At 38.5% G+C, this 57,671-nt stretch carries 51 protein-coding genes (2 of these 51 running past the window's edge); 8 read left to right on the plus strand and 43 right to left on the minus strand.

Translation table 11 applies throughout. From position 1 onward, the window contains the following. The 3 genes from AC6I5C_RS14180 to lspA form a co-directional block, all read left to right on the plus strand. Positions 1-1,484, plus strand: the 3' portion of a protein-coding gene (locus AC6I5C_RS14180) for an NAD(P)/FAD-dependent oxidoreductase (protein ID WP_497905723.1). Its footprint begins 73 nt before the window's first position; the window shows 1,484 of its 1,557 coding nt (coding positions 74-1,557); its start codon lies off the left edge, out of view; it ends in the stop codon at positions 1,482-1,484. 121 nt (positions 1,485-1,605) lie between these two features. Continuing rightward, positions 1,606-2,499 (plus strand): ACP S-malonyltransferase, encoded by an 894-nt coding sequence (fabD, locus tag AC6I5C_RS14185; protein ID WP_497905724.1) that lies wholly within the window; start codon positions 1,606-1,608, stop codon positions 2,497-2,499. Positions 2,500-2,505: 6 nt separating this feature from the next. Continuing rightward, positions 2,506-3,003, plus strand: coding sequence for a signal peptidase II (gene lspA / locus AC6I5C_RS14190; protein ID WP_497905725.1), 498 nt, complete (start codon positions 2,506-2,508; stop codon positions 3,001-3,003). A gap of 32 nt (positions 3,004-3,035) precedes the next feature. On the opposite strand, the gene AC6I5C_RS14195 is transcribed toward lspA, so the two are convergent. The 9 genes from AC6I5C_RS14195 to AC6I5C_RS14235 form a co-directional block, all read right to left on the minus strand. Further along, positions 3,036-3,227: a hypothetical protein gene (locus tag AC6I5C_RS14195; RefSeq protein WP_053978243.1), complete on the minus strand. Its 192-nt coding sequence runs from the start codon at positions 3,225-3,227 to the stop codon at positions 3,036-3,038. A 203-nt stretch (positions 3,228-3,430) separates the two neighbouring features. Beyond that, positions 3,431-5,083, minus strand: coding sequence for an aryl-sulfate sulfotransferase (locus AC6I5C_RS14200; RefSeq protein WP_497905726.1), 1,653 nt, complete (start codon positions 5,081-5,083; stop codon positions 3,431-3,433). A 71-nt stretch (positions 5,084-5,154) separates the two neighbouring features. Then, positions 5,155-6,075, minus strand: a complete 921-nt coding sequence (locus AC6I5C_RS14205) for a hypothetical protein (RefSeq protein WP_497905727.1) — start codon at positions 6,073-6,075, stop codon at positions 5,155-5,157. Positions 6,076-6,090: 15 nt separating this feature from the next. After that, positions 6,091-7,785: a SusD/RagB family nutrient-binding outer membrane lipoprotein gene (locus tag AC6I5C_RS14210; RefSeq protein ID WP_497905728.1), complete on the minus strand. Its 1,695-nt coding sequence runs from the start codon at positions 7,783-7,785 to the stop codon at positions 6,091-6,093. Between the two features lie 11 nt (positions 7,786-7,796). Next, entirely contained in the window at positions 7,797-10,961 is a 3,165-nt protein-coding gene (locus AC6I5C_RS14215) for a SusC/RagA family TonB-linked outer membrane protein (RefSeq protein ID WP_497905729.1), read from the minus strand. A gap of 277 nt (positions 10,962-11,238) precedes the next feature. Then, on the minus strand, positions 11,239-12,705 hold the full coding sequence (locus tag AC6I5C_RS14220) for a helix-turn-helix domain-containing protein (protein ID WP_497905730.1): 1,467 nt from the start codon (positions 12,703-12,705) through the stop codon (positions 11,239-11,241). A 108-nt stretch (positions 12,706-12,813) separates the two neighbouring features. Further along, positions 12,814-14,100: a metal-dependent hydrolase family protein gene (locus tag AC6I5C_RS14225; RefSeq protein WP_497905731.1), complete on the minus strand. Its 1,287-nt coding sequence runs from the start codon at positions 14,098-14,100 to the stop codon at positions 12,814-12,816. An 11-nt stretch (positions 14,101-14,111) separates the two neighbouring features. Then, positions 14,112-15,131 carry a UDP-glucose 4-epimerase GalE gene (galE, locus tag AC6I5C_RS14230; RefSeq protein WP_497905732.1) on the minus strand — a complete coding sequence of 340 codons (1,020 nt, stop codon included), beginning with the start codon at positions 15,129-15,131 and terminating at the stop codon, positions 14,112-14,114. A 4-nt stretch (positions 15,132-15,135) separates the two neighbouring features. Further along, a complete protein-coding gene (locus tag AC6I5C_RS14235) occupies positions 15,136-16,293 on the minus strand; it encodes a DegT/DnrJ/EryC1/StrS family aminotransferase (protein WP_497905733.1) in 1,158 nt (385 codons plus the stop codon). A 135-nt stretch (positions 16,294-16,428) separates the two neighbouring features. Between AC6I5C_RS14235 and AC6I5C_RS14240 the strand changes: the two genes are divergently transcribed. Together AC6I5C_RS14240 and AC6I5C_RS14245 are read left to right on the plus strand one after the other, a co-directional pair. Further along, a complete protein-coding gene (locus AC6I5C_RS14240) occupies positions 16,429-17,664 on the plus strand; it encodes a 3-deoxy-D-manno-octulosonic acid transferase (RefSeq protein WP_497905734.1) in 1,236 nt (411 codons plus the stop codon). Between the two features lie 118 nt (positions 17,665-17,782). Continuing rightward, entirely contained in the window at positions 17,783-18,184 is a 402-nt protein-coding gene (locus tag AC6I5C_RS14245) for a hypothetical protein (RefSeq protein WP_205625716.1), read from the plus strand. Positions 18,185-18,342: 158 nt separating this feature from the next. Here AC6I5C_RS14245 and AC6I5C_RS14250 read toward each other — a convergent pair whose 3' ends face one another. The 33 genes from AC6I5C_RS14250 to flxA form a co-directional block, all read right to left on the minus strand. After that, a complete protein-coding gene (locus AC6I5C_RS14250; RefSeq protein WP_053978234.1) occupies positions 18,343-19,995 on the minus strand; it encodes a sodium/sugar symporter in 1,653 nt (550 codons plus the stop codon). A gap of 176 nt (positions 19,996-20,171) precedes the next feature. Continuing rightward, a complete protein-coding gene (gene flxY, locus AC6I5C_RS14255; RefSeq protein WP_497905735.1) occupies positions 20,172-21,461 on the minus strand; it encodes a flexirubin biosynthesis putative acyl-CoA ligase FlxY in 1,290 nt (429 codons plus the stop codon). After that, positions 21,461-23,125: a C45 family autoproteolytic acyltransferase/hydrolase gene (locus AC6I5C_RS14260; RefSeq protein WP_497905796.1), complete on the minus strand. Its 1,665-nt coding sequence runs from the start codon at positions 23,123-23,125 to the stop codon at positions 21,461-21,463. Before AC6I5C_RS14260 ends, flxY begins: the two co-directional genes overlap by 1 nt. A gap of 7 nt (positions 23,126-23,132) precedes the next feature. Beyond that, positions 23,133-24,008 (minus strand): cupin-like domain-containing protein, encoded by an 876-nt coding sequence (locus AC6I5C_RS14265; protein ID WP_497905736.1) that lies wholly within the window; start codon positions 24,006-24,008, stop codon positions 23,133-23,135. Position 24,009: 1 nt separating this feature from the next. Further along, complete coding sequence (locus AC6I5C_RS14270; RefSeq protein ID WP_497905737.1) at positions 24,010-25,554, minus strand: phytoene desaturase family protein; 1,545 nt, start codon at positions 25,552-25,554, stop codon at positions 24,010-24,012. Continuing rightward, entirely contained in the window at positions 25,551-29,240 is a 3,690-nt protein-coding gene (locus AC6I5C_RS14275; protein ID WP_497905738.1) for an MMPL family transporter, read from the minus strand. The genes AC6I5C_RS14270 and AC6I5C_RS14275 overlap by 4 nt, the downstream gene beginning before the upstream one ends. Then, entirely contained in the window at positions 29,233-30,429 is a 1,197-nt protein-coding gene (locus AC6I5C_RS14280; RefSeq protein WP_497905739.1) for a DUF2062 domain-containing protein, read from the minus strand. The genes AC6I5C_RS14275 and AC6I5C_RS14280 overlap by 8 nt, the downstream gene beginning before the upstream one ends. 20 nt (positions 30,430-30,449) lie before the next feature. Then, entirely contained in the window at positions 30,450-30,944 is a 495-nt protein-coding gene (locus tag AC6I5C_RS14285) for a hypothetical protein (RefSeq protein ID WP_497905740.1), read from the minus strand. 2 nt (positions 30,945-30,946) lie between these two features. Then, on the minus strand, positions 30,947-31,312 hold the full coding sequence (locus AC6I5C_RS14290; protein WP_497905741.1) for an ApeI family dehydratase: 366 nt from the start codon (positions 31,310-31,312) through the stop codon (positions 30,947-30,949). A 93-nt stretch (positions 31,313-31,405) separates the two neighbouring features. Continuing rightward, a complete protein-coding gene (gene lolB2 / locus AC6I5C_RS14295) occupies positions 31,406-32,017 on the minus strand; it encodes a flexirubin biosynthesis protein LolB2 (RefSeq protein WP_497905742.1) in 612 nt (203 codons plus the stop codon). Further along, on the minus strand, positions 31,995-32,612 hold the full coding sequence (lolA2, locus tag AC6I5C_RS14300) for a flexirubin biosynthesis/transport protein LolA2 (protein WP_497905743.1): 618 nt from the start codon (positions 32,610-32,612) through the stop codon (positions 31,995-31,997). Before lolA2 ends, lolB2 begins: the two co-directional genes overlap by 23 nt. After that, entirely contained in the window at positions 32,605-33,381 is a 777-nt protein-coding gene (locus AC6I5C_RS14305; RefSeq protein ID WP_497905744.1) for a polysaccharide deacetylase family protein, read from the minus strand. The genes lolA2 and AC6I5C_RS14305 overlap by 8 nt, the downstream gene beginning before the upstream one ends. Beyond that, positions 33,375-34,439 carry a beta-ketoacyl synthase N-terminal-like domain-containing protein gene (locus AC6I5C_RS14310; protein WP_497905745.1) on the minus strand — a complete coding sequence of 355 codons (1,065 nt, stop codon included), beginning with the start codon at positions 34,437-34,439 and terminating at the stop codon, positions 33,375-33,377. The genes AC6I5C_RS14305 and AC6I5C_RS14310 overlap by 7 nt, the downstream gene beginning before the upstream one ends. After that, positions 34,439-35,641, minus strand: coding sequence for a beta-ketoacyl-[acyl-carrier-protein] synthase family protein (locus AC6I5C_RS14315; RefSeq protein WP_497905746.1), 1,203 nt, complete (start codon positions 35,639-35,641; stop codon positions 34,439-34,441). Before AC6I5C_RS14315 ends, AC6I5C_RS14310 begins: the two co-directional genes overlap by 1 nt. Before the next feature lie 9 nt (positions 35,642-35,650). Then, on the minus strand, positions 35,651-35,908 hold the full coding sequence (locus AC6I5C_RS14320) for a phosphopantetheine-binding protein (protein WP_053978220.1): 258 nt from the start codon (positions 35,906-35,908) through the stop codon (positions 35,651-35,653). A 1-nt stretch (position 35,909) separates the two neighbouring features. After that, positions 35,910-36,527, minus strand: coding sequence for a 3-oxoacyl-ACP synthase (locus tag AC6I5C_RS14325; RefSeq protein ID WP_497905747.1), 618 nt, complete (start codon positions 36,525-36,527; stop codon positions 35,910-35,912). A gap of 4 nt (positions 36,528-36,531) precedes the next feature. Further along, on the minus strand, positions 36,532-37,593 hold the full coding sequence (locus AC6I5C_RS14330; protein ID WP_497905748.1) for an SAM-dependent methyltransferase: 1,062 nt from the start codon (positions 37,591-37,593) through the stop codon (positions 36,532-36,534). 10 nt (positions 37,594-37,603) lie between these two features. Continuing rightward, entirely contained in the window at positions 37,604-38,752 is a 1,149-nt protein-coding gene (locus AC6I5C_RS14335; protein WP_497905749.1) for a beta-ketoacyl-[acyl-carrier-protein] synthase family protein, read from the minus strand. Next, entirely contained in the window at positions 38,745-39,197 is a 453-nt protein-coding gene (locus AC6I5C_RS14340) for an acyl-CoA thioesterase (RefSeq protein ID WP_497905750.1), read from the minus strand. The genes AC6I5C_RS14335 and AC6I5C_RS14340 overlap by 8 nt, the downstream gene beginning before the upstream one ends. Then, the gene (locus AC6I5C_RS14345; protein ID WP_497905751.1) at positions 39,175-40,440 is read right to left on the minus strand and encodes an ABC transporter permease; all 1,266 of its coding nucleotides are present in this window, start codon (positions 40,438-40,440) and stop codon (positions 39,175-39,177) included. Before AC6I5C_RS14345 ends, AC6I5C_RS14340 begins: the two co-directional genes overlap by 23 nt. Continuing rightward, the gene (locus AC6I5C_RS14350) at positions 40,433-41,176 is read right to left on the minus strand and encodes an ABC transporter ATP-binding protein (RefSeq protein ID WP_497905752.1); all 744 of its coding nucleotides are present in this window, start codon (positions 41,174-41,176) and stop codon (positions 40,433-40,435) included. The genes AC6I5C_RS14345 and AC6I5C_RS14350 overlap by 8 nt, the downstream gene beginning before the upstream one ends. A 5-nt stretch (positions 41,177-41,181) precedes the next feature. After that, positions 41,182-42,177 carry a BtrH-related acyltransferase DarH gene (gene darH, locus AC6I5C_RS14355; RefSeq protein WP_497905753.1) on the minus strand — a complete coding sequence of 332 codons (996 nt, stop codon included), beginning with the start codon at positions 42,175-42,177 and terminating at the stop codon, positions 41,182-41,184. Next, entirely contained in the window at positions 42,167-42,610 is a 444-nt protein-coding gene (DarG, locus tag AC6I5C_RS14360) for a flexirubin biosynthesis protein DarG (RefSeq protein WP_497905754.1), read from the minus strand. The genes darH and DarG overlap by 11 nt, the downstream gene beginning before the upstream one ends. 5 nt (positions 42,611-42,615) lie before the next feature. Further along, entirely contained in the window at positions 42,616-43,071 is a 456-nt protein-coding gene (locus AC6I5C_RS14365; protein ID WP_497905755.1) for a hotdog family protein, read from the minus strand. After that, complete coding sequence (locus tag AC6I5C_RS14370; RefSeq protein WP_497905756.1) at positions 43,071-43,502, minus strand: hotdog family protein; 432 nt, start codon at positions 43,500-43,502, stop codon at positions 43,071-43,073. Before AC6I5C_RS14370 ends, AC6I5C_RS14365 begins: the two co-directional genes overlap by 1 nt. 1 nt (position 43,503) lies before the next feature. Then, positions 43,504-44,637 (minus strand): dialkylresorcinol biosynthesis protein DarB, encoded by a 1,134-nt coding sequence (darB, locus tag AC6I5C_RS14375; RefSeq protein WP_497905757.1) that lies wholly within the window; start codon positions 44,635-44,637, stop codon positions 43,504-43,506. 23 nt (positions 44,638-44,660) lie between these two features. After that, the gene (locus tag AC6I5C_RS14380; RefSeq protein ID WP_497905758.1) at positions 44,661-45,575 is read right to left on the minus strand and encodes a dialkylresorcinol condensing enzyme DarA; all 915 of its coding nucleotides are present in this window, start codon (positions 45,573-45,575) and stop codon (positions 44,661-44,663) included. Between the two features lie 52 nt (positions 45,576-45,627). Further along, a complete protein-coding gene (locus AC6I5C_RS14385) occupies positions 45,628-46,515 on the minus strand; it encodes a lysophospholipid acyltransferase family protein (RefSeq protein ID WP_053978208.1) in 888 nt (295 codons plus the stop codon). 20 nt (positions 46,516-46,535) lie between these two features. Then, positions 46,536-46,778: a phosphopantetheine-binding protein gene (locus AC6I5C_RS14390; RefSeq protein ID WP_053978207.1), complete on the minus strand. Its 243-nt coding sequence runs from the start codon at positions 46,776-46,778 to the stop codon at positions 46,536-46,538. 10 nt (positions 46,779-46,788) lie between these two features. Next, positions 46,789-48,003 carry a beta-ketoacyl-[acyl-carrier-protein] synthase family protein gene (locus tag AC6I5C_RS14395; protein ID WP_497905759.1) on the minus strand — a complete coding sequence of 405 codons (1,215 nt, stop codon included), beginning with the start codon at positions 48,001-48,003 and terminating at the stop codon, positions 46,789-46,791. 12 nt (positions 48,004-48,015) lie between these two features. Further along, entirely contained in the window at positions 48,016-48,747 is a 732-nt protein-coding gene (gene flxB / locus AC6I5C_RS14400; protein ID WP_497905760.1) for a flexirubin biosynthesis SDR family reductase FlxB, read from the minus strand. A gap of 41 nt (positions 48,748-48,788) precedes the next feature. Then, positions 48,789-49,916: a WG repeat-containing protein gene (locus tag AC6I5C_RS14405; protein WP_497905761.1), complete on the minus strand. Its 1,128-nt coding sequence runs from the start codon at positions 49,914-49,916 to the stop codon at positions 48,789-48,791. Between the two features lie 86 nt (positions 49,917-50,002). Next, a complete protein-coding gene (flxA, locus tag AC6I5C_RS14410; RefSeq protein WP_497905762.1) occupies positions 50,003-51,523 on the minus strand; it encodes a flexirubin biosynthesis tyrosine ammonia-lyase FlxA in 1,521 nt (506 codons plus the stop codon). Positions 51,524-51,630: 107 nt separating this feature from the next. Between flxA and AC6I5C_RS14415 the strand changes: the two genes are divergently transcribed. Then, entirely contained in the window at positions 51,631-52,875 is a 1,245-nt protein-coding gene (locus tag AC6I5C_RS14415) for an NAD(P)/FAD-dependent oxidoreductase (protein WP_497905763.1), read from the plus strand. Between the two features lie 24 nt (positions 52,876-52,899). Here the strand turns inward: AC6I5C_RS14415 and AC6I5C_RS14420 are convergent, their stop codons facing one another. Next, the gene (locus AC6I5C_RS14420) at positions 52,900-54,582 is read right to left on the minus strand and encodes a hypothetical protein (RefSeq protein WP_497905764.1); all 1,683 of its coding nucleotides are present in this window, start codon (positions 54,580-54,582) and stop codon (positions 52,900-52,902) included. Positions 54,583-54,892: 310 nt separating this feature from the next. Here AC6I5C_RS14420 and AC6I5C_RS14425 point away from each other — a divergent pair, with 310 nt between their 5' ends. Then, positions 54,893-55,888, plus strand: coding sequence for a serine hydrolase (locus AC6I5C_RS14425; protein WP_497905765.1), 996 nt, complete (start codon positions 54,893-54,895; stop codon positions 55,886-55,888). Between the two features lie 2 nt (positions 55,889-55,890). Then, on the plus strand, positions 55,891-57,671 hold the 5' portion of the coding sequence (locus AC6I5C_RS14430) for an NTP/NDP exchange transporter (RefSeq protein WP_497905766.1). The gene runs 1,066 nt beyond the window's last position; the window shows 1,781 of its 2,847 coding nt (coding positions 1-1,781); it begins with the start codon at positions 55,891-55,893; its stop codon lies off the right edge, out of view.

Genomic DNA, 57,671 nt, shown 5'->3' on the forward strand with positions numbered 1-57,671 from the left:
CTCAATTTTTAGATATTCCTGCAGATGACATTTCAGGAATTAAAGTGTTGCGCAAATCTATTGATGCCCGCAAACGCCTTATCATTCTTAATTACAAAATAGCCGTATACATTAAGGAACCTGTTCCTGAAACTTCAGAATACCATTTTGACTACAAAGATGTTTCCAATGCCAAACCCATACATATTATCGGGTTTGGACCCGCAGGAATGTATGCCGCTTTGCGCTGTATTGAATTAGGATTTAAACCTGTAGTTCTTGAAAGAGGTAAAAATGTAAAAGACAGACGCCGCGACCTTAGAGCCATCAACCAAGAGCATTTTGTGAATGAAGACTCCAACTATTGTTTTGGAGAAGGTGGCGCAGGAACTTATAGTGATGGAAAACTTTACACCCGAAGTTTGAAACGTGGTGATGTTCGCAGAATTTTTGAAAATTTGGTATACCACGGTGCCACAGACCAAATTCTTGTGGATGCCCACCCCCATATTGGGACCAATAAATTGCCAAAAGTAGTTACCAACATTCGTGAAACCATATTGAAATACGGGGGAGAAGTCCATTTTGAAACCCGTGTTTCCGATTTCACAATTAAGAATGGTACCATCACGGCCATCCATACACAAAAAGGAGACGAAATCCCGGTGAATCGCGTAATTCTTGCTACGGGACACTCTGCTAGAGACATCTTCTATTTATTGAACGACAAAAACATTGGGTTAAAAGCAAAATCATTTGCTATGGGCGTTCGTGTGGAACATCCACAACATATTATCGACTCTATACAATATCACTGTTCTGGACAACGCGATGAACTTTTACCTGCTGCAGCCTATAGTCTGGTGCAGCAAGTAAATAATCGCGGTGTCTATTCATTTTGTATGTGCCCCGGTGGATTTATTGTGCCTGCCGCAACCGCTAATGGAGAAGTGGTGGTAAACGGAATGTCTCCCTCAAAACGCAACAATGAATTTGCAAATTCAGGGATTGTTGTTGAAATAAATGCAGACACCGATTTGCACAAATATGAAAAGCACGGTGTATTTAAAGCCTTGGAATATCAAAAGGATTTGGAGCGTTTGGCCTTTACTGCTGGAGGCAGAACCCAAACCGCTCCTGCGCAACGACTCACCGATTTTGTAGAAGGAAATTTATCAACCGATCTCAACCCGACGTCTTACCAACCAGGATTAAAATCGGCACCATTGCATTCTTTGTTACCAAAACTTATTGGTGGTTCGTTGAGAAAAGGATTTAAAGCCTTCGGAGAAAAAATGAAAGGTTATTATACCTCCGAAGCCAATGTTATAGGTGTGGAATCTAGAACTTCTTCACCTGTGAATATCCCTAGAAACGAACAACTTGCACACCCTCAAATATCCAATCTTTACCCATGTGGTGAAGGAGGCGGTTATGCCGGTGGAATTATTTCCGCAGCCATGGATGGCGAACGTTGTGCAGAAGCTGCTACAGAGAATTTATAACAAGATTACAAAACGCAAATCCAAGTTAAAATATTAAGTTTCAAAACCTTTTATAGTGCTGATAAAGGCTACTATCTTTTAAAGATATTATTCCTATTTTTGCATGACTAAAATTAATAACATGAATGCATATATATTCCCAGGTCAAGGCGCCCAATTTACAGGAATGGGTCTGGACCTTTACGAAAACTCAACTTTAGCCCAAGAACTTTTTGAAAAAGCCAATCAAATTTTAGGTTTTTCAATTACCGATATCATGTTTGAAGGAAGCGCTGAAGCCTTAAAAGAAACTAAAGTAACACAACCTGCCATATTTTTACATTCCGTAATACTAGCCAAAACTTTAGGTGACAAATTTCAACCAGACATGGTTGCAGGACACTCTCTAGGTGAATTTTCCGCCTTGGTTGCTAACGGCACCCTAACTTTTGAAGACGGATTGCGTTTGGTGTCTCAACGTGCTATGGCTATGCAAAAAGCTTGCGAACTACAGCCTAGTACCATGGCTGCGGTATTGGGTCTTGAAGACCAAGTTGTGGAAGAAGTATGCGCTTCTATTGATGGGGTGGTAGTTGCTGCCAACTATAACTGTCCAGGACAATTGGTAATTTCCGGTGAAGTGGAAGCTATCCACAAAGCTTGTGAAGTATTGAAAGAAAAAGGAGCGCGTAGAGCATTGGTTTTACCTGTAGGAGGCGCATTCCACTCCCCTTTAATGGAGCCTGCTAGAGAAGAATTGGCTGCCGCTATTGAAAATACAACCTTCAACCAACCAAAATGTCCTATTTACCAAAATGTAACGGCTAGTGCCGTAACCAATCCTGCAGAAATTAAGGCCAACTTGATTTCGCAATTGACTGCTCCAGTAAGATGGACACAATCTGTGCAACAAATGGTTGCCGATGGTGCCACCCATTTCACCGAAGTTGGCCCTGGAAAAGTATTGCAAGGTTTGGTAAAGAAAATCAATAAAGATTCTGAAACTGTTTCGGCAACCTTAGAAACCAATAACTAAACGCTCATGAAAATTTCAAGAAGTTTAGGAATTGTACTGCTCATTGCGGCCAATATTGCCGTAGACCAAATTTCAAAAATTATCATCAGGCAAAGTGTCGATCCTAGAGAGCAAATCTCTTTGATTGGGGATGTTTTTGTAATGATGAATGTTGAAAACACAGGCGCATTTTTGGGCATGGGAAGCGATTTAAACCCAACTTTTAAGCTTATATTCTTGTTGCTATTACCTGTGTTGGTATTAGGATATTTAATCTATTACATCTTTAAAACAAAAACACTGGACCGCTTTAGCCTTGTGGCGCTGTGCTGCATTGCTGGAGGAGGAATAGCAAATGTTTACGACCGCATTGTTTATGGATCAGTAACCGACTTTTTGCATCTTGATTTTGGAGGGATGTTAAAAACGGGAATCTTTAACATTGCAGATGTCTCGGTAACAACAGGAATGATCATGCTACTTGTGGCCAATTTTTTCCATAAGAAAAATGTAAAAACAGCATAAAAATAAAGCCTCAATATTGAGGCTTTATTTTTTTATCGTGCTAAAACACAATCTTCACAGTCTTTGATTTCTCCGTAATAGGTCTCCCTATATTTATGGAGGGTTTTAAAAGGAATACTTAAAAATTGCTTTTTAATGTATGTCACTTTTGTACTTAACAATCCCATCTTTGGGGTGAATCGTTCTTCGGAAATAGTTTCCCTTTTTATACTTATCAATTTCATTATATATCATTTATCATTGGGTACAAAGTAAGGCATCCTATTAACCAATTCCAAATCACAACCAACAAACCATTAAAAATCAACCCATTAATATTACATCCTCAAATATTGTAAGATATCACTGAATATTCCTTAATGATACGCAGTATTTGATACACTATCTCGAATTCGCACAAATTGAAGTAAAAACCTACTATTTTTACCTAAATCTTAATCACTTTTTGATGCAAAATGTGACCATTTATCTTTACTGAAATTGTATACATCCCGCTACCATATCCGCTAAAATCCAATAACTTTTCATACCCTTTAAAAATTAATTTTCCCGTATAATCATATACGGTAATTTCCTCTAATTTGTCTCTTGTTTCTACATAAAGAGAAGTCCTCACAGGATTGGGATACAGCTTGACTTCACTTTGATTAACTTCTTCAACATTTAGAATACTACAATTTTCCAAATTAGGATTCAGCTCTATTGGCAACCCAGGCGTGAGGTCCTTTCCTTCAAAGGCAACATAGTCTGGGGAATATTTGGTTGCCCTAAATGTCAAATTACTTTCGGGCACATCCCCTTGACTTAAAATACTCCCTGAAGTTTTTTGAGGATTGATGTACTCCCAAACCTTATTCTCTTCAGAATCGATTTCAAAAAAATACCCAGAATCTGAATCGCAAATTAAAGTATTACCGTTTGGCAACCGTTGCGCACTAGACATGATCCTTGAAAACAAATCGGTCATGGGTGTATCGGTATATTGCCACTCCGCCACCTCGGGACCATAGGCTTGCCCCTCTTCATAAATATAATTATTGAATTCATCCAGAGGTGGCTCAATAATATCGACGCTGGAAAACAATTCAGGCCTACCATTTCCATTATTATACATTAAAATCTTCCCTTCATCTGCCAAACCTTCAGGAATCCAATGAGGCGTATGTTGCCCAAAAAGCTGCTGATCTTCTTCATCCCCATGACCATAAGCTATTGGATTTCCCCACCGATACAAAAAGTCGCCACCTTTACCATAAAGTCCTCCGGTATGTCCCGCTGCTTCAAGGGTACTTGTAGAGTGATCTATGATATAAATTTCATTCAACTGTCGAGAGCTTAAAATGATTTGATCCAAAGTTTCATTATACTGAATTGAATTAGCATGCATCCAATTGGATGCCCGTACAGACACCCCTAAATAATTAATATCCAAAAGTTCGGGATGCGCAGACACTACGCCAAAATTATCCTTGGAACTATCATAATCCTGAATTAAATGGTCCCAAACATTCCACTCCCAAACAATCTCCCCCGAATCAAAGCCTACAGGAGCCACTTCAATAATTTGTTCATTATACAAGGAATCCTCATCCAAAAGCAAAGGGTCTCTCCCTGCCTGAAAAGCCTCTGAATCTGTTTTCTTGGTAACTGCCAAAATAAGAACGTCCCCGTTTGGAAGCGGATAAACATCATGGTGTTGCGAGTAGTTTTCAGAAGAATAGGTATACTCCCAAAGCACTGTTCCATCCCAATCTATCTTTTGAATAATGCCTCCAATTCCAGGCAATGTAAAATTGGAATTCTCCACGAAACCACATCTTAATATACTGCCATCCTCCAACAAATAAACGGACTTCCCATCAATATACTCACTACTCCATTGATTGACCACCTCGCCACAATTATTGATCAAATACGTTGTGGTATGATTGGTAAACAAGGTATATCCATTATAGGCTTCTGCAGTATTTGTAATTACGCCAACGGTATTTTGCGAATAAAACTGCCAAGAAAATAAGCACAGTATCAAAGTAATTTTGATAGAATAAATTCTTAAAATATGATAACTATTTGTTCCCATAAGCCTTTATGAAAACCTTCATTTTAATTAAAATGAAGGTTTCTTTAGATATTATTCATCACATAATCTTATCATTCCGTGAATAGTGCCGGCCAATCGGCACCACCTTCTCTAGTAATCACTACGTCTCCAGAATCGCCATAATCATTGGACCATGACATAGACAACTCCGAACCATTTACGCCTGTAATTACCCAGATATAAGTCAGTCCATATTGATCTGTTCCTCCTGAGATAATTTCACCACACACTTCTGTAAAAGTCGCTCCACCACTGGTTGCAGGGGTATCATTCCAGCAAGAAGATTCATATTGACCAAAACCAAGATCCGATGTCAGATAAGTCCCTCCACCTTGTGCGGTCCAAACTACAGTTCCTGTAACTTCTCCGCTTGGGCAACCATAACCATAGGCCGCCTGCAAATTTGTAGACACAAAGGAATGCGTTCCAGCTAAATCGGAGGCGCAGGACACCACATAATCCAATTTGGCCGTAAACATTGGAAAGGCATCAAAATCGGGGGCATAGTAATTGGCTTCCCCATTTTCATTTAAGATATCAAAGCTACTTCCATCGGAAAAAGTAAACCCTGTAAACAGTTTAAACACATCCCCTACCTGCACATCGTCTGCACTATTGAGTTCTGGAAAGGCATTAATGATATCGGCTCCTGTAATCATGTATTCCTTTGGAAACGTGCTAACATTCGCATCCAATGTTGCAGGTCCATAAAGGTCACCATCCGTGGTGAGATAGAATGCCTTCAAATCGAAAGACTCTGGATTTCCCAACCCCACATCAACTGTAAACTGCAGAACCAAATCATCAAAACTTGTCAAATCAATAAAATCGGCACTACCTTCGACAATATTGAAATCCGGCAAGGCTCCATTTGATGTTTCTATTACCGAATCTCCACCGTCATTATCACACGCAGTTACCCCGAACAGAATGGAAATCAAGAAAATTATTATGTTATATTTTGTTTTCATAGTGTAAAATTTTGATTAGTTATCCCAGAAAATAGCATAGGTGGTCGCATCCTTTTGACTAGGCGCATTTTGATTGACATTCAACTCTGCTTGTGGCCAAAACAGTGAAATTTGATAGGATCTTGTCAACGTGGTTTCACTATCTACCAAGGGCCAATCATCTTCATTGTCCAATTGATATTCTGGTGAAGGCCCGTTAGGATCTGCCAAAACAGGATAGCCCGTTCTTCGGTAGTCGTTATATTGATCGAAAGGATCTCCAAAGGTCGACACCCACTTTTGAGTCATGATAATCTCCATTTGTTTTTCTGCGGAAGCTCCATCATACTCCTGCAAAATTCCTTCTACAAACTCCGAAGCAGCTCCAGACCCCGAAAGAACAGGCACATCCTGAGTTGTTTCAGAATTGGCCACTACATTATCAACTTTACTGAACGCGGCTATAATGGCTTCTTCCAATTTCCCTCTGGCATTTCCAGGAATCAATCCAACCTGCATCAGTTCAGCTTGAATAAACAGCGATTCATGATAGGTCAAAATTCTATGGGGAGCAGCACCGGTTCCCGCACTGGCATTGGCACTTCCTCCCTGCCCGTCATCATATTTTCCTCCACAGACATAAATCCCAGGATAAGTCGAGGAATTTCTTGAGGTGAAATCCCTATTGGCACTTACACTACCAAACCTAATGGAATGGAAGCCCGTATTTCTGTCCCAATAATCTGCAAATGGATTACCCGTTGTTGGATCTCCAACATCTGGAGGTAGTTGGTCTGGCACCAATTGATTGAAAAAATAATAGGGTAATCTAGGATCTGGAACTCCTGTGTGGATATTAGGATTCCATCCTTTTAAAATTTCATAAAACCAAGGACTAGCATACTGTGAAGTTTGCCCCGTCAGGTATGAATCTCTATATAACGGGTTTCGTTCATCGGCAGGTGATTGCGTGGATGTGTAAGGATATTGAAAATCATCCGTTAGGCTCTGCATAAAATTATCTTCAGCAACCAAAGCACTCAAATCTCCAGCATTAAACATGGAAGACAAACGGATTTCATTATATAATTTCAACTTCAAAGTATTTACAAATCGGTTCCATTGGGTTACATTCCCTCCATAAAACAAATCCTGACTTCCTGGATTCTGCCCAACACCACTGTTGATATTGGCCAAACCTTCATCAATCATATCCAAGGCCGATTGATAAATAAACTCTTGATCGTCGAATACTGGACTTACCACGCCACTCTCCAAAAGTGCCGCTTCTGTAAAGGGAGCATCTCCCCAAACATCCACAATAATCACAGCTGTATAGGCCTTAATAATTTGAGCCATCCCAACCATAATCATTTCATTGTCTGCGGTTCCCTGTTCAATAATAATATTGGACTCCGTAAATACCGAATAAGCCACATCCCATGAATTCTGTACATCTGCATTATCCTGTTTGGTTCCATATTGATCCTGTTCTTCCCTGTACACTATTTGGTGTACGTAACAGGATAGTTCTTCTGCCATAAACAACTCAAACTCTGTTATCTGATTAAAGCTTCCTTCAACGTTAGTGAGTAGCTGATCCAAAGGCGCTGTGGTAGGATTATTAGGATCTGTATTGATATCTAAGTAGTCACTACAATTATACATACAGATAAAAAGAAGCCCAATAGCTGAAATTTTAAGGTATTTTATTTTGAATAGATTTCTCATGACCGTAATAATTAAAAAGTGACATTTATCTTAAACCCGAAACGTTTTGAACTTGGAGCAGACTGTGTTTCTATCCCCTGAAGGTTTGTGGAACCATAGGAGGTAACATCAGGATCGAAATGGGTATATTTAGGCACATTTGGTGCAAAATACCATAGGTTACTTCCAATCACAGAAAAGTTCAGAGAACCAATAAAACTGTTTTCCAACCATTTTTTGGGAAGTTCATAGGAAAGAGACACTTCCCTCAATCTATAGACCGTTCCATCATAAATAGACGCTTCATCTACCGAATTAATCCCAAACGTATTACTATTGGTGGTTGGTGAGAAGTACAGGTTGTTCATACTTACCTGAGTCACATTAGGAATCTTATTTCCGTTGCTGTCCAAAATTGGCTGACCCGTATCCGGATCGCCATAGTATCCTGGAATAATGTAAGTATGCTCTCTATCTTCAGTATCCTTGGTTACCCCTCTCCCCAGCAAGGACGCTAAAGTGGTAGAAGAAATATCTCCACCTTCTTTCCAATCTATCTGAGCTCGAAGGGTTAAATTCTTAAATCGAAACGTATTTGTAAACCCAATTTTGAAATCTGGTGTGGGGTCTCCAATCACTTTGTTTTCCAAAGCTTGAATAATCCCTCCTCCACCTTCTTCAATCAAATAATTTCCGTCTTCATCTCTTGCAAAAGCAGTTCCGTAGAACACACCATAAGGCTTCCCTTCCTCAACAAAACCAATCTGGTCCACATCAATAGGAAACCTATCAAGTCCCTCTATTAATTCCTTAACTTCATTTCTGTTTCTGGTAAAGGAGGTAAACGTTGTCCAAGAGAAATTGTCGCTCCTCACAGGGGTTATGGTAAGACCTATTTCCACTCCTTTATTTTCCATTTTACCAATATTGGTTAAAAGAGCGCTATAACCAGAAGAGGTTGGTACATTTACCTGCGAAATCAAATCTGTAGTTGTTTTTTGGTACCAGGTGAAATCAAGGATGATCCGCTTATTGAAAAACTCCAAATCGGTTCCTATTTCAAACTCTTCGGTATTTTCAGGTTCCAAGTCTGGATTTCCTAAAATGGTTGGCACAAAAACGGTAGGTTGGCCTGCATAAACCGCTCCCAAACTAAACACCTTGTTAATTTGGTAAGGACTTGCATCTCTCCCCACATTGGCCCATCCTCCTCTTATTTTACCATATCCCAATACATCTCCTCCAATACCCAGGGCATCTGTAAAGATTAAGGACGCCGAGACCGAAGGATATAAAAACCGATTGTTATCCTTTGGCAAAGTTGAAGACCAGTCGTTTCTTGCCGTAATATTTAAAAATGCATAATCTCTAAAATTCAGTCCAATATCTGTAAACACCCCAACAATACGCTTACGGGTTGATACATTAAAATCGGAAACCACATTTGAAGTATTGTTAATGGTGAAGATATCATCGGCAATCAATCCTGTTCCCGTATAACCAATATCCAAGGTTGAGAATTGGTTCACGTTATTTCCCAACAGCACATTAAAATTCAAGTCCTTTGTCAAATCATGATTGTATGTAAACACCAAAGTTGACTCTATTTCTTCGCTCGAAAAATCTTCTGTCCTTACCTGTCCCAATCCAGCAGCTGCTCTAGAACCTTTATCTGTAATTTCAACACGATTCAATACATATTTATTGATTCCCAATTGGTAACGCGCACTCAAATGGCTGTTGAAATTATATTGCAGACTCACATTGGAAACCGTTCTATTTACATTGGTAATGATCTGGTTATGCTCCCAAGACCACAAAGGATGGTCGTAACCATCATTAGGCGTCACCGAAGCCCCTGTAACAGGATCCTCATACGGAAGCGTAAAATCCCAGGTTCTACCAAGTACCAAAGCTCTCGCGAAAGAAGAAGCAGCTCCTGCAAATTGATTTTCTCCAAAAAATCCACCAACCTGCTCACTGTCCGCATAACTTAAATTGGCTCCTATTTTTAAACCATTTTCCAAACTTACATTACCCCCAGTGGAAATATTGGTTCTTCTATAAGTATTGTAAGGAATGTACCCCTCCTGATCCAAATTGGAAAGCGTCAAACTGAAGTTGTAGTTCTCATTGGCCGAATTCACATTAATGGAATTATCGGCCACCACACCTGTACGAAATAAATCCTTCACATTATTGGGTTGTGCCACATAAGGCACGGTTGGTCCAAACATATCCGGAAAGGCATTCAACAAATTGGGCCAAGTTGGAATAGTTTCCCGAGAATCAAATCGTGCCCCCCAAGACCCATTGGCATTATTGTAGTTGAAATTGGTACCATTTCCATAAGTGTTTTGGTATTCGGGCAACCTAGCAATGGATTCTAAATACAAGCCCGAGTTTATGGATACTTCAAATTTCTTATTGGAAAGCCCTCCCGATTTTCCGGATTTGGTAGTAATCACAATTACCCCATTTACAGCTCTAGATCCATACAACGCTGCTGCAACTGCTCCTTTCAGCACTTCTACGCTTGCAATATCATTAGGGTCTAAGGAGGAAATCCCCGATTCATAACTACCACCTGTACCGGTAGTTTGACTTGAAGTGGTTACCTCATTGTTACTATAAGGCGTTCCATCAACTACAAACAAAGGTTGGTTACCTCCTTGAAAGGAAGTAATCCCCCGAATGTTGATTTTGTTGGCTGCCCCAGCTACCCCCGTAGACACATTTACATTAACCCCAGGCACCTTACCATTCAAGGACCTTACCAAATCTGGCTCGGAGTTTTCTGTTATCTCTTCCGATTCGATAGATTTTACCGAATACCCCAAAGCTTTGGAATTCCGCTTGATTCCCAAAGCCGTCACGACTACCTCATCCAATTGACTGGCATCCTCCTGCATGGTAAGACTGATGTCAATTGTAGATGCTGTTACAGGCAACTCCACCGTCCTTAACCCTACAAAAGAGAACACTAGAACGTCGCCGTCCTGAGCCTCGATGGTGAAATTACCATCAAAATCGGACTGGGTTCCAACTGTTGTTCCTTTAACTATAATGTTTACACCCGGCAAAGGAATGCCATACTCATCAATAATATTACCCGAAATGAGCTTTTGCTGGGCAAAACTTATAGAGGAGATTAAAAACATTACAAGGAGCAAACCTGAATTGTAAATCTTTCTCATAAGTTCGTTTTTAAATTATCAAGGCTACCATGTAGCACTTTTACTTTCCTTTTCTAATAAGAATGGCAGACAACAACACAAGAAAAAATGCATCGCAATGAGAAGGCTAATTCAAATTTCTTAACTACTGATTTCGAAAACAAGTTTAGTGGATTCCAATAAAAGTAGCTTGTCTGCCAAACTTTTATCTACATAAAGTAAGAGAAGATTTGTTGCATTTTTGGTAACCCCGATAAAGGTTAACCTTTTTTATAAGGACTAAAAAGATTGAAAATTATCATGAATTTTCCTTTCGGTATTGTGACGGTGTGAGCCCCGTACGCTTCTTAAAGGCATTATTGAAGGTGACTTTGTTGTTAAACCCAACCTCGTAGAAAATCTCACTGATATTCATTTTGGATTTTGGATTTGAAATTTTCAAAAGCTCCTTCGCTTCCTGAATTCTAAAATCATTTACCAATTCAAAAAAGTTTTCATTGAAATGCTCATTTATGATTTGAGAAGTGTTGTGACGGGAAGTATCTAGTTTTTCAGATAGTTTTTCCAAATTGAGAGAACTGTCCTTATAAATTTTTTCATCCAACAAAAGCTTCATAAGGGCCTCCTTTAGTTCGTTGGAAAAAGATGTAGTCAAGCCTGATTTTTTGTATTTATCTTTTTTTAGGGAAAGCTTTAGTTTAATACTGGAACTAGCAAACACCTTTGGTTGAATATACACCATGGAAGCTATGTAGAGCACCATTAAAGACATAGAAATTACTTGTGATTGGTATATAATATTCAAGCCCTGACCAATTACACCACTAATACTGATCCCATAAATAAAATAAGACAGCACGTACACCACATGAATTTTATAAAGGTTATCCTTCCATTGATTGGCTAATTCTTGATTGGCGATTGTTTCTTTTTGTTTTGAACTAAAATACAATCGTCTTATTAAAGCACCATAAATAACCAGGGAAAGTAGCTTTGGTATAAATATAAGGTACAAAAAATCCGTCTTCACATATAGTGTACTGGTTCCCAAAATAATTTTTAGTTTTTCCAGAGCAGGCAAACTATATATAGGCACCAAAATAAACATCAGTGCGATTACTGGAAGAAGATGTAACAAATCAATTCCTTTAAACTGGTAGTTTTGTGTAATCCTTTTAAAATAAAAATATAGTAATGGTCCATACAATAAAGCTACCGAAGATGACATAAGGTAAGTATGAATGTATTTATATTGATAATTAGTATTGTAAAGGACAAATTCTAAAATGAAAAGTGAATGCACACCCAAAAAACCACTGATCAATATTTTGGCCCATCGATCATTCTTTTTGGAAAAATTTAAAAGTATCGCAATAAAAAATCCTATCAGAGCAATGTAAAGATAAATAAACGACAGTACTGTCATTTTTGGGGTAAAGTCTTCTTCCAATTCTGAAAATAGATAGCTGTCTCGAATGGAATCGTATTCCTTAAATTCCATTACCTCAAAATCGGCTGAATTTCTAATATATTTTTCAAGGAAATTTACAGCAGGTAATGGCTGATTTAAATTGGCATAAACCAATGACTTTTCTTTAAACCCAAATACCGAATCATAGGATGTATTTACAGAAGCTACCCCGATATTTGAGCCATTTAAAGTAGAAGCGCTCATACTAACAGCCCCCAAGAGACAAACCCAAAAAGTTAGGAACCAATAATCTACAGATAAGGTACAAGGTAATATTTTACGATAAGAATGCATTTTTTGATTGAATAGCCTAATTAAAGTTATTCATTAATGCTTCCTAGCCGTCCTAAAAAAATCCTAAAATTTTGTTAATCAAGTATATCCCGATAAAGTTTTACCTTTTTAAGGGGTTGTTGACTTATATATTTCACCCGATTTCATTACAAAGACTACATTTTCCATAGTAGCAATGTTTTCTGTTGGGTCATCGTTTGTAGCAATTATGTCTGCCAAATAGCCTTCTTTAATCTGGCCTAGTTCGTCTTGCATGTTTAATAACATGGCGTTGGTTACCGTGGCACATTTTAAAGTTTCTATGGCATGCATTCCTGCTTCTACCATGTAAGCAAACTCCTTACCATTCTCGCCATGGATAAACACTCCGGCATCTGTTCCAAAGGCAATTCCAACACCTTTTTTGTAGGCTTTTCCAAAAGTAGTTTGAATTTTCGGTCCGATGTCCAAAGCCTTTCCAACAATAACTTCGGGATAGTATCCTGGGATTTTCGCCTTGTCCGAAACTGTTTTTCCTGCCGTAATTGTGGGAACTAGATATACATCATACTTTTTCATGAGCTCCATAGTTTCATCACTCATTAAGGTACCGTGTTCTATGGTTTTAACACCTCCCAAAATAGCACGTTGCATCCCTTCATCGCCATGGGCATGAGCTGCTACATGAAAACCATAATCCTTTGCTGTGTCGCAAATGGTCTTTATTTCTTCTAACGTAAACTGAGGATTTTGTCCACTTTTGGCAACACTCAATACGCCTCCTGTCGCAGTTATCTTTATTAAATCAGCACCATTTTTATAACGCTGCCTTACGGCTTTTTTGGCATCCTCAACCCCATTCACCACACCTTCCTTAGGACCAGGATTTCCAACAAGTTCTCTATTATTTCCATTGGTAGGATCGGCATGACCTCCTGTTGTTGCCAAAGCTTTTTCCGCAGTAAAAATGCGTGGACCAATAACTGTTCCTGAATTGATGGCATTTCGTAAAGACACATTCACTCCCGAGCCACCTAAATCTCTAACCGTAGTAAACCCCGCCATTAAAGTAACCTTAGCATATTGTGTAGAGTTAAAGGCTACATCTGCCTCGTTAAGGGTATATCGTTCCAAATAGGCTTTTGGATTGGTTTCATGCTCAATATGCACATGCATATCTATAAGACCAGGCATGACCGTTTTATCTTTCAAGTCTATCACCGAATCCTTTTCCGATTCCGGTATTACGAAGCCATTTTTTACTGAGACAATTTTATTTCCTGATACAACCACTGTTTTGTTAGTCAAAACTTTTTCGGCTTTCGTATCTACCAGCTTCCCACAATGTAAATAGAGGTCTTGCCCGGTTACCGAAAGTGAAAGTAACAGGATGCACAAGGAAATAAAATGTCTCATTATATTGGTTTTTAAATGTTCCTGATGTGCTTTTCCCACTTCCAAGCAGACTCCATGGCATCATCAAGGCTCAATTCTGCTTTCCAACCCAATACTTCATTGGATTTAGAGGTATCAGCAAAGGCTTGGATGACGTCTCCCGCTCTCCTCTCTGCAATTTTATAATTCAATTTAAGACCAGTCACCTTTTCAAAAGATTGGATCACTTCCAAAACCGAACTTCCCTTACCTGTTCCTATATTGAACACTTCATAATTTTCAGGATTCTTCTTCTCCAAAAGACGCTGTAGAGCTACCACGTGCGCCTTGGCTAAATCTACCACATGGATATAGTCTCTAATACAAGTACCGTCTGGCGTTGGATAATCATCTCCAAAAACAGCCAATTGATCTCTAAGGCCAGCTGCCGTTTGTGTGATAAAAGGTACTAAATTTTGAGGTACGCCTAATGGTAACTCTCCAATTTTCGCACTGGAATGCGCCCCAATTGGATTGAAATAGCGCAGGGAAATAGCATTTAGGTTTGACCTTACCTTACAGGTATCTACAATAATTTCCTCTCCTATTTGCTTGGTATTTCCATAAGGCGACTCTGCTGGTTTTACAGGGGCACTTTCCAAAATTGGAAGCTCATCAGCTTGCCCATATACCGTACAAGAAGAACTAAAGATGAAATTGGCAGAATCCAATTGAAGTACTGATTTCAGAACATAAATTAGAGTATTCAAGTTGTTTTCGTAATACATCAATGGTTCATTGACACTTTCTCCAACAGCCTTACTAGCGGCAAAATGAATCACACCAACAATGTCCTTATGCGCTTTGAAGAATTCTTCTACTCTTGACTTTTCCTTTAAGTCTAATTCCTCAAACAAAGGTCTTACTCCTGAAATAGCCTCGATTCCATCCAAAACCTCAATAGAGGAGTTAGAAAGATTATCGATAATGACTACTTCAAAACCTTTATTTTGCAATTCTACGACTGTGTGCGAGCCAATAAACCCGAGTCCTCCTGTTACCAGTACTTTCATTAAATTATTTGTTTATAAAATTAATAACTGTTGTTGTAATAAAGTCAATTTGTTCCGCATCCAATTCGGTGTGCATTGGCAAAGAAATCACCTCTTTCACCAATTGGTTAGTTACTGGAAAATCCTCTTCATTATATCTTTCATCCTTATATGCCTTTTGTGAATGCAAAGGAATTGGGTAATATACGCCACAAGGAATTCCGTTATCATTTAAGTGTTTTGCCAAAGCATCTCTATCCGTATCCAAAACCCTCAAGGTATATTGATGGAACACATGGCAATCGCAACCATCGCAAATACCTTCACAACAATCACTCACCGTTTTTGGAATAATTATATTTGTTTGTCCTTCAAAAGCTTTGTTATACGCAATCGCCGCTACTTGTCTTGCCTTATTATAAGCATCCAAATTTGGCAATTTGGCATTTAAAACGGCCGCCTGAATAGAATCCAACCTAGAATTAACTCCAACCACATCATGATGGTAACGCTCATACATTCCATGGTTTACAATTCCTCTAATAGTATGTGCCAAATCATCATCGTTTGTAAAGATGGCTCCTCCATCTCCATAACAGCCTAAGTTCTTGGAAGGGAAAAACGAAGTTGCCCCCACATTGCCAATAGTTCCGGCCTTAACTTTTGTTCCATCGCTATAGGTATAATTTGCCCCAATGGCTTGCGCATTGTCTTCTATCACAAACAAATTATGCTCTTTCGCAATTTCCATGATAGCTTCCATATTGGCACATTGTCCAAATAAATGCACGGGTACAATGGCTTTGGTCTTGGGAGTAATCGCCTTTTTAATGGCCTCAATATCAATATTGAAATTTTCGAGATCTACATCCACCAAAACAGGCGTCAGTTGTAAAAGTGCAATCACCTCTACTGTTGCAGCAAACGTAAAATCGGCAGTGATGACCTCATCCCCAGGCTTTAAACCCAATCCCATCATGGCAATCTGTAGGGCATCGGTTCCATTGGCACAAGGAATGACGTGTTTTACGTTAAGGTATTGTTCTAAATTCGCTTGAAACTCATGAACCTTAGGTCCGTTTATATAGGCAGTATTATCCAAAACTTCCTGAATGGAAGTATCCACGACATCTTTTATTTTGGCATATTGACCTTTAAGGTCTACCATCTGTATTTTTTTCATCTGAAATGTAATAATCGTTAAATGTAGAAAGGCCCATTGACACATGCGCCACAAAGGAGCGAATTTACGAAATTCAACGACGACAGCCAATGAATTTATGGTAAAGTAACGTATTTTAGCGGAAACAATTAACAGGTGAATTTATTATATAATTTAGGGATTTTCCTCACGGGAATTGTATTAAAAATCATAGCTCTTTTCAATTCAAAAATAAAATTGGGAGTTGAGGGAAGAGCCAATACTTTTGAAGTTTTAGAAAAATCCATCCTGCCAGGAAATAAAACGCTTTGGTTTCACTGTGCTTCTTTGGGAGAATATGAACAAGGGCTTCCGGTTTTCAAAAAACTAAGGGAACTATACCCAAATCACAAGGTAGTTCTAAGCTTCTTTTCACCTTCCGGCTATGAAATACGAAAGAACTCCGAAATCGCGGATACTGTGATTTACCTGCCTTTAGACTCTAAACGCAAGGCCAAAAAATTTGTGGATTTGGTGCACCCGGAAATCACTGTATTTGTAAAGTATGACATTTGGCCCAACGTGTTAAATGAATTGCAAAAACGCCATCTCAAAGCCTATTTAATTTCGGCAAACTTCAGACCTCAACAGCCATACTTTAAATTTTACGGAGGGTATATGAGAAAGGCTCTAAGTAGCTTTGACCACATTTTTGTTCAAAATGAAAGCTCCAAAATTCTTCTTGATTCCATAGGAATCACTCAAACAAGTATTACAGGCGACACAAGATTCGATCGCGTTTCAGACCAACTCAATCAAGACAACAATTTACCTTTTATAGATGACTTTAAGCAGGATGCACTCTGTGTGGTCATTGGCAGTTCGTGGCCAGAGGATGAAGCGCTTCTTATTCCGCACATCAATGCACATACTTCTGAAAATGTAAAATACATCATCGCTCCTCATAACATCAAACCCAACTTGATTGCCGACTTAAAATCACAGATTACAGCAAAAACGGTTCTCTTTTCAGAAAAAGAAGGCAAGAATCTTTCAGATTACTCAGTATTCATTATAGACACCATAGGCTTGTTGAGTAAAATATATGCCTATGCAGACATTGCCTATGTAGGTGGTGCCATGGGAAAAACGGGACTGCATAATATATTGGAACCTGCCGTTTTTGGCGTTCCTGTTATCATTGGTAAAAACTACCAAAAGTTCCCTGAGGCCCATAACATGATTGCGCATGGCGGAGTTCAATCAATTTCTTCACATTCTCAACTTGACAGCACTTTAACCCAACTCATTGAAAATGAATTTCAAAGAGAAAAACTAGGGTCATTGAACACAGATTTTGTAAAAAAAAATAAGGATGCTGTCATCCAAATCCTAAATTATATTCGTAAATAGAGTGGCGACATTAAAATATTTTTACTAAAAATGTTAAATAATCTTAATATCACTATTGCTAGTTAACGTTTTAGTAGTTAATTTCGCTTTAATTTTTAACACTAAAAAACTATTAACCATGAAAAAATTATTATTAATTCTACTAGCTGTTGGAATTTCATTCACTGCTTGTAAAGAAACCAAAGAGAAAACTGAAGAAGTAACTGAAACTGTAGAAAACACTATGGAAGATGCTGTTGACGCTGTTGAAGAAGCTGCCGAAGCAACAGGAGATGCTGTTGAAGAAGCTGTAGATGCAACTGAAGAAGCAGTTGAGGATGCTATTGACGAAGCTGTAGAAGGCACTCCCGTTGACGTAGAGTCTGTAACTGTTGAGTATGAGTATATGGTAGCTGGAAAATCGGTAACAGGAACTAAAACCTTCACAGGTTCTCAAGAAGAAGTAGAAACTGCAGTTAAAGCGCTTCAAGATTCTTTGACTAAGGTTGATCCTAAAATCAAAGTTTCTGTTAAGGAATAAACACATTACTTCTCTATAAGAAAGCCTCGCAATATGCGAGGCTTTTTTTGTGCAATGACTTTCAGAATGGGCTTGATTTCCTTCCTTTTTATATATACAAAAAGCGGGATCAACTTTCGTTAATCCCGCTTTTAATATGCTTATAAAACCAGTTTTTGTTATTTCCAGAACAATGCATAAAGCACTACCAAGATAATCATTACTGCAAAGGCTCCAATATTAAACACAGGCCCAGTTTTGAACAGTTTTCCTGTTAATGGAATACCTTTAGGGTCATCTTCACCTTTATTCTGCATCAAACTCACAGCAATAATTACAATCATCGTTAAAATAGCCGTATACCCCATTTGATCCATGAATGGTATATCTACGAAGATTGGGCTAGTAGACCATCCTTTAGGCGCCACCTTAAAGTACATTGCAATTGGAATAGACGCTAAAGCTCCCACAATAGCAGCCTTGTTGGTTGTTTTCTTCCAGAAAAGTCCTAAAATGAATACCGCCAAAATACCTGGACTCACAACTCCTGTATACTCTTGGATAAATTGGAACGCCTGATCAATACCTCCTAATAAAGGCGCCATAATACAAGCCACTACCAAAGCTACCGCAGCAGAGATTCTTCCCATAGTTACGGTTTGTTTAGAACTTGCTTCTTTATTGATATACTGCTTGTAAATATCCATTGTGAAAATGGTAGACGTAGAGTTCAACATAGACGCTAAAGAAGATACAATTGCCGCTGCCAAAGCTGCAAATGCCACACCTTTAAGTCCCGCCGGTAAAAACTGTAGCAACCAAGGATATGCCTTATCTGCTTGCTCAGTTGAAGGCAAGTTTTGAAGTCCTGCTTCACCTAAACTTCCTAAAATTTCAGGATTATTAACCATTAAATAAGCTGCAATACCTGGAATTACTACGATTAATGGAATGATCAACTTTAAAAATGCAGCCAATAAAATCCCTTTTTGTGCTTCTCTTAAAGATTTTGCCGCCAAGGTTCTTTGAATGATGTATTGGTTGAATCCCCAATAATACAGGTTAGCAACCCACATACCTCCTACTAAAACACCAATTCCAGGAAGGTTTTTGAATTCAGGGTGCGACTCATCCAAAATCATAGCAAAACGCTCCGGAACAGTTTCGTAAACTGTTTTGATTCCAGCTACTACTCCTTCACCTCCAGACACGGTATTCAATGCCAAATAGGTTGTGGCCAAACCACCTAAAACTAAAAATACTACTTGAATAACATCTGTCCAAGCTACTGCCGAAAGACCTCCGTACAACGAATAAGCTGCCGCGAACAAAGCCAATCCCATCACACCATACATCATAGGAATTCCCATAATGGTCTCAAGTGCCAAAGCACCCAAATAAAGTACAGACGCCAAGTTTACAAACACATACAAGGCTATCCAAAATACAGCCAAAATGGTCTTTAAGTTGGTAGAGTAACGCTTTTCAACGAATTCAGGGATGGTATACAGCCCTTTTTCAATAAAGATTGGAAGAAAAAATTTACCTACAATAAGTAATGTAAGTGCGGCCATCCATTCATAGGAAGCAATTGCCAGTCCTGAGGCAAACCCAGAACCAGACATTCCAATAAACTGTTCCGCTGAAATATTTGCCGCAATCAGGGAGGCTCCAATAGCCCACCAAGGCAAAGACTTACCTGCCAAGAAATAATCTTCGGCATTTTTTTCATGACCTTTTTTATCTCTTGACATCCATAGACCTACGGAAAGAATAAGTATGGCATAGGCGACAAAGATAAAATAGTCTAAAAACTCAAAAGAAGTATTCATAAAGTGTTTTTAAATATGTTAGTTAATTTCAAGGATGAAAGATACTAAAAAGTTACAACACGACTTCCCTTGAAACGGGAATTCCATGACATTTTCACAATAAAAAGCCACCTCATTTTTGAAAAACGAAAAATTAGCCTTTTACATTTTCAGATTCCAAAACGAACAAGGATTCCCTATTTTCTGTTATCGATTACCTTAATGGGTTTACGACTCATTTTTGGAAACTGTAAAGCACTGATATCTTGAGCATCGTGGAATTCAACTTTGGGAGCCACCCGCAATTTTGCCCTGAAATGATCCTTGATGGCTTGCTGCAATTCGTCTGAAGGACTACTGGCCGCAATCTTAATACAAATTTCATCTGTCCCTATCGAATTATTGGAAATTTCCACAATATAACTCTGCACCTCTTGAAAATCGTTTAAAATATTATCCATTGCCGGCGGATACAGAGTCGTCCCCTTGTATTTGATCATTTGTTTTTTCCTTCCTACAACAGGCCCCAAACGCATAGTATTTCGACCACATTTACATGGTGAGGTATGGGCCTTGACCATATCGCCAGTCTTAAACCTTAAAAGCGGCATCCCTTCCACACCAAGAGTGGTAATAGTGAGTTCACCCACTTCTCCATCTATCACAGGCAAATTGTCATCGTCCAAGATCTCTACAATAATCAATTCTGGATGGTGATGCCCTCCTTGCTGATGTTCACATTCTGTGAAAGCTGTATTCATCTCAGTTGAGGCATAGGTAGAATATAATTCAACGTCCCAATTCGAAGTAATTTTTTCAGCAAGTGTATTCAAGGTGAAATCCTGATTTCTTAAGGACTCCCCTATACAAATGGCGCCTTTCACACCTGATTCTTTCAAATCTATACTATGCTGGTTGGCATATTCTATCAATTTCAACAAGAACGAAGGCACGGCTATAAGATAGGTTGGTTTAAATTTTAAAATAGAATCCCACTGCAATTCCGGAATCCCTGCTCCAACTCTAATAATTCCCGCTCCCAATTTACGTACACCTAAAAAATAAGCCAATCCGGCCATAAAACGCCTGTCGATGGTAGTCATAAGTTGCAAAACATCGGTTTCAGCTACCCCTGCACAAGCAAATGAAATAGCCTCATTATAAGCCAAACGCTCCAAATCGTTATCTGTAAGAGCAAAAGTTACCGGATCCCCCAAAGTACCTGAGGTCGTAACATAATCAATCACCTTGCGCTTTGGAACACATAAAAAATCGTCATTGTACTTCTGTAAATCCTCTTTCGTAGTTAAGGGAAGTTTCACCAAGTCTTCAAGAGTTTTAATGGTTGACACATCAATATCCTGTTCTTTAAACACCTTTTGGTAATACTTAGAGTTCGCCTGTAGATAAGTTAAAAGCTCACTTAATTTTTCCTCTTGGAACAACTTAATGTCTGCCAACGACGCTTTTTCAATTTCTGGAATCATTACTGTAATTGTCGTTTTATTTTTTTTATATAATGTTGAATATCCCGCTTATAGGGCACTGTTGAAATTTCTTTGGACAACGCCTTCTCAAACGCATTTTGCGCTGCAGTATAGTATTTTTTTCCGTAATAATATTGCCCTAACAAGTAATAGGTCTCCCAATAATTAGGGTTTGATTTTTGAAACCCCAAAAGCAACTCGGGTTCCAGATGTCCATCATTTTGAATGGCATCTGCCAAGCTTCTACTCAACCCTCGGTATTTCTCATAATTAGCATAGGCCTCAGTAAACAAAAACTCATCAGCTTCTATCATAAGCGCTTTATTTTGTAGGGAAGCTGTCTTTTCATTATCCGTTGCAAACACCTCCTCCAAATCATAAGCTACAAATGCTCCCAACTGATAAGGCGGTGCAGAAACCCAAACCAGCCTCTTTGACGGCTGAAATACAATACCGTGGTGTGCCAACAACTGATTTAGGGATTTTTCATTGCCATAACCAATTAATTCATCATCGAGCCCTTCCTTGTTCCTTAAAATATCCACAGCCACCTCGGGAGACACTTTAGGAACCTCATTTAAAAGCTCTTCCATTCTTTGATACCTGTACATGGAATGACTTTCTGCAATATGTTTTAAATTATCTTCATCATTGGTGTAAGCTTCACTTTGAAAATGATTGGAACAGATCAATTCTTCCGAATTTGCCACTTCATAAACTCCAAAATTTTCTGGAGACACTTCAATAGTTACCGCCTTGTTGTCTGCCGCACTCCCCACAAAAATAGATTCGGACACAAACACCTCTCTTTTTTTGGCAATAGCAATAGCCTCCTCAATGGTAGAAGCATACTGTAAAATTTCACGAGTCACAATGGATATTGGCGTTTTGGCCACCATAGGCACCTTTGATTTTCCTGCATTTATAGTTACTGTCAAACCTTTTTCATTCATTCCAGACACAACCCCAATCATCCCAGCCCAAGTAACCGACATGAATTTGTATCCATTTGTTGGTTTCACAAAGGCTACCAACTTATTTTCAGAAAACTCATCGCCTGCATAAAAGTCAAAATTGCGTCCTATTATTAGGTTTCCATCGTCTGTATTTTTTCCCCACACGGCAAAAGAAGAACAGCCCACCAAAGCCAAATCTTGAAACGCATGGCCTATATCATGGGCACCGTGTAAATATAAAATCCGCAAATAATCATCGGCGACATAATCATAAGTGTCCCCTGCATATTTTGAAAGCCCCAAGATTTCAGCCTTGTATTCTTCCTGTACATGCAAGTACATTTTTCTATTGTACCAGGCCAATATTTTTCGGAGCATGTATTGTTTGAATTTAGAAGGTACCATTTCTTCCACCTTGCCCAAAAGTGCTTCTTCCTGTTTTTCAAATAATTCATGAGTCAAACTTCCAGAAACCATACCCAACTGATACGGGTTTCCTTCCACCGAAAGCTCCCATAACCCTTGTTGATTTTTCATCAACCTATTGGTTCCTGCTACAAACAACGTATCAGCTATTTCTTGCCTATCTGGAATTTGAGAATTGAAACCACTAACATTTGGAATGTCATGCAATGACTTTGAAACGCCACAAGAGGTCATGACAATCAGCATCAAACCATTCAGAGCTAAGAGCCCCTTTTTATACATCATACAACTAAGCTTCCCTTTTTAATAATTTATGAGTTTTTGCTATGGCCAACTCATTTTTGTAATCTATCCATTGTTGCCCTTTCAGTTTACGCATTCCATTTTCAAAATGCCTCATGACAAACACATTGCTCAACATTTTTGCAAAGGTCTTTGGACGCCTTGAAAAGGCCCTTAAGGTCATGGAGAATCCACCATCCAAATACTTTATGTAATGCCAATAGCCGCTGGGCATGTAAAGGGCATCACCGTGTTTCATCTCGACTTGTAAACCGTTAAGATTTTTTAATGCAGGATACGTCTCAAAATCGGGATTGTCCAGATCGATACATTCCAAATTGTGGACGGCATAAGGTATTTTATAAAGGTATTTGGTCTGCTCTGGAGAGAATAACATCACACTTTTTTTTCCATGAAAATGGAAATGCATCAAATCGGCCAAGTCCATATCAAAATGCGGCAACACTTTAGATCCTGTACTCCCAAAAAACATTACGGGCAGCCGCTTGAAAAATTTCAAACCAATATCTGGATATTCAAAATCATTGGCCAAATCTGGCATTTTGTCTAAAATATTATAAAAGAAAATCCTTAAATCTGTAGGCTTGGTTTTTAAAATCTCCATATAGTCATGGAGTTTCATTTTCATAACAGGTTCTGCTGAATACTGCTTTCCTTTTGTAGGTTCGTTATTGTATAAATCTACAACTTGATCACCCGCCCTTTGTTGGATATAATCCAGATTCCATTTTTCAAAAGCAGGCCAATCGCGAGTTAAATTTTCAATTAAAACGGGTATCTGAGGTTTGTAATAATGTTTGACGAAATCTTCTTTCGTAATATTCTTTACTCGTGCTACCGGGGATGTTTTAATTGTTTGCATATTACACTGTTTGCGCTTTTTTGTTTGCTTCCAAAATTTTATCCAGTAAATAGTCCCTTCCCAAAATCTCCGAACAGGTTATTACCGCTCCAATAGTGACCCCTAAAATCCCATGCATATTCAAACTCTGGCCTGTAAACATCAAATTTTCAACCTTGGTTTTTGGGGAAATAAAAGACTGCATGGGCTTGTTTACATCTTTTACGTATCCATACATCGATCCTCTATTGGAAGCTATATAATCACGATAAGACAGTGGCGTTGACGTATACACTTCTTCTATGCACTCGCGTATATTGGAAAATTTCTTTTCAAGTTCATCAATCACCTTTTCGGCCTTTTCGGCTTTGAATTCCTCATAACTTTGCCCTCTCTCATTTTTATGGGCAACAGTATTAAAGGTATTCTCCCAAGGTTGCATTTCTTCATATCTCATATAGGTCATAATGGCAATACTATCACCATATTCCTCATTATTTTTATGCACCCCCATGGACATCATATAACTTTCGGGCCAACTCTCTTCTGTGTAATTTTGAGTGTCCCAAATGTTATTGACATCCTTAAAAAAGTAATAATTTTTATTGTGATATTTAAAAGTATTGGGCTTTAATACCAAATAAACAGTGAAGGCTGCAATGGTACTTTCAATATTTTCGACCCTATTAGTGTAAGCCTTTCTAAACTTATCTTCTCCCACCATTTTAAGGGTCAATTTGGGTTCTATATTCGAAATGAACAAACCGCCTTTTACCTCTGCTCCATTGGTACAGATTACAGAGGCTATCTTACCTTCTTCATAGGTAAACTTTTCCACTTCATGGTGCTTATACACCTCCCCGCCATGCTCCAAAAGTCTTCTCACCAAAAGTTTTGTTATTTGGCTTCCTCCATTCACACAACGATAAGAACTTTCAATAAATGAGTTCACAGATAAAGCATGTACATAAAAAGGCGTTTTTGTAGCATCCCCAGCATACAGATAGTTATTGCCAGACAACACAGCCCTTAAGGTTTCATTATTAGTTAAGGAATCTATATAATCTTTGGCGCCCAAATTAAAAATCTCGGCATCATCATAATACGCCTTCCCTCGTTGCAATGCATACAATGGAAACTTGGCACAAACTTCCCTTAATTTACTACAGTATTTCTTTATGGCGATGCCTTCCTCTGGAAACTGTTCCAAGAGCACCTTTTCGTAATTCCCATATCCCTGAGCATGCCTGTATTCCTTATCATCTCCTTCGAACAAAATGACATCGAAACCGTCCTCATCCATCTTTTTAAGCTGAAGCTCGTCCATGACACCTATGTATTTGAAATATTGATACAGGTTTTGGCCTTCACTCAAGCCGCCTATATAATGGACTCCGGTATCAAAAATGGTTTTGTCCCGAACGAAGGTTTGAAGATTTCCCCCGTATTGATTGTTTTTCTCGAGCACACAGACACTATAACCTTCCTTTGCCAAAATAATGGCAGACACCAATCCACCCAATCCACTACCAACAATAACAATATCATATGACTCTTTTAATTTCAAGCTGTAATGGTTTTGTTTAGAATAACTAGATGCTTTTGTTCAAATTGTACTGTATAATTTTCTAGACTGCAAAATTCTTTAGTGCCCATATTCAAAAGTACGAGTTGAGTTCCTGTGAAATTTTTCAACAATTTCCTTAAATCATTTTCTGGATATCCTCCCTTGTTTAGGATACATGTATCAGCTGGTGCTTTTAATAATTCCTCCATCGACTCTACATAGGCTATCTTACTGTTGTTGTTACTAATATAACTACTTTTTAATATGCCGCGCACATTTTTATCGGTAATACAGCTAAAGATTTTTCGGTCTGGACTATCTAAAGATAAAAGAAAATCCAATTGTCCACAATCTTTTGATAAATGCAAGATTGTAGCACGTTTATCTACTTGATCTAAAATGGTTCTATAGATTTCAGCATTCACCTTCAAATCACTTTTCACTTTGGTATACAAGACATCTCCTTTATACCTAAAATCCTCCAAAACGATGCTATGAAAATACTCCTTACCTTCCAATTGTTGTCTAAGAACCTCATATTCTACCTTAAAATAGGCACTGATATTTTTAGTTTGCTCCCTAGTTGTCTTCCCAAAGTTATTTGTTCCATAAGGAATTCTAGGTAAAACCTTAAGGGTGATTTCTCCATCCTTGATAACAAAACTACCTTTTGGCAATACTTCTGAATTTCCATGAATGATCACAGGGACAACATCCAACTGAAATTGCTCTGCCAAATAAAAGGCACCTTTATGAAAACGCTTAATCTTATTGGTTCTTGATCTTGTGCCCTCAGGAAAGGCCATTAACGAATAGCCCTGATCTACTTTTTGCTTTAGGTGGGAAACCCCATTTTCGATACCACTAGACACTGGATAAAACCCTGCCAATTGTACCGCTTTTCCAAAAATTGGCGAATTATATACCCAATCGTTTACCAAAAAAATGATTTTTGGATGGAGCATCCCAATCGCCAAAATATCCAAGAAAGAGGTATGGTTGGCAATAATTACCGCCTGTTTTTCAAAAGTTTCTTTACTTGGATTAATAATGTTTTTCTTTACAAAGGGATTGGTGTACAACACCGATTTCATGAACTTGGACACCACTTTATGGAACCATTTCATCTTCAATTTTTTACTCATAGGGATCAATGGCATAATCGCAACACTGTACAAAGACAACAACAAGCCCCCCAAACCATAATACCCAAAAGAAACCACCGAATGCAACAATAAACGCAAATTAATTGGTCGCTTTGTTTTACTTCCAATAAACAACCAGAATAATGCCGGCTGAATGGTAAACGACACAATCATGGCCGATAAAATCCCGATAATAGAAACTACTGAAATAGTATATAATGCTGGGTGCTTGGCAAAAATCATCACGCCAACACCCAAAATTGTTGTTATTACCGATAGTATTATGGAAGTTTTATAGGTCACCAGCATAGGCTCCCCTGTGCGGTATTGATGCAGTAATCCATTGGTGACAAAAATGCTATAATCAATCCCCAATCCAAAAATGAAAGACGAAATGATAATATTGAAAATATTGAACTGAACTCCAAAAAGTCCCATTAAACCTATAGTTAAAAACCATGTCAACATAATTGGTAACATGGTAACCAATGTAAGCGACACACTTCTATAAAATAGTAACAACAATAGTACTACTACCAAAAAACAGTAACCCAACAGATTGTTGAAATCGTTTTTAAGATGTCCCAAAAACCGTTCATTCATCTGTTGCCGATCAATAACCAAAACATTAGGTTGGTTTCCAAAAACTCCAAGGGCCTCCTCTACCTGCTCCTCCTTTAACTTAACAAGAGAGGTTACGGTAGTAAAACCATTTTTGGAACTTATATAATCGTCAACAGGAATAGCTTCAATGGCATGATATCCCTCAAGGGACAAAGGCTGAAAATCTGAATTCAAAAGCGCATAGAACTTTCCAAATGTCGCATCCTTAAACCCTAATGGCCTGCTGCTTTCAATAATGTTATTTTCCACTTCATGAATCCTGGAATCATTCCAAAACACACGCCATTTATTGATTTTTGATTGTTGTTGTTCCTGAGATTGCACCAAAGCGCCTAGAGAACTAAAATTAATAATGGCATTCTTTTCTTTTAAAGTGCTCAGCTTTTCAAACACCAAATCGTTGGCTGCAATAGCATCTTGAGGAGAATTCCCATAAGCCGCCAAGTACATAGATTTCGATGCAATATTGGTAAGCGTATCCAAACGCTTTTGAGCGGCCATTAATGCCGGTGGCTCATAATTGAGCTTACTGATATCCTGATTAAATTCCACTTTCGAATAAGTGAATACGCTAATCACAAAACCAATGGCCAAAAGGGCAAAAGCCCACTTTTTACGATGCAAAGGAAACGATGCCAAAGTATCAATCCAAGTAGATTTTGTTGTATGTTTTTGTGATTCCTTATAAACTTGCGGAATAAAAATTAATGCAAATACCGAAGCCCCCAAAACACTAATGGCCGCAAAAACGCCTAAATCCTGAAGGGCCTGCGATTTCACAAACAACAAGCACAAAAAGGCTAAGGCCGTGGTCAAGCTACTCATCAAAATAGGTTTCGTGATATCCTCGTACAAGGCTTTCATGTTACTATTGCTTCTGATATGTGTTAATACATGTAACGAATAATCCAAGGTCACCCCTAGAAGCACCGAGCCAATTCCCAAAGATACCGCTGATATTTTTTCCCTAATAAGGAACAAAACTGCAATGGCTACGAAACCTCCAAACAAAGTTGGCACAAAAAGTATGATAGGTAACCAAAGGCGCTTATAGAAAACAATCAGAATAATGAGCAAAACAGTCATGGCAATCCCAACCGTAAACTGAATATCCTTCTTAATTTGTTTGGCGTTTTCAACAGCAATCAAAGCTCCACCAAAATATTCGCTCCGCACAGTTGTCTCCCTATACTCCAAATTCAACGTCTCTTGGAGACCGTACAATTTATCAGCAAACAAGGTGTTTTGAGCTGTTTCACTCGAACTGAAATTTGGTGTGATAAATAATAACAGATGGTTTTGGTCTTTGCTGAGTAAAAATCCGTTGTACAGCGTAAAATCATCACCAAAACTCAATTGTCTTAGCTTATTCAGTCCCATAAAAGACAACCCTAAAGGATCCTTTAAAATGGTTTGCTTGGCAACAATCCCTGTTGGAGACACCAAGGTTTTATAGTTATTTTTAGTGATCTTCTCAATACTGTCCTTCTCCAATTTCTGCTGAATGACGGCATAATCCTCATCGTCTATAAACAATGGTAAATTTTGATAGACAAAATCCAAGGTTTGTAAAGCTTGTTCGTCCTCAAAACGACCCTGAACATCCTTTATGTAAGGTAAAAAATTGGTATGTATGCTATCCAAAAACTGAGCACCATATTCTGTAAGCACTTCTACAGAACCAGAAGATTCCTTTGAAATATGGACAATGATTTTATCCGCAAAATTGACCGTTTGGAGTACCTTTTGAATATCGGAGTCTTTTTCTTCAACAGGAATAAGTTTTGTAATGTCTTCCTCAAAGGTTATGTGGCTTGCCAACCAAAATAGAGCAGAAACCAACAAAAGGATTCCCAAAAAACTTATGGTTTTTCTTTTGGCAATAATTTGGTATAACCCGTAGAACACTTTAGCCATTCTTTAAAACCACTTTCTTTTTGTCAACAATAGAAAAGAAAAGAAACCCCAATATTCCAAAAACACTGGACATCAGAGCGGCCAAAGCAAAACTCCCTACCAAATAAGCTTCCAGATGTTTGATGACACCAAAATTGGAGGTTACCTCATCTATAGAATACGAAAATTCCACTCCTAATAGATATTGACCAATTTTTGAGCTAGCATATAAAACAAAAGGGATAAAAGGAGGTAAACTTACATTAGAAAAAGCAAAAGCAATGGCCTTGTTCAACTTCAAAAATATGGCAAGAAAAATAACCAATACAGTGTGAAATCCCCAAAATGGTGACAGCCCAACAAACACTCCAAGAGCTATGGACAAGGCTTTTTTACTTGGTGAATCATAACTCCCTAAAAAGTCTTCAACAAAAAAACGCTTAATCCCTTTTTTTTTAAGTTTACGATAAACCTCCCTTGGTTTGATGTAGAAAATAGTCAAGAATACCAACCAAGTATTTAAGATACTAATTCGGGTAAAATCCTTAAATGGTCTAAAGTGAGAAACGCGTTCACTTTCATCGTAAAGCACCTGAATAGGAACATTTTTCACTTCAACATCTCTCCAGGCAGCCTTAACAATCACTTCTATCTCAAATTCAAATTTGGTAGTATAAAAATTGAGCGCCTTTAAATGTTTCAAAGGATAAAGTCGAAAACCCGATTGCGTATCGTCCAATTTGATTCCCGTCTCAAACCAAAACCAAAAATTGGAAAATTTATTCCCAAAACTGCTCTTGGACGGCACCCCTTCTTGACTCATATTACGAGCGCCTATTAACAACAATTCACCTGTAGGATGCTCCTCCAAAGCTTCCAAAAACACAGGGATGTCACTCGGAAAATGCTGCCCGTCCGAATCGATCGTAATGGAATAGTCATACCCCAATTCGGCAGCTTTTTTAAACCCTTCCCTTAAAGCAACACCTTTCCCTTTGTTTTCCGTAAAATGTAAACATTGGATATTGGTATAGGACTGCAGTATAGTTCTCGTAGAATCAGTAGAGCCATCATTTACAATCAAAACCTCATCTGTATACTGCAAGACCCCATCGATGACTCTCTGTAGGGTGCGATGGTTATTGTATGTAGGTATCAACACACAAACCTTTAGGTCTTTGATTTTTTGTGGAATCAGGTCTGTATTCACTTAAATGAAGGCTTATTCTATTAGAGCTTCGAAATTACTGTTTTTTCTTCAGTTGTAAAGACTTTGGACTGCAAAATATAGTCCTTGATATGCCCTTTCAGGTTGGGAGAATCGATGGTTTCAAATTGATTTAAAATCATTGTTTTATCCTCCTCGATATCCTCCTTGTATTTTAACAATTTAGGGGTATTCTCCTGAATTCCCAACCTCACAAAACGTGGCTCAATAGCACTAGGTGCCTTTTCTATAGCAAATTCAATAAAGGACACACCTTCCATAAAACCTTCCTTTTTCTCTTTTATGGTTTGAGCCTGTCTAGCTTTTAAAGCAATGGCTGCGCCTTTATAAGCTACCAATGAAACATCATCATCTTTGGTAACCTTCAACATTGAATTATAAAATCCATCTACTTTGGCAGAGTCATGGGCTGCTTCCTTGTAGGCTACGCGCACTTCTTTCAAATCCAAAGCTTGAAATAAGATAAATGCACCAACGAAAAGGAAGAGTATTTTCATGCTTACAAAACTTTAAATACCGAAGACAATTTAAGAGCCACAGTATCATTAAATTTGGTTACATTTTTAACTTTTACAACATTATCCTCCTCTGTAAAAGAAAGATCCAAATGCAAATCTGGTGTGACTTCAGGATTGATGATGGCCATAAACTTGACATTGCTGCAAGATTCCATAAACAACTTTTTGTTGACTATCTGCTCTGTCAATTCTTTTATAATCTGCATCATGCACACACCCGGTGTCACAGGATTTCCTGGAAAGTGCCCTTTGAACACTTCATGATTCTTGTTTATGGTAATTTTTGCAGTAGCCGATTGTCCTGCTACTACTATTTCATTGACGGTATAAAAATCCTTTAATAGCATAAAAATTATTTAATAGCATAAAAATTATTTAAAATTGAAAGCCACGCAAACAAACAGAGACATCAATATAAGGTGATTCATAATCTTGCTTGGTTATTTAATTGATTTGAGGTTAATTTTCAATTTTATATTGTGATGTATAATTTGAATCTGTCTTGCTGTTGCCCCCTCTGTATCCTCAAATAAAAAATCAACCTTTTCCTTCCCTCCCTTCGTTCTGATCACTTTTTTCAACTGGTCATTTTCAAAAAAATAAAAATGGGGATACCTATCCAACATGGCCTCAAAAATATGGAAATTATTCTGTCCATAAACATCCACCACTTCCAATGGACTTTTAAGCAACACCCAAAAATCATCCCTTAAAATATTGATTAGCATTTTTCTGTCCAGTTCCCCCAAAATATAGTTCACAGAGAACTCCTCATTTTCAAAAGAGAAATCAAACAATTTATTGCCCATTTCAGTAGTAAAGGCTACTCTGTGCTTATTGTCACCAAGTTTTTTAACAATAAACAAACCTCCAAAAGTTTTGCCATACACCTCTATATTGGCCTTGTAAACATAATCTTTGGTTTCGTTGGAGAAATATAGATTTTCAATTGAAGGTTGCAAGGCCTCCCTTTGAAATCCATTCCTTTTTGGATAAGAGCCGCAGGACACCAAGAAAAGCACCCCTAAACTAATGAGCAAACATCTTGTCATCCAATGGGGCATTTAAGACTTTATTACTGAACACAATTTTTGTATAATCGCCAGAAGGTTCAACCATTTTTACCTGAACAACATCGCCTTGTTCATTAAAAGTGATTTGAAATGTTTTGATGAATTTTGAAAACCGAGTATCCTTTGGTGTAAAATACACTTCATCATGATGATCAACCTTGAAATAGGAAATATCGAAAGCTTGGTCATCAAACATATCTCCTTTGACACTTTTAACGATAAAGGCATTTAATTCCTTAAACATCTTATTGGACCCCAGGTCTACATTACTTTTTTTGCCTTCATCATCAATATAAAGTGTTTCATTTTTAAAGATAACCTGATATTTAAAAGGTTCTTCATAGGCCCATTTCAACAAGTCAGGTGATTTAAAGGCCATATTTCCCTTGGTCACAATATCCTCCGACAAGAAGTCCATATGTTTATATTGTGTAAAATCGCTCACTATGGAATTGGTCGTCAAAGCCAGGGCCTTTACTTTTTCTTTCAAAGCTTTCGCTTCGGACGAAGTCATTTTGGTTTGGGCCTGTACAGTTCCAACCACAAAAAATAAAATATATAATAGGTTACGCATAAGCTTTTATGTTACACAGCGAATCTACAGAGACAGATTCTAAATTCTTTTGGCGTAAAAATAACAATAACTGTTCCAAAACCCTTACCGATTTTTCGCTGGTATCGTGCAAAAGAATGATATCTCCCCTTTTTAGTCCTTTGGTAATTCGCCTTAAAATTTGTGCTTCGCTTAATGAAGTGGTATCCAAAGAGCGCTTGTTCCATCCAATGGATTGCATTCCCAAAATTTTTAAGGCCTTGGCAATATTTGGATTAGTAATGCCAAATGCAGGACGGTATAGATTCAAGACTAATCCTGAATGCTTTTTGGCAACTGCATTAGTTTGCGACAACTCTGAAACCACCTTAGCAGTAGGTAAAAATCCGAAGCCATTGGTATGCGAGAATGTGTGGTTCCCCACAGTATGACCTTCATCCAAAATACGTTGGAAAATCTCTGGATATGAAGCAATGTGTTTGCCAATACAAAAAAAAGTAGCCTTTGCCTTATGAGCTTCTAAAAGATCTAACACTCTTGGCGTAAATTCCGGATTTGGACCATCATCAAAAGTAATGGCAATTTGATTTCCGGATGTGTTCGAACAAAAATTAATTGAGGTAATGTGATAATCCCAACCTATAAATGCCGACCCCATTCCCGTTACGGTTAACCACAACAGACCGAACACAAAAAACCACCAAATGGATATTCCGTAAAGAGCCGAAATAAGCAACAAGCCAATAAAAACAACAGCTGCCGTTATATTTACGGTTTTGAAGTTTAGCATTGCTCCACCAGGGTAAAACTATGATTCTCTCCCCGATATTGATTGTACAACAACACCTGTTTAATCTCCTTCACAGGAAAATCATTGAATCGTAAAACTTCAGGCAAAGCTTGGTTTTTTAACATCTTCGCGGTTACCCAAAACCCAAAAGATGAAGCTGTGTTGAATTCGCCGCACAAATGTTTGTAACACACTTGCGGTGTATTTTGAAACAATCCATTTGCCAAAGTTTCATAATAGCCATCAAATTCTACATCGCCATTATTCCCGAGCACAACAACATCAATATCTTCAGCCGACACACCATTGGCAGACAAAAACGCTTCTGCCTCATTGTTCAATTCAGATTTTGATAAGGTATTGAAAATGGAAACCGACTTTATCTTTCCGTATGAATTCTCATTCCTTTCATTGGATAGTACAAAAAAATTGGCACCTTCACCATAAATAGTACCTTTGGTCTTGGATTGCAATACTTGCAAAACATCTTCTGCCTCCGGTTTTATATGACCAATTATTTTATGAAGCCCTGCAGTATACTCTCCTATTTCATCCACACCTCCAATTAAAATATTTTGGGCTTCATCCAATTCCAACTGCAATTTGGCATCCATCATGGCCGATTCAAAAGACACACTAGAATGCACATATGTAAAATTGTACCCTTTGCATTGCAGCTCCAGAGCAATTTGACCTCCTACCGTATTGTGAGTGGATTGTATAAAAGACGTTGGCGTAAGGTACTGTTCATTATTATCTAGAATCGCGCTGAGAAATTTTTCTGAATCCCTCAAACAGCCCATCCCTGTTCCTGTAATAATGGCATCCACTTCCTCCAAACCAGCGTCCTGAAGGGCTATTTTGGAAGCCACCACTCCCATCTTGATGCCCTTTGCCATCCTACGGGCAGCGGCAGGTGGGATATAATTCTTGTAGTTAGGATCTACTACGGGCAGTATTTGTTCTTCATAAGAGACCACCTCACTTAAAAACTCATTGTTATCATAAGTTTTTTGTGCTGAAATAGATCCTACACTATTGATATATACATTTTTCATTAGGCTTCTTTTGAAAATATCACGGTGGAACAATTTCCGCCAAAACCAAACGAATTGGACATTACCGCATGTAATTCCTTTGTCTTCAAACTCACCTCTGGACGAATTTTAAAAGCATCCATGGGTGTTTTAAAGTTTAGGTTGGGAAAAATCGTATTATGCTGAAGTGCCAAAATGGAATACACAGCTTCTATAGCTCCAGCAGCAGCCAAAGTATGGCCGGTATAAGCCTTAGTTGAACTAAATTCCGGAACGGCATCCCCAAAGACTCTTATAATGGCGCGGCCTTCAGACAAATCGTTGTTTCCTGTGGCTGTACCATGGGCATTGATGTAATCTATATCCTTAGGTTCCAAACCTGCTAACTCAAGAGCCTTTTCCATGGCTAGGGTTGCTCCGTCTCCATACTCTGATGAGGCGGTTTGGTGAAAGGCATCATTGGCATTTCCATAACCTTTTACGTATGCCAAAACTGGTTTATTTTCAGCTTTAACCACAGCATCCGATTCCAAAACCAAATACGCGGCGGCCTCTCCCAAATTCAAGCCTTTACGGTGTTCATCAAAAGGCGTATTGTACGTATCGGACAGAATCATCAAAGTTTTAAATCCGTTAATAGTAAACTTCGACAAACAATCGGCCCCTCCAACGACCACTCTGTCCAACTGCCCAGATTTAATCAATCTGGCTCCAAACATGATGGCATTGGCAGCTGAAGAACATGCCGTACTAATAGTGGTTACCAATCCCTTCTCGATGCCCAACTGTTCCGCAATTTTTTGGGTAGAATCCCCTGCATGATGGCCATCAATATACTTTTGAACAGCTGTATTAGTTGGATATTCGTAATAATATTTTTCGGTCATATCCATTCCTCCAACACTCGTGGCTGAAATCAAACCTGTTTTGTATTTGGTGATATCCGTTATGCCCGCACTGTTCACGGCCTGTTTGGCAGCTACGGCTCCAAGAAGAGCCGTACGGGAATAATTATTTTCTGGAGACAGGCCCATTTGCGAAATGAACTCTTGGTTTGTCGTGGCAATTTCGCCAACCATGATGTCATCCTTATGAATGGTATCGATCTTGGAAATCCTTGAAATTCCTTTCTTTCCCGCAATCAAAGATTGGTAATTTTCATCCACATTGTTTCCAATGGCAGATACAATACCCATTCCAGTTATGGCTACCCCTTTCCCCATTAAATACGATTACTTGGTTCTGTTTTCTGAAATGTAGGCTGCCATGGTATTTATAGACTCAAAAATGGCACGTCCCTCTTTTGGATCGGTAAGCTTAATTCCGTAGTTTTTATCGAGCATCACAATCAATTCCAAGGCGTCGATTGAGTCCAACCCCAAACCATCGCCAAAAAGCATATCGTCATCTGCTATATCTGCAACAACCATATCCTCCAAATTTAATTGCTCTATTATGTTCTCTTTCAATTCTTGTTTTAAAGCTTCCATATTATGTATTGTATAATTTTAAAATTTGTTGATTTGTATGGGGTTTTCCTTCTTTTTCGGAAACCAAATACAAAAATGCCTCATAGCTATCGGAATCAAAATCTACCCATCCGCAAAGCACTTGATCTGCCTTTCCTGTTTCCAAGAGATTAGATGCGGAAGTAAACAAATGATCGGCATTGATTCTGTCAAATATAAAAAAACTATTTTCAGAATACAGCTTATATTTAATACTAATCTCGCCTATGCAAATATTAGGCAGAGTGTACACAAACACAGCAGGACTAGGGTAATAATTATCTTTATCTTGAATAGAGGCTTGATGCGCTCTATCAGTATCCAAGCTAGAGGCTCTATTGGACAAGACTATCGCAATATTATTATCTGCCTCAAGATTTAAGTTTTCATTTTTAAGAAGCACCTCAGCTGTTAAAAAAGCCAATTTGCTCAAATTATCCATCTTAAAAAACTTGGGGTATTTCACCCCTAATGCTTTATATGCTGCTTTGATGAATTCTGAAAATTCAGTATAGGAGCCTTCATAAAGATGTTGACCGTTCAAGGTTACCTTTCCTCCTCTTATGGAGGCATATGAACTTATATTAAATGGGGCATTCATAATTTTATTTCTTTTGGCAAACCAACATGGTATGGTATTCCCCTAAAGGTTTGTCTTCTTTGACTACAAGACCTGCATTGTCTATAACTTCCAACAATTCTTTGGCTTGATACATTTTACTATTGCCATTGGCCAATACCGTAAAATACAGCGAAGTAGCCTCTAGTATAAACTTGGCATTATCAAAACGTTGACGATCGGTAAAGGTTTCTACAATGATAAGTTCGGCATGCTTATCCATGGCATTGGCACAGATGGACAAAATGTTTTCTATTTCTGGTTTTGAAAAACAATCCAAAAATTGACACAACCATATAGTATCTGCTCCAGTTGGAATTTTAGGATCTTTGGAAAGCCAATCTATTTCATAGGCGGACACGCGATCCTGAACACCAGCCTCTTCTGCATTGGCCATTGCTTTCGCCAATTGCCCAGGAAGATCTATCATAGTTACCTTTACATCCTTGTTGAATTTACTGCAACGAATGGAGAACTTACCTGTATTGGCTCCTATATCAAATATATGCTTGCGTTCTTTGGAAAACAACATCTCCAAAGCTTCAGAAAAAATATCATCGGAATAATGATGATCAAATTCAAACCATGCCTTTTGTTGTTGTGGCGTTAATTTAGACAAGCCTTCGTAAATGGTACTCCAACCCCCCAACTCCTTCAAACCTTCGGGCTTTCCCGTTTTAATGGCTTCATCTAAATGAAAAAGCCCCTTATAACATACATCTTGCGTAAAATTGATATTGACATTTACCGTTTCATTGTAAGTCAGAAAATATCCTGTCGTAGTCACTTCATAATTCCCCAATTCGTTTCTCTCTACAATATCTGAGCTTTCGGCAATTTCCAACAGCACCCCAACTCCATAAGCACTAAGAGACAATTCTTCGGCAATAGCTTCCAGAGAAATCCCTCCTTTCTTTCTATGTTGAAAAATTTTATCAAAGACCCCCAATTTACGAAGGGATACAACAGCTTGAAATACAAAGGGTGCAAAGGCAATTTTATGAGCTTCCTCGAGGGCGTCAATTGCTTTAATTGAATTGTTTGCCATAGTTTACGGTTTATTGAGCTAGTTTTTGAAAAATTACAGCCGTATTGCAACCTCCAAATCCAGAAGCTGTTTTTAAAAAGGTCTGTATGTTATGTTGTCTTGTGTAATTTATAACATTTATTGGTTGGGTGACACCCATTGTTTCAAAACCTAAGGATTTATACAAGGTATTGTTGTGTGCCGAATGCATCCCAATAATGGTTTCCAACAATCCCGAAGCTCCCAAAGTGTGCCCAAAATACCCCTTCAAACTGTTCAATGGCACCTCCTGCAATCCCATCCTGTTAAAAGCAATGGCTTCCATTTCATCATTGAACAAAGTTGCCGTTCCATGGGCCGAGATATAATCTATCTCTTCTGGTTGAATTTTTGCCTCCCTAAATGCGGTTTGCATACTTCTATAAAGTCCTTCTCCCGTTCTAGATGGTCCTGAAATATGATTGGCGTCATTACAAGAGCCTTCACCTAAAATCACCATGGCCTCATCTGGCAACCCAGCATCATCTTTTGTCACCAAAATACTCGCCGCTACTTCACCTATATTGATACCTTTTCTATGCTTGTCGTAGGGTTTACAAAGTTTATTGCTCATCGCTTGAAAGGAATTGAATCCAGACAAGATAAACTCACTGACTACATCCCCACTGACCACAAATACATGGTCATATACATTTTGTTCAATATACCTTTTAGCAAGGGCAACCGATAAAATTCCAGACACACAGGCATTAGAAACAACAATGGCATCGTTTTTAAATCCAAAGAACTCTTTTACAACCTTTCCCAACTCACTTAAATAACCTCTTTCCTTCGGAAATGGACTATTGGCATCTAATACATCAATATTGCCTTTGGTGGTTGAAATCATAAATCCAACACGTTCATCCAAAGCAATCTTGGAAGACTTGATAACCTTGTCTAAAGAAACCATCATCATCTGTTCTAACCGAGTGTATTTTTCCTTAGGTTTTAATTCCTGAAATGCCGATTGTAATTGTTCGGTATTCACCAAAGACGAAAAAAACGGTTCGGCGTGTAAAGCTTTATTTTCAACCAGACCAAGTCCTGTAACTTCAGACTTCATCTTTTCAACTACAGATGTACTGTCAAAGCCTAAAGCCGAAACAATATTGTTATGTGACACATAAACCTTATTCATCCAGTAGCCCCACTTTTTGTTTCCATTCCATAAAAAATGGAGGAATGTTTAACGACAAATCTCCTTCCCCTATCTTATCTACAAACACCTGAATGGTTTCTCCTGTACATACCAATTGCTGGTTCTGATTGTATATTTCATAACGAAACACCATTTTAGCTGCAGGTGTATCCACATATATGGTTTTTACAGTGGCCACATCGCCATACTTCAGCGGTAGCTTATGGTCTGTACTAGATTTTACGATAGGCGTAGCATACCCATGCTCTTTTTGGTCCAAATATGAAATACCATGCTCTCTTCCGAAAGCTTCCCTTCCATCTTCAAAATACTGAATGTAATTGCCGTGCCACACAATGCCCAAGGGATCTGTTTCCACAAAACGCACCCTCACCTCACTCACGTGCACAATTTCTTTCTGTTTAGACTGCATTTTTCTTTTCATTATAAACAATGGCAATTATGGTAGTTAATATAAAAAATATAAAAAGTAATGTTATTTCTGGAACAATATCCATCAAGCTGGCCTGTCGTAAAAACACATCGTAAAAGGCATTCAAGCCCCAATTCATTGGGGAAATATTGGACAATACTTGCATGAACTTAGGCATGATAAACACTGGCACCCAAACTCCTCCTACTGCGGCCAATATCACAACAAAAGTCGCCCCAAATGGCGCCGATTGTTCTTGGGTTTTTGCCAAGGTCCCCAAAAGCAAACCTAAGCCAATTGCAGCCAAACCGGAGAAAACCGCCACTACAAACAACAACGGCAAACGTCCAGACACATCCAAGGCAGGAAGGCCCATGGCAGGAAACACATACACCCCAACCAACAACATCAACACAAATTGAATAAGGCAAACCAATAAATATAAAATAGTTTTCCCTCCTAATACCGTAGCATAGGAAACAGGGTTGGTTCGTAATCGAACAAAAGTGCCTTGGCTTTTTTCCTTGACCATATTGATGGACAGAGGAACAATGATAAAAAAGATGGCGAACAAGGTCCAAGCGGGGACATTGTGCTGTACCGAATTTGGCAACACATCCCGTCCTTCAATCTTTGGCAGAATCTCCGTAAATGTGATAAAATTTTCAGTTTCAAAAATGGCTTCCTCAGGGTTGTCCGAAATCTGCTCTTGAAATGCTTTGTAGATAGATTGTGTCTCTATTTTTGAAATCATTTTATCAATCCCATTTTTTACCGAACTTTTAAAAGACTGTTGGGTAGCAGGATCGAAATACAGCTTCACTTCTTTATTTTCCACATCAGGCTTTGGCAAAGAATCGGCTTCTTCTCCCATCACTTTCGCCATGATTCCATCCACATTATTGCTGATTTTTTGATGCAAATCCTCTGTCAATTTCTCGGGGATGATTACAGCCAATTGATAATCGCCTTTGGACACCAAGTTTTTAGCTTCCTCTTCGGTTTCCTTTTCAATAACCTCAAAAGAATTGGAATCTTCCAAACCTTCCAACATGGTTTTTGCTACGTCACCATGATCGTTATCCACAATCAAAATTGGAATCTTAACATCCTTTACCGTTTGAAAGGTGCTATCTTGAATCAAGGTGATGGTAATGATGAGCACCAGGGGCATGACAAACAAAATGGCTACCCCTCCCATATCTCTGATGAGCAACAAAAACTCTTTATATGTGCTTGCCCATAATTTATGCATGGTCCCGAAGTGCTTTTCCCGTTAAACTTAAAAACACATCCTCAAGGCTATGAGCGCCTTCGTTAGTATGAATTAAATGTGCAGGCTCTCCTTCTACTATAATTTTCCCATGGTCTATAATGGCCACTTTAGTACAGAAGTTTTCAGCTTCATTAAGGTGATGCGACGTGTAAATAATTGTGGTGCCTTTGGCATTAAGCTCTTGAAGGAACTGAATAATGACATTTTTGGATTGCACATCCACACCAACTGTTGGCTCATCCAAAAACAATACTTTTGGTTCGTGAAGAATGCTTGCAATCAAGTTTACACGACGCTTCATACCTCCCGAAAAAGTCTCGATTCGTTTATTAGCGAATTTCCCCAAGCCCAAATGCTCTAAAAAATTGGTGATTTTATCATGCAACTCCTTTCCTTTTAGCCCATACATACTTCCAAAATAGTGAAGATTTTCAAATGCGGTCAAGGAAGGATACAAAGCATATTCCTGAGGAACAATACCTATCAATTGTTTTAATTTTCTTTTGTTTTCTTTATAGGTTAAACCATCAATTGAGAACGTCCCCGAAGTAGGTTTTATCAAGGCACACAACATGGAAATCAACGTAGTTTTTCCAGCTCCATTGGGTCCCAGAAGACCAAAAATTTCTCTTTCAGCAATGTGCAAATCCAAGTCAAGAACCGAATAATTATCGGCTCCTTTGTACTTTTTGGATATGTGCTGGATAGAAATCATTTGCCTTAAATAGCTTTTTTTAATTTTTTAAAGAATGTTTCTTCTCTATCTGAAATATGCTCCAACTGTGTAGCTACTTTTACATAAGCGTCCATTTGGGCACTTCGATTTTTATAAATTCTAGAGGCCTCCAATGCAAAATCCCGCCATAAATCGCCTATTTCGGTAATTTCTTTGGAAAGCACTTCCAATTCTGGATTGTTCAAAATGCCACTTGCTTCCTGTAAAAATGCCCCATAAATATATCTAAAGCCTCCACCTCCAGTACCAATCTCTTCCTGCATTCTAACAATTTGTCCTAGATAGTGATTGGCAAGTTTTACTCCCTTGGTTTTTGGCCATTTTTTAATGAGCCTTGCCGTATAGCGAATACCTTTTACACCAATGAGCGGCATAGGTGCCAACATATCTTTGCAGGTATGCTTGATGCCTTTTACAATGGCACTTTCAATCTTCAGTTTTTCAGGAAAATCTACAGGATAATAGATTTGACCTTTGGGAGCAAAAGCTCCTTTGGCAAACCGAACTTTTTCAAGTTCCTTATCAGTTAAGGTAGTAACGGTTTCCATAACAGGATCGCTAATCAAATACGTTTGATCTTCCTTTCCATAAACCACCAAATTATGGGCATTGAAATGAAAGCGGTAATCATCTGGAAAATACACGAGGTTATACACCCCTACCTGTAAGCCTACTGGATTGTTATTGTTCAGGTTTTCATCTAATCTTACCTTTGCCAACTTTGGATCCTTAAATTTTTCACGTTTAATTTTAATACCAACGCGCTTGGCAAAGCGTTTGAAAATAATCCCGGGTAAGCCGCGGTAAGTAAAGGCCGGTGCATGATTCACCTTTATAAAAGGCACATAACAAAAAAACAACCCTGAACCAATACCAAAGGCAAGAGGTTCACTGATATCGAACCCGTGATGCCTCATCAAATTAGAGATCACACCATTTTCACAATGTGCCGATTGTTGGTGCTTAAATTCAATTTTCATCTGGGGTATTATTTTTTATCTCTGGGGTTTTGTATAATGTAATATCTTTCAATGTTTCCACGGATACATCAAACACCTCGGCATACCGCTGTAACATTTTATTGGAAAGCCCTTGAAACACCTTAGGTTTAAAGTGACGTTTCACCCGCCATTGCCAAAGACCAACATAACTTGCCAAAATAGATAGGTCCATTTTATGGGATTCCATATAAAACTCTATAGGACTTGTTTGATTGTTAAGAACACGTTCTTTGGCTTTTGAAATCCGATTTTGAATTTCCTCAATGGCATTATTCAAGGCTATGGTTTTAGGATCCCAACCAGAACTTAAGGCCGTAGTGTATTTACCATCTTCTCCAACTGCATAACACAATTCCTTTTGGTTTGTAGACTGAATGTTACTTTCATCTTGGGGTACCTCTTCCTTTTTCATGACCTCTACTCTGTTTCTTGAATAAACAAATTCATTTCACAAGTTAGCAGTGTATTCTCTCCATGGCAAACACTACATTCAAAAGTGCAAATGCTATAATTATCAGAATCAAATCTAGATTTTAGAACAGCCTCCGAAACAATGGTTTCTCCAACTTTTGGGCACTCATAAATAATCACCTTTTTAATAGCACTAATAAAGCCAATCAGTTTATTTTCTGGCTTCGCTTCTTCTTGGTTGGTATAATAGCTTTTCCCTACAATGGCCGAACAGGTTTGAGCGGCATGTTCTACCATTCCTACCTCATTAAAAACTCCGTGTTCGGCAAAAATATTATCTGGCTTGATTTCAAAAGACGTAGACACATGCTCATCGCTGATGGAAAGCACATAATCTACCATCAGGAATGGCGGCCTGTGCGGCAAAAATTGAGAAATATCCAAAGCCTTAAAAACCTCCATTAGCCCGCAATAACCGTTTTCATTTCACCTGAGGCAATTTCCTCTCCTTCGGCATTATATACTTTTACATTCACCATGGTCACTCCCATAATTTCATGTAAAATCATGGCTTTTGTAGTAACGGTATCACCTACCACTGGCAACTTTTTTATGCTCGTTTTTTTAATGGAACCAATATATCCTGTAGGCGCTTCTTCCCCTCTGCGATAATAATCATAACCCGTATGCAAAGCCACGGTTTGCGCCATATTTTCCACCAAACCTGGTTCTGTAAAACCTCCTTGAACCGTCAGGATATTATCTTCCAAAATAGTAAAAGACGACACCACCTCAGTTTTAGAAAATTCTTTAAGCACATCTACCATCACAAAGGGATGTCGTTGTGGAATCAATGGCAATACATCGGTAATTGGAAACACGTTCTTTACCATACTAACACACTGTTAAAAATGCATAGGCATATGAAAAACGGGCACTTTCTGGAACCGACAATAAAATCTTGTCGCCCTTTTTCAGTTTTCCAGAATTCACCAATTCATCCAACATAATGTATATGGAAGCCGACCCTACATTCCCAACGGTCGCCAAATTAGTAAACCAATTTTCCATAGGAATATGCACACCATTAGCTTTCATTTGTTCGTATAAGGAATCTTTAAAATAATAAGAAGAAATATGCGGAAGGAAATAATCGATATCTTCTGGTGCTAACCCGTGTTTATCCAAGGCCAGTTTCAAGCTGTCTACTCCCTTCTTAAGAATGTGCTGATCCAATAATTTCACATCTTGCTTCGCAGCAAAAATGGATTGCTGACTCCACTCCTCAGAATGATATTCACTCCATCCCTTTAAGGACCCGTCCGTCATTTTATCACCGCCAGCATACATGCAAGCTTCCAATTCAAAAGCATACGAATATCCTTCCATCCACTCTATACGCAAAGGGCAATTTCCCTTCGGCTCATTCTCCAACAAAAAAGCTCCAGCGCCGTCAGACAGCATCCATCTCAAAAAATCCTTATTAAAAGCAATAATAGGCTTTTCCTCGAGCTCCTTCAAATGTTCAATTTCGCTTGTATAAATGGTAGCCCTAAACCATGAAGACGTTCGTTCAGACCCTGAACAAACCGCATTATCGGTCTGCCCTGACTTCACAGACAAAAAACCATACTTAAGGGCATTCATTCCAGAACAACAAGCTCCAGAAGGCGAATTGATTTCAGCATTCCCTCCCTTAAGAGCTCCATGTACCATAGAAGCATGGGATGGTAAAATTTGATCTGGACTGGAGGTACCGCAAGACAAAAGTTCAATTTCCTCAGGTGGAAAATTTTCATCACATAAATTTAAGATAGCCTCTTTGGCCAACTCTGCATTATTGTGCGTCACATTTCCCTCATCGTCCAACGCGTAATACCTTGTCTTTATTTGGTTGTTTCTCAAAACTAGTCGGCGTCCCTTGGATGGCACCCCATTAATTTCTCCTAATTTTGCCTCCATTTCATCATTGCTGATAGGGCGGTTAGGCAAAAAATTTGATGTTTTAGTTATGTAAACTTCTTTCATATATTAACTAGGGCCTTCTTATATTATGAAACAGATGAAAAATACACCTTGTCTCTCTTTATCTTCCCATATAGAGGAAGATAGCTTAACAAAAATAGAATAAAAACAACAGGGGCAATAATCCAAATGGCAAATAATAGGTAATATTTAAAAATTTTAATCCAAAAAGGGCGCTTGGATGAATCCTTATTTGATTTGTTTTGAATAAGGTTTGCCCACTTAGAAAACAACACATTGGCACGTTGATCTGCCACCACCAAAAATGGCTTGATCATGACTGCGCCTTTTGCAAGTAGACCTTCCTGAAGACTTGAATATTCGTCTACTTTCAAAGCATTGGAAATAACAGTTCCAAATCTTTCAGACTCCTCTATATCCTTCTGGGACACGCCAGGTTTTGGAAAAATTCCAAGATAGCGCTTCTTTTCCCCCGTAAACATCCATTTTACGATGGTAATGACACTTACGTGATTAATATGTCTATCTACCAAAACAATATTCCCCACCAACTCTGCATTAATGGCTTTTAATTTCTCCTTAACCTTCTCTTGGGCCATCACCCACATATTTCTACAGCCTATAACCGTCACTACCTTGGCATTGGCCAACAACTGTTTTCCTTCCTCACTTTCCAAAAATGAATTGGCAGGAATGGAAGGCGTCAAATACCAAACACTATACCCAAAAATCACTAAGTCATAATCCGTGTTTTTTATAGATAGTGGAATTGGTTTTACCTTTTGAGGAATTTGTAAAAAAGACTCAGGGAAGGCATCCAGAAACTTATTTTTTGGCCACGGAAACGGAAACGGTGTCTCCATTTCAATTTCCAAAAAGTCCACATGATGTCCTTCCGAAATTAAAGGAGCACTAACATTATTGACAATTTCTGTAAGTTGACCCGATTGGGAATAGTGTATTACGAGGACTTTTTTCAAAAATTAATTTTTCCTGTAATTACGGAATAATTAATCAAAAAAAAAATCAAGTTTAGGATTCATTTTCGGTTTTCCAAAAATCGAAGTAATTGAACCATTGTAAGGGATACTTTTCAAGAATCCAGGTTACGCTTTTGGTATATTCATCCAACAAACCAACAGCATCCCTATGCTTGGATTGTGCTTTCCGTGTATACAAATGGTAATGTTTGTTGGTTTCTTTCATAACATACACAAACAAAACCGGCACACGCAATCTTGACGCGAGCACAAAGGGTCCAGCAGGAAATTGTGCGGTTTCCCCCAGCAACTCATGCTCCATGAATTTAGATCCCTTCACATACCTATCGCCAGTAATGCAAACCAATTCGTTACGAGCCAAGGCCGCATTAATTTCGAAAATATGAGAAAGATCCTCTTGAATCAAGATGAGCTTGATGTTGGATTTTACGGTAACGCTTTCCAAATATTCCTTGATGGCAGTGTGTTCTACATCAGTGGTTAACAAATTGATGGAAGCACAATCTTCCAGTTCTCCAAAAAAGTGTTCGGCGATTTCAAAATTACCCACATGGGCACTGATTAAAATTCCACCTTGTTTCTTTTTAAGCGCCTCCTCCAAAAGCTCAACCCCATCAAATTGATAAGTAAAATAGTCTTTTAGACCTGAAGAGATAGCCACCTTATCTATGATGGTTTTTCCAAACACATAGTAATTTCTATAAATACAAAGGATACTCTTCCAAAATGAGTACCCTCTTCTTTTTCTAAAATAATAGTAGATGGATTTTGAACTGTCCAATGCAAACAGACAGTAATAGGCAGCTACAAAATAAAGAATAAAATAGGCAGAGCGCACCCCGAATTTCTGCATAAAGAACACAAAAATTCTATATCCAAAAACGGTGCCTCTGGATTTACCCTCCCATTCGGTAGCCATAAAATTTTAACGTAAAATGCTTAGCTTAATTTTCGTTCAATAAGATTATAAAAATCTTGCAGTGTCACTACACCAATGAAGTCTTCGCCGACAAGTTTTACTCCGAAGTTAGATTCTATAGCAACAACCAAGTCCACAAAATCCAAACTATCCAGCTCTAAGGTTTCTTTTAAGTTAGCTTCTGCGGAAATGTCATCCTCCTCCACTTCAAACTCGTCAATAAGAAAGTCGTTTATCTTATCAATGATAACTTCTTTATCCATTATCTCTCGCTTATTTTTTAATTATTAATGCTGAATTTGTCCCTCCAAATCCAAAAGAATTGGACAAAAATACATCAAATTTTTTATCTATCGTTTCCGCCACCAAATTTAATTTTGACGCCGCTTCATCAGGTTCACCAAGGTTTATATTGGGCGCTATAAAGTCATTCTGCATCATCAAAATAGAATAGATTACCTCACTTGCCCCAGCCATCCAACACTCATGTCCTGTCATAGATTTTGTAGAACTTACATAAGGCCCATTTTCACCAAAAACAGACAAGATAGCCTTTGCTTCATTAGCATCTCCAACCGGAGTTGAGGTAGCATGGGCATTAACATATTGAATATCCTCAACTTTAATCGCTGCCTGTTCAATAGCCATTTTCATGGCTCGGGCAGGCCCGTCTACATTAGGAGTTGAAATATGGTCTCCATTGGAAGAAAATCCATACCCCAAAACTTCGCCATAGATTGTAGCACCTCGCTTCATGGCAGATTCATAAGTTTCCAAAACCAAAGTCGCAGCACCTCCACTTGGCACAAGTCCGTCCCTATCTTTATCAAATGGCCGCGATGCCTTTTGAGGCTCGTCAGTATGTACTGAAAACACCCCCAAACCATCAAAACTTGCCATGGCCATTTTGTTGATCTCCTGTGCGCCTCCACAAATAATGCAGTCCTGCATACCACTTTTTATCAAATGATAAGCCATCCCGATGGAATGCGAACCACTGGCACAAGCGGCACTCACGGTAAAATTCACGCCCTTCAATTTAAAGATGGTAGACAAGTTCATGGTTACCGAAGAATTCATCCCTTGGAAAATTGCACCAGACCCGACCAAAGTAGTATCTTTCTTTTCCCTAATTTTATCTACAGACTCAATAACCGATTTAGCGGTACTATCATTTCCGTACAAAATCCCGACTTCATTTTGATCCAAAAAGTCCTGTTCGATTTTGGCATTCGACAAGGCTTCTAAAGTAGCTATATAAGCATATTCCCCTTCCTCCCCCAAACTAATACGCTGACGGCGGGAAAGCAAGCCTTTTAAGTTTGGTTGAGACACCATTCCTGTTAACGGAGATCTGTAGCCAAAGGCAATACGGTCTTCATCTACAACAATACCTGATTTCCCCTTATAAAGAGACTCCTTGACCTGCTCTAAATTTTCCCCGATACAGGAGTAAATTCCCATTCCCGTAATTACAACTCTTCTCATCCAAAACCAAAATTAGGAGTAAATTCCTCCATTAATATTTATAACTTCCCCAGTAATATACGATGCCTTATCTGAAGCCAAAAACGCTACGGCATGCGCCACTTCTTCGGGCTCCCCAAATCTATTTAGAGGAATCATATTTTTCAATTCCTTTTCATCAAGTTCTGCGGTCATATCCGATTTTATAAATCCCGGCGCCACCGCATTTACAGTAATTTTTCGCTTAGCCACTTCCTGCGCCAAAGCTTTAGTAGCTCCAATCAATGCTCCCTTAGCAGCTGAATAATTAGTTTGACCAGCCGTTCCTTTAACCCCTGATACCGAAGCAACATTTACAATACGCCCATAACGATTACGGAGTAACTTTTGGATAAAGAAATTGGTCACGTTATAAAAGCCATTCAAGGAAGTATTGATTACGTCCTGCCAGTCGTTTTGTGGCATCCACATAAACAGACCGTCCTTTGTAATACCTGCATTGTTAACAATTACCTCAACAACTGCTTCTTTATTAGCTTCCTGCCAAGCTCCCAAAACAGAAGCCACTTCTTCAGCATTAGCTACGTTAAACTTGAGGATTTCTGCAGTATTCCCTTCAGCTTCCACTGCCTGCTTGGTTTCGTGAGCCGCAGCTTCATTACTATTGTAATTAATTAAAATATGGTAGTTGGTATCTTTTGCTAATTGAATACAAATGGCTCTTCCTATTCCTCTGGAACCACCTGTGATTATGGCACACTTCATTTAGTTAGTTTTTAAGCGGATATTTATTGCAATTATAGGGTTTATTGGAATAATTCCAAATTCTCAAACTCCATATCTTTCAATATTTCTCCATTGGTATTGATGTAGTACCAGGACTTCTTTTCCTTTACCCTAGCCAAGCCATCAATAAACCCTTTTTCATTATTTCTTTTGAACACCGAAAAGCCACTTGCTGTTATATCGTATTTATCGTCTATCACCAAATCACCTTTTGTATTGATAAAACCCCATAATTTAGAAAGTTTTACAGGCGCCAAACCATCCTTGCTAAATATCTCGGCATCTTTATATTGAAAAGGAATAACCTCTTCACCAGCTCTGTTGATATACCCCCAATTCTTGTCTTTCATTACAGGTGCTAAGCCATTTACAAATGCACGGGCCTTTTCATAAGTTGGCGCGATTTCCCATTTCCCTTCGGCATTTACAAATCCCATTTTACCATCCTTTTCTGCATAGGTAACTTCTGGATTATACATAAAGTCCCATACTTTTTGGGCTCCTTCTACTTCTTTAAAAGCACCATTGGAAATGATGCCATACACACCTCCATTAGAAACAATAACCTTGTCGTGATATACATTACTCACTCCATCATACTCTGTAGGCACAAAATAGTTCCCAGATCCATCTACCAAACCCCATTTTTCATTCTCCTGAACTTTGGCGTAGCCATTCACAAAGCCAAAAACCTTTGAAAATTTTACAGGAACCACAACTTCGCCTTTGGCATTGATAAAACCTACTTTGTCGCCCTGTCTTACAATGGCATAACCTTCTTCAAAATCATAAAGTTTATCTGTAGTAACGTCTTTAAGAATCTGCTCCCCATCAGTATTGATATAGATCCACTGATTATCTTTTAATACAATTGCCACTCCAGAATCGAAGGCCTTTGTTTTTTCAAACATGGGCTGAATTGCCCATTCACCTTTTCTATTAATGAAGCCCCATTTTTTATCATCGGTCATGGCTTCTGCCAAATCTCCCGAAAAATTCTTGGCTATTTTAAATTGAGGCTTGATTTGCCAGTCTCCCGTCTTGGTGATGTACCCAAATTTACCATCTTGATTGGCCAACGCAAGATCCTGCGCCACCATTGAACAAATGCTGCATAAAAACAGCCATAGGAAAGATTTAATTTTCATGATTAACAGCTTTATATTAATAATTTACTTAACAACAATTAGCCCTTGCAACCAAATTTCCCTCGGCATGTTAAAAATCAGACCACTTAGTGCGCCATGATAAACTCCTTCACCTTGTTCACAAAAGGATACATAGCAACATCTTCCTTAAATGCAGGTACAAGAGCTCTTATATCGTCATACATCTGTTTTGTTTTGGAAGAAACCTTGTTTTGCAATTCCAAGCATTCAATCGCCTGGACAATGGTAATCATTTCTATCCCTATTACCTCGAAAGCATTCTCGATGACTTTCTTAGTTATCAAGGCCGCATTGGTTCCCATGCTTACAATATCCTGATTATCGTTGTTGTTAGGAATACTGTGCACATACATAGGGTTGGACAGCATTTGGTTTTCTGCAGTCGTGGAAGTTGCCGTAAACTGCACCCCCTGCATTCCGAAATTAAGTCCTAAAGTCCCAAGATTTACAAATGGAGGAAGAATATCGTTCAACCTAGCATTGAGCAAATAATTCAATTGCCGTTCGGCTAACATACTTGTCTTGGCAACAACCGTCTTGAGTTTATCCATTTCCAAAGACACATAATCGCCATGGAAATTTCCGCCGTGATACACGTGCTGCTTTTCTACATCTACAATTGGATTGTCATTGGCAGAATTGACTTCCTCTATCAAAATCTTCTCTACACCTTTCAAGGTATCCAACACAGGGCCCAAAATTTGCGGCACACATCTTAAAGAATAGTACTCCTGCACCTTTTCCTTAAACACCGACACATCATCATTATTGGTATACAAATGATGCTCTCGCTTGCGAGTTAATTGGCTATCCTTTAAATGCTCTCGCATCCTTTTAGCAATTTCACGCTGCCCTACATGCAACTTCGAAGCATTTAATTCTTCCGACAAGTGATCATCATAGGCCTGCACTATTTCATTAATAGCTGCCGAACAAGATGTAATCCACCCCAACAATCGTTTGGTATAAAGAATATTGACAACACCAACCCCCGTCATCACAGAAGTTCCGTTCATTAAGGCCAACCCTTCTCTAAGCTCAACAGAAATAGGCTGAAGTCCTTCCAAATCGAATACTTCTTTGGTTGCTCTTCTTTCCCCCTTATAAAACACTTCTCCTTCACCGATTAGTACCAAGGCCAAATGGGCCAGCTGCACTAAATCGCCACTAGCTCCAACCCCTCCATGCTCATAAATTAAAGGAATGATATTTCTGTTGATCAATTCGGTCATTAACTCAATAACCGATACATGTACGCCAGAATACCCCAAAGAAAGTGTATTCAATCTCGCCACCATGGCAGCTTTCACGTACATAGGCGCTATAGGTTGCCCCGTCCCAGAAGAGTGGCTTCGTATTAAATTGTATTGTAACTGGATGCGCTCAGAATCCTTGATTTTGTATTGAGCCATAGGCCCAAAACCCGTATTCACCCCATAAATGACCTTATTTTCAGAAAACGTCTTTAAAAATTTAAAGCTCTTCGTAACACGCTCCACCACCGTTGGGTGGATTTGGATTGGAGTGTTCTCAAAAATAATTTTATAAAAATCTTCAATTCCTAGTTTCCCGTCAAATGTCAGCATCTATATGTATAAGGTTATTTTTATGATTAAATTTTAATAACTGAAACGAAAGTAGTTATTTTGGTTAGCAAATTTAAAATAATAAATGAATTTATTCCACTAAGCACATGAGCGATACCACTGTTGATGTTTTAATCATAGGAGCAGGCCCTTCAGGCTGTGTGTCAGCCGCCTATTTGCACAAACAGGGCATTAAAGTCAAGGTGATTGAAAAAAGTAAATTTCCACGATTTGTGATTGGGGAAAGCCTTTTACCTAGATGCATGGACCACTTTGAAGAAGTAGGACTATTAGACTGCTTGAAAGCCCAAAATTTTGAGGTAAAAGCTGGCGCTCGATTTTTAAGGGATGATATTGTTTGTAATTTCGACTTTAGCCAAAAACACACCGAAGGTTGGAACTGGACTTGGCAAGTCCCTCGAGCGGATTTTGACAATACATTGGCTCAAGAAATTCAAAAATGGGGTGTAGACATTCTATTTCAACATGAAGTGGTTGATGTGCACATTAAAGAAGATGGCACTTCAACAACCATAATAAAAGATGAAACAGGAAACGAATATTCTGTAAATGCGAAATTCATTGTGGATTCCAGCGGTTACGGAAGGGTATTACCAAGACTTTTGGATTTAGACAAGCCCTCCTCCATGCCTGAGCACTCTTCTATTTTCACACATGTAAAGGACCTTAAACGCCCCGAAGGCAGAGAAGGCACGTTGATCACCTTTGACGTTTTAGACAAGGACACTTGGTTTTGGGTCATTCCTTTCTCAAATGGCATTACCAGTATTGGTATTGTGGGCAAAAATGAATTGATCGATGCTTATGATGGCTCCAACACCGAACGCATGAAAGCCATGCTCAAACTATCCAAATATTACCATGACAGATTTGAAGATTTAGATTTTGAATTTGAGCCTGTTTGCATAAGAAACTACTCCAAGGCAGTTAAAAAATTCTACGGAAAAGGATTTGTATTAACCGGGAACAGTGCTGAATTTCTAGATCCTGTATTTTCATCAGGAGTCACCTTTGCCACGGAATCTGCGCTCCAATCGGCAAAATTGATTGCCAAAGAATTAAAAGGCGAAGTGGTTAACTGGGAAGTAGACTATGCCGATTACATCAAATATGGTGTGAACGTGTTTGCTACCTATGTGAAGGAATGGTATACTGGAAATCTCCAAACACTGTTCTTCCACCGTCCAGAAAACCAAGATGTGAAACGACAAATATGTGCGGTTTTGGCAGGCTATGTTTGGGACCAAACCAATCCATTTGTAAAAAAGCACAACCGGATTGTAGCCTCCTTGGCGCACCTCATCAATATGGAAAAAGAAAAAAGCGAATAGAAACCTATTCGCTTTTTTTTTAGTTTATTTAGCAACATCTTCCGTATTGATTTGCACCTTAATTAAGGCATTCTTTTTATTTTTCGTATCAACTTCCACTAAAAAAGAATCCTCCGTGATTTTTATAACCCTTGACATTTCCAATTCAGGGACTTCAACCTTCCCCTTTAAGTTTCTTAAATCAAAAATACTCCCTTTGGCCACCTCTCCTGTTACATCATCCACGGCATATACCGTTAAATATCCTCCTTGTCCATCAACATGCAAATGTGGAAATTCATTTAAAGGCAAATTCATATTTTTTACATTATCTAAGAAAAATAAATAGTGTTTACCATTACTAGTTAGATGGGTATAGGACATACCCCCTTTACCTCTTAGCCCTCTTTGCTTTTTAGGAATCTTATCCATCCAAGCTAGAGTGCCATCCGGATTTATTTTTGTGATAAGAATATCCCTATAATGATAAACATAATATGCACTTTCCTTTCTATCCATTCTAATTTCATAATACTGCTCACCGCTCAACACCAAACTTCCATCCTCAAAATGAATTAAATCCTTAAGCTGTAAATTTGCAAAAAAAGCAGCATCTTCTTCTTTATCCTCCTTCTTATTTTCCTCCTGATCTCTGTCACTCACATATTTATTTAATACCTCGACCGGTATTTCATGATACACGGTATTGACTAGCTTCCCATTTTCTTTATTAAGCTTAAACACAATAATTCCGTCGGCAATATCGGCTTTAAACTTCTTACCTTGTAAAAACCCATTTTTACTGAGCTCACCATTGTTATAATAGCCTGCACAAAACATATGCTCCCCTGCCGTCTCAAAAATGGATAACTTACTAATAAATTTCCCTTCTAGGTCCAGTTCAATTTTTTGTATCTCGGAATCTCCCTGAGTGATTCTAAAGACTTCTATATGGTAATTAGCCGTTTTATCACTCTTTTTCTTTTTATCATCTGCAGTTTCATCTTCATACACCTTTACCAACATATAAACATTACCACCAGAATCCACCGCATAATCCAAAGCATCCATCTTTCTTTCGGTATACGGCATCTTAAATTCATTGGCCCAAATGGCATTCATAGCATTGTCAAACACCTGAAAACCGATGATATCGTAACTATTGACATCGCTCTTTGCTTTTGGCCGCTTTCGATATTGTGCTAAAATTTTTGTTGAATCTACAGATGTCAACAAATCAAACTTAACTCCTACTCCAATAGATATCCCAGTCCTAATTCCCAATGGTGACCCTGCCAATTTTCCATCGACCTCTACTGATTGGACGGCATCGCCCTCTAAGGCTCCTGTATCCAAATTAATGGTCAGGTAATAGAGGCGCTCCTTTTGAGTTTTTTTACCAGACCAAGAAGAATAAAAATAGTAACACTTCCCTCCAATCTGCAACAGTTGTTCCATCACAAAATTTTTAGGCAATATTTCCGAATTCTCATATTCCTTTTTACTAATTTCTTTTAAACCATTAATATCAAATTTTTGAATGTAGAATTTTTTCCAATCGAATTTTAAAGCGATCATTTCTCCGTTATGCACTAAATAATGCGCCCCTCCTTTAATCGTTTCATAAGGTTTTCCTATTTCGTACGAATAGGCATCGGTTGTTTGTACTTGTCCCTGCATAAAGCTATTGAACAAAAAAAGCAACAAAAGAGTTAGTTGGTTTTTCATCTTATTGTTTTTTAGATTAATAACATTGAACATAGACATTCCTAAGTCTTATTTTACTTTAAAAATCAACTTTCACCTGTAAACTATGTAAACAAGGCCCCCTAGACACTGATTTTCAACACAAAAAGTTGTTAATAAATTCTTACAATGACTTTTCTTAACAGTCTAAAACTTCATCCAAAACACTCTTCAAAATCCAAGTAATTTTCACTATCTTAAATCTTGATTTTCAATCACAAATTCTAGTTAAAGGTTCTCATTTTAAGCACCAACAGAAATAACTTTATATCAATCAATAATTAAATATCCAATGGGCAAACTCCAAAACATTCGCAACTATGCCATTTTTTCCTCATTGGTTCTTACCATAATTTTAACCATTGCATGTAAACGCTCAGAGTCTGCAAACAACACCAAGCAACAAAAGGCTGCGGCTTCAGTAATATCTCCCTCGAGTCCATCCACCCCATCAGACTATTCAAAATTACCCATCAACATTCCTGAAGAGAAGTTTAAGCCATTGCTTGCCTTTTATAACCAAAAGCTTATAGACAACCTTCAAAAAGAACTCTATGCCAACCCACAATGGAAACAACTTATTGAGAGCAAAAAAATGTCGGTCGGTGTGGTAGACCTTAACAACCCTGAAAAACCCCGTTTTGCTTTTCTCAACGGAGATGTTATGATGTACGCTGCCAGTCTACCAAAAATAGCCGTGCTATTGGCCACCCAGGACGCCCTTGAAAAAGGGGAATTGGAAGAATCCGACGAGATTTTGAAGGACATGCGTTTGATGATCAGCAAATCCAACAACCAAGCAACTACAAGACTTATAGACAAATTGGGGTTTGAAAAAATTGAAAGCGTGGTGCGAGGCCCCAAATACCAATTGTATCAAGAAGACAAAGGTGGAGGCCTTTGGGTAGGAAAACGCTATGCTGCCTCTGGTCCTACCAATAGGGACCCTCTAAAAAACCTAAGCCATGCAGCTTCTGTTACCCAAGTATGCCGTTTCTATTACATGTTGGTCAATGGCAAATTGGTTACTAGGGAACGCTCAAAAAAAATGTTGGACATTATGGAAAACCCCGAATTGCACCACAAATTTGTAAACACTCTGGATAGAATTGACCCTGATGCAAGGCTATTTAGAAAATCGGGGACTTGGCAAAATTGGCATGCAGATTCTATTTTGGTTTGGGGTGAAGAAAGAAAATATATTTTAGTAGCTTTGGTAGAAAACCAATTTGGAGAACAGATTATCAGGAACTTAGTCGTTCCCGTTGAAACTGCCATAAAGATGTAACTATGCCCAACACCAAAGGACTCAAAGCCTACCTACTAAGGGTATTTGATATCAATGAAGACGAACTGCAAAAAACACTGTTGTTGCAGCTCAATATTTTTTTGATTGTTACCACCCTTCTCATTGTAAAACCTACCATTAATTCCATCTTTTTATCGCAACTTACTGCCAAAGCACTTCCTATAGGTTATATCTTAACTGCCATTTTCGCCATTGCCGGTTCCTACTTTTATGATAAGGCCCTGGAAAAATGGCCCCTTATAAAAATTATTAACCGCACATTTCTAGGTTCAGTTCTCATACTGATTCTATTTGGTGTGGCCCTAAATTTACATCTCGGATTACGATATTTGCTTTACATCCCATATGTATTTATCGCGATTTACGGCCTGTTGACTACCTCTCAATTTTGGCTCTTCGCCAACATGCTCTACAATGCTAGGGAAGCTAAACGCGTTTTTGGATTTATTGGCGCAGGGGCTATTGCCGGCGGGATTGCTGGAGGATACATCACCTCGCTCCTTTCCCTATTCATGCCCTCGGAAGACCTACTGTTTGTTGCCGCAGCCTTATTGTTTTGCTGTATCCCGATTACCCGTTACCTATGGCGTTCGGAAATCATTAAACACCATAGCCGGTTTGTCACACACAAAACCACACAAAATGGACAGTCACCCTTAAAACTCATCAAGCAATCACACCTTTTATCCTTATTGGCAATCGTCATTGGTATAAGTGTGATTGTGGCCAAATTGGTAGATTATCAATACAACCACTACGCTTCGGAGCTCATTGAAAACCCCGAAGAACTTACTGCATTTTTTGGTTTTTGGTTGTCTACCCTCAGTGTTATTTCATTGGTTATTCAATTGTTCTTTACCAAACATATTGTAGGAACTTTTGGGGTTGGAAAATCACTGCTTTGGCTACCTGTAGGTATTCTTTTCGGCTCCATTCTTCTAGTGTTTCTTCCAGAACTTTGGGTCATCGTTCTCATTAAAATTGCTGATGGAAGTTTAAAACAATCGGTCAACAAAGCCGCTACCGAACTTTTGGTAATCCCCATCCCCATTGATATCAAGAAAAAAACAAAAACCTTTATCGATGTGGTCATCGACAGTATTGCCACGGGTATTGCCGGATTCTTACTCATCTTCATTATCAACGGACTTCAATTGCACCGCATTTACGTGAGCCTACTCACCATAGCCTTTATTTGCGCTTGGATCTATTTCATTTTCAAAGTAAAAAAAGCCTATATTTTAGCGTTCAGAAAACTATTGGATACTTCGCATCCTAAAAGCAACAAGGAAGACGAACCAAAACCAGAACTCCCCGTCACTTCCATTATCAATAGTGTGAAACGGGTGTTTGAACAAGGCACGGAATCTCAAATCTTGCATATGCTGAACCGAACTTTGGAACATCCCGACGAACGGTTTTTCACTGCTATCAAAGGACTTCTCAACCACAGCTCCCCAAAAGTAAAAGCCTCGGCCATAGAAAACCTATACTTTCTAAAAAAGGAAGACCTTTCAACTGCCATCGAACCTTTGATTTATGATCCTGACCAAGAATTGACCACCAATGCCCTGAGATATATTATCCATAAAAACAGAAAACATCCAAAAGCCGTATTTGAAAAATATATCAATAGCGAGGACGAATCCATCAAAAATGCGATGCTCATAAGTTTATCTTTAGAGCTTCAGAACAAACATCAATTACTTCAAAAATTTGAATTTGAAAATTGGCTTGAGAAAGCTATTGAAGAATATAAAAA

It is taken from the genome of Mangrovimonas sp. sgz306409 (genome assembly GCF_059735265.1).

Coding starts and splice junctions, on each gene's coding strand:
- fabD (WP_497905724.1), top strand. CDS start 1,606: ATGAATGCATATATATTCCCAGGTCAAGGCGCCCAATTTACAGGAATG.
- lspA (WP_497905725.1), top strand. CDS start 2,506: ATGAAAATTTCAAGAAGTTTAGGAATTGTACTGCTCATTGCGGCCAAT.
- AC6I5C_RS14195 (WP_053978243.1), bottom strand. CDS start 3,227: ATGAAATTGATAAGTATAAAAAGGGAAACTATTTCCGAAGAACGATTC.
- AC6I5C_RS14200 (WP_497905726.1), bottom strand. CDS start 5,083: ATGGGAACAAATAGTTATCATATTTTAAGAATTTATTCTATCAAAATT.
- AC6I5C_RS14205 (WP_497905727.1), bottom strand. CDS start 6,075: ATGAAAACAAAATATAACATAATAATTTTCTTGATTTCCATTCTGTTC.
- AC6I5C_RS14210 (WP_497905728.1), bottom strand. CDS start 7,785: ATGAGAAATCTATTCAAAATAAAATACCTTAAAATTTCAGCTATTGGG.
- AC6I5C_RS14215 (WP_497905729.1), bottom strand. CDS start 10,961: ATGAGAAAGATTTACAATTCAGGTTTGCTCCTTGTAATGTTTTTAATC.
- AC6I5C_RS14220 (WP_497905730.1), bottom strand. CDS start 12,705: ATGCATTCTTATCGTAAAATATTACCTTGTACCTTATCTGTAGATTAT.
- AC6I5C_RS14225 (WP_497905731.1), bottom strand. CDS start 14,100: ATGAGACATTTTATTTCCTTGTGCATCCTGTTACTTTCACTTTCGGTA.
- galE (WP_497905732.1), bottom strand. CDS start 15,131: ATGAAAGTACTGGTAACAGGAGGACTCGGGTTTATTGGCTCGCACACA.
- AC6I5C_RS14235 (WP_497905733.1), bottom strand. CDS start 16,293: ATGAAAAAAATACAGATGGTAGACCTTAAAGGTCAATATGCCAAAATA.
- AC6I5C_RS14245 (WP_205625716.1), top strand. CDS start 17,783: ATGAAAAAATTATTATTAATTCTACTAGCTGTTGGAATTTCATTCACT.
- AC6I5C_RS14250 (WP_053978234.1), bottom strand. CDS start 19,995: ATGAATACTTCTTTTGAGTTTTTAGACTATTTTATCTTTGTCGCCTAT.
- flxY (WP_497905735.1), bottom strand. CDS start 21,461: ATGATTCCAGAAATTGAAAAAGCGTCGTTGGCAGACATTAAGTTGTTC.
- AC6I5C_RS14260 (WP_497905796.1), bottom strand. CDS start 23,125: ATGTATAAAAAGGGGCTCTTAGCTCTGAATGGTTTGATGCTGATTGTC.
- AC6I5C_RS14265 (WP_497905736.1), bottom strand. CDS start 24,008: ATGCAAACAATTAAAACATCCCCGGTAGCACGAGTAAAGAATATTACG.
- AC6I5C_RS14275 (WP_497905738.1), bottom strand. CDS start 29,240: ATGGCTAAAGTGTTCTACGGGTTATACCAAATTATTGCCAAAAGAAAA.
- AC6I5C_RS14285 (WP_497905740.1), bottom strand. CDS start 30,944: ATGAAAATACTCTTCCTTTTCGTTGGTGCATTTATCTTATTTCAAGCT.
- AC6I5C_RS14290 (WP_497905741.1), bottom strand. CDS start 31,312: ATGCTATTAAAGGATTTTTATACCGTCAATGAAATAGTAGTAGCAGGA.
- lolB2 (WP_497905742.1), bottom strand. CDS start 32,017: ATGACAAGATGTTTGCTCATTAGTTTAGGGGTGCTTTTCTTGGTGTCC.
- lolA2 (WP_497905743.1), bottom strand. CDS start 32,612: ATGCGTAACCTATTATATATTTTATTTTTTGTGGTTGGAACTGTACAG.
- AC6I5C_RS14305 (WP_497905744.1), bottom strand. CDS start 33,381: ATGCTAAACTTCAAAACCGTAAATATAACGGCAGCTGTTGTTTTTATT.
- AC6I5C_RS14310 (WP_497905745.1), bottom strand. CDS start 34,439: ATGAAAAATGTATATATCAATAGTGTAGGATCTATTTCAGCACAAAAA.
- AC6I5C_RS14315 (WP_497905746.1), bottom strand. CDS start 35,641: ATGGGGAAAGGGGTAGCCATAACTGGAATGGGTATTGTATCTGCCATT.
- AC6I5C_RS14320 (WP_053978220.1), bottom strand. CDS start 35,908: ATGGAAGCTTTAAAACAAGAATTGAAAGAGAACATAATAGAGCAATTA.
- AC6I5C_RS14325 (WP_497905747.1), bottom strand. CDS start 36,527: ATGAATGCCCCATTTAATATAAGTTCATATGCCTCCATAAGAGGAGGA.
- AC6I5C_RS14330 (WP_497905748.1), bottom strand. CDS start 37,593: ATGGCAAACAATTCAATTAAAGCAATTGACGCCCTCGAGGAAGCTCAT.
- AC6I5C_RS14335 (WP_497905749.1), bottom strand. CDS start 38,752: ATGAATAAGGTTTATGTGTCACATAACAATATTGTTTCGGCTTTAGGC.
- AC6I5C_RS14340 (WP_497905750.1), bottom strand. CDS start 39,197: ATGAAAAGAAAAATGCAGTCTAAACAGAAAGAAATTGTGCACGTGAGT.
- AC6I5C_RS14345 (WP_497905751.1), bottom strand. CDS start 40,440: ATGCATAAATTATGGGCAAGCACATATAAAGAGTTTTTGTTGCTCATC.
- AC6I5C_RS14350 (WP_497905752.1), bottom strand. CDS start 41,176: ATGATTTCTATCCAGCACATATCCAAAAAGTACAAAGGAGCCGATAAT.
- darH (WP_497905753.1), bottom strand. CDS start 42,177: ATGAAAATTGAATTTAAGCACCAACAATCGGCACATTGTGAAAATGGT.
- DarG (WP_497905754.1), bottom strand. CDS start 42,610: ATGAAAAAGGAAGAGGTACCCCAAGATGAAAGTAACATTCAGTCTACA.
- AC6I5C_RS14365 (WP_497905755.1), bottom strand. CDS start 43,071: ATGGAGGTTTTTAAGGCTTTGGATATTTCTCAATTTTTGCCGCACAGG.
- AC6I5C_RS14370 (WP_497905756.1), bottom strand. CDS start 43,502: ATGGTAAAGAACGTGTTTCCAATTACCGATGTATTGCCATTGATTCCA.
- darB (WP_497905757.1), bottom strand. CDS start 44,637: ATGAAAGAAGTTTACATAACTAAAACATCAAATTTTTTGCCTAACCGC.
- AC6I5C_RS14385 (WP_053978208.1), bottom strand. CDS start 46,515: ATGGCTACCGAATGGGAGGGTAAATCCAGAGGCACCGTTTTTGGATAT.
- AC6I5C_RS14390 (WP_053978207.1), bottom strand. CDS start 46,778: ATGGATAAAGAAGTTATCATTGATAAGATAAACGACTTTCTTATTGAC.
- AC6I5C_RS14395 (WP_497905759.1), bottom strand. CDS start 48,003: ATGAGAAGAGTTGTAATTACGGGAATGGGAATTTACTCCTGTATCGGG.
- flxB (WP_497905760.1), bottom strand. CDS start 48,747: ATGAAGTGTGCCATAATCACAGGTGGTTCCAGAGGAATAGGAAGAGCC.
- AC6I5C_RS14405 (WP_497905761.1), bottom strand. CDS start 49,916: ATGAAAATTAAATCTTTCCTATGGCTGTTTTTATGCAGCATTTGTTCA.
- flxA (WP_497905762.1), bottom strand. CDS start 51,523: ATGCTGACATTTGACGGGAAACTAGGAATTGAAGATTTTTATAAAATT.
- AC6I5C_RS14415 (WP_497905763.1), top strand. CDS start 51,631: ATGAGCGATACCACTGTTGATGTTTTAATCATAGGAGCAGGCCCTTCA.
- AC6I5C_RS14420 (WP_497905764.1), bottom strand. CDS start 54,582: ATGAAAAACCAACTAACTCTTTTGTTGCTTTTTTTGTTCAATAGCTTT.
- AC6I5C_RS14425 (WP_497905765.1), top strand. CDS start 54,893: ATGGGCAAACTCCAAAACATTCGCAACTATGCCATTTTTTCCTCATTG.